We start from the raw sequence: 55,257 nt of genomic DNA, 5'->3' as shown, positions 1-55,257 counted from the left end.
ATCCTCGAGTACCGCGGCGCCACACTGGGCGACCTCTACCGCGCGGCGGCGCTCATCGAGCCGCCCTGCGCCCGCCAGCTCGCCACCAAGCACAGCGCGGCCGACATCACGCGGCTGCGCGAGGCGGTCGCCGCCGAGAAGGCGGCCCTGGAAGACCCCCTCGCCCTGGTCGATGCCCAGGACGCCTTCCACGCGCTACTGGTGGAGCTCACCGGCAACCAGACCCTGATCCTGCTGTGCGGCATGGTGCGCAACATCATCGACCGGGCCAACGCCTCGTACACCGCGGCCGCCACCGACGCCGAGACCCAGAAGGCACAGGCCCTCAAGGGCCACCGGGCGCACGTCCGGCTGATCGGTCTGATCGAGTCCGGCAAGGCGGACGAGGCGGAGAAGCTCTGGCAGCGGCACATCTCCAGCGCCGACGACGTGGTGAACGCGGCCGGACCGAAGACGGTCCTCGAGCTCATCGACTGACCTGCCGGGCCCTGCGCGGCGAGCCCGACCGCGAGAACCCCTTGCCTCGGAGAAACAGTTAGATAATTATAGAAGGAGCACTGAATAGGCTGCATTGAACAGAACCTGGGGTCCGGAGGCGACGGCCATGGCCGAACACCGCAAGCGCATCTTCGACTGCGACCAGCACATGTACGAGGAGCGGGACTCCTTCACCCGCTACCTCCCGAAGGAGTTCCTCGGTGCGGCGGTCGCACCGGTGACGCTGCCGGACGGCCGGGAGGTGATCCTCGCCGGGGACCGGATCGTCGTGTGTCTGGAGCCCGAGTTCGGACAGGTCTACCGTCCCGGCTCGCTGAAGGAGATGCTCAAGGCGATGGCCTCGGGCAATCCGGAGGAGACGTACCAGTTCGAGCCGATGCACGAGTCGTACCAGAACCGCGAGTCACGGCTGCGGGTCATGGACGAGCAGGGCCTGGACCAGACGATCATGTACCCGGGCGGCTGGGCGCTGGTGGCCGAGGAGTACGTCAAGGGCGTCGAGCCGCTCTACGCCAACTACCACTCCTTCAACCGCTACATGAACGAGGTGTGGGGCTTCGACCACCAGGGCCGCATCTACGCCCCGGCCCTGCTCTCCCTGCGCGATCTGCCCAGCGCGGTCAAGGAGCTGGAGTACGTCCTGGAGCAGGGGGCCCGCTTCATCCTGCTGCCCACCGGGCCCGTGTACGGCCGTTCACCGGGCGACCCGTACTTCGACCCGTTCTGGAAGCTGGTCAACGAGGCGAAGGCGAGCGTCTGCTACCACATCAGCGAGTTCTACTACAACTCGCAGGTCGCCCCCTCCTGGGGCTTCGACCCGCACCCGATCCACTTCCGGATGTCGGCCTGGCAGTGGCAGAACACCTACGGCCAGCGCCCCATCGAGGAGACGCTGTCCGCGCTGATCTTCGACAACCTCTTCGGACGCTTCCCCGACATCAACGTCCTGGTGTCCGAGTTCGGCTCCGAGTGGGTGCCGCACTTCGTCCGCCACATGGACAAGAGCCGGGGCATGGGCCGCAACGGCCCCTGGATCGGCGGGCAGTTGGACGAGCGGCCCAGCCAGGTCTTCCGCAAGCACGTCCGGGTGGTGCCCTATCCCGAGGACGACATCGTGGACGTGGTGAAGCGTCTGGGCTACCACGAGTCCATCGTCATGGGCTCCGACTTCCCGCACGCGGAGGGCCTGGCCGCCCCGGGCGACTTCCGTAAGCTGATCGCGGAACTCGACGAGTCCGCGCAGGACGACATCATGTTCAACAACGCCCAGCAGCTGATCACCCGCTGAGCCTCGCAGGCCCCGTTCGCGGCGGAGAACGGGCCCGGAACTCCGTCCGTCACCGCCCTCAGCCTCCGCCCGAACCGGGTGGGCACACCCTGACCAGGGGCGAGCAGGCTCACCTGCCTGTCCGCCACCCGGCACCGGCATCCCCTTCCTCACTGGCGGGCCCGCACCGGCGTCAGCTCGGCTTCAGCACCACCGCCTGGCCCCCGGAGGGGGCCATGGCCACACTGAGCACGGTCGCCGAGGTGAGGGTCCGGCTGCTCACCACGACGGGGGTCTGGTAGGCGGAGGTGCCGGGCGTGCCGTCGGCGTAGACCGTCGCCGTCCAGTTGCCACTGCCGAGGAAGGACAGCGGGAGCGACAGCGTCCGGGCCGACTCGTTGGTCATGGCGCCCAGATACCAGGTGGTGCCCTTGCGGCGGGCGACCGCGACGTACTGGCCGATCGAGCCGGCGAGGGTGCGGCTCTCGTCCCAGGTGGTGGGGATGGCGTCGAACCACGGCAGGCCTGGCCAGTTGGCGGTGTTGGAGTACTTCGACGGTGAGTCGTACCAGTAGAGGAAGTTCAGCGGTTGGTAGAAGACCGCGGCCATCGCCATCTGGTGGGCGTTGGTGGTCTGGTCGCGCGACTGGCCGTAGCAGATGGTGTAGTCCATCGGCCCGCCGACGTTCCGGGCGAACGGCAGGGTGACGTTGTGCGAGGCGGTCGGGAAGTGCTCGTTGCCCCGCACACCCTCCAGGCTGACCCAGTTGGGGTACGTCCGCTCGTAGCCGAACGGACGCACGTCGTCGTGCGTGTCGAGCAGCAGCCTGTACTGCGCCGCCGCCCTGGCCCAGGCGATGATCTGGTTGGTCATGGCCTGGGTGCCGTCGTTGATGAAGCCCAGCTTGACGCCGGCGATGCCCCAGCTGCGGTAAAGAGCGAACAGCGAGTCCGCGTCGGGTATGGCCAGGGGATTGACGTAGAGGATGACGCCGATGCCCTTGCTCGCGGCGTGGGAGATCACCGACGGCAGGTCGATCGCGGCGATGGGCTTGGTGGCGTCGGTCGTCGTGTGCTCCGGCCCGTACCAGCCGGAGTCGTACTCGATGTACTGCAGCCCGCGGGCGGCCGCGAAGTCGACGCCCGCCATGCCGTCGGCGGTGGTCAGCTGGCAGCGGAAGACCTTGCCGGGCCTGATCCACGAGGTGTCGGCCAGCGCGCCGGTGGGGGCCAGGTTGAGCACCAGCTCGGCGTTGTCGACGAGTTCGGCGTGGGTGGAACCGGTCACCACCGCGCGCCAGGGGGTGGCGAACGGGGTGGTCACCGTTGAGGTCGTCTGCACCGGCCCACTCCCCCGGGCGGTGTGCTCCATCAAATAGGTGGCCAGGGTGTTCGGCTGCCCGGACACCGAACTCAGCATCAGCCGTGGGTAGTTGACCCGGGACGACTCGCAGACGCAGGCGATCAGCCCGCCACTCGCATACGTCGCGGTCAGCGGCAGGTCGGTCAGCGGGCCGGTGTCGGTGCCGGAGGTCCCGGTGGACGGGATCGAGCCTGGGGCGACCGGGTTGTACGGGTCCTCGTCCCGGTAGCCGTAGACGAGTGCGCTGTCGGGGAAGACGAACGTCGTCAGCTCGTCGGCGATGGTGGCGGTGCCCTTGTCGAGCAGCGCGTACCGGAAGGCGACACCGCTGGGGTAGGCGCGGAGCTGGACGCTGAAGTTGATCAGGGTGGCGGTGTCCTGGAGGTTCCAGCGCATCTCCTGGTACCAGTCGTGGACGGTCGCGTTGCGGCCGTAGACCGGGGACCAGGTGTTGTCGACAGTCCAGTGCTGGTAGTTGGTGAGGAGCGTGCCGCCGCGGCCGAGCATCGTCCCGTCGCTCAGTTTCAGGCCGAGGGCCGAGGTGTCGACGACGGACACGCCTTTGCGCTTGGCCGACCAGCTCAGGACGCCGCCGGTCAGGGACATCGTGATCGTGGTGCTGCCGTCGGGTGCCGTCGCGGTGACCGAGGTGTCCGCCGCCGCGGCTGTACCCGTCGCACCGAGGCCGGCCGCGGCCGCACCGGCGGCGACCGCCGCGCCCTTGAGCAGTCCTCGGCGGGACACCGAACGTGCTGGTAGCTGCATGGCAGTACACCTCTCCGTGGGGTGACCGGCGTCTGTAGAGCGGGAACCGACTCAACACAACCAAACAGCAACCAACGGTTTCCCACCAACATCGGGCAGTTCTACGGCAGTACTCCGGGTAGGTCAACAGCTCGAGCAACAGCATGAACGGGCGTCAGGTTCCTACCAGACCTGCCCATCTGAGCGCTGATGTGGGCATCGGGGCGGGGTCGGCAGGTCACCACACCCGTCACCCCGGCCGGCCGTCTCCGTCCTAACAAAACAAAATCGATCGCACATCTTGACACCGAACCGAACAGGTAGCTCTCATTTCCCACTGAACGGCCGCTTCCCCACGTCGGCCGCGTTCACCGTTCTCGCGGGCCCCAGCTCTCCCATCCAGCGCGCCGCCAGGCAGCTTCGCCGGGCGGACGACGTCATGCGATTCAGGACATCGAAGGAGATGCAGAGCATGCCGAATCGAGCACTCCACAACAGAGCCCCGCGCAGCCGGTGGCGGGCAGTCGCCGCCGCGTTCCTCACCGTGCTGGGAAGTCTCACGGCACTGTTGCTGCCCGCCGTGCCCGCCAGCGCCGCCTCCGTCACGTTCACTCTGGGCGCCACCAGGACCGACCAGAACGGAAACACGCTCCAGCTGCACGGCCTGGGCATCATCAAGGTCGGCAGCACCTGGTACGGCTTCGGCGAGGACAAGACGGGTGAAACCTCGTCCAACACGTCCTTCCAGGACATCCCCTGCTACGCTTCGACCGACCTCGCCAACTGGACGTACCAGGGCGTGGCCCTGGCCAAGCAGGCCAGCGGCGACCTGGGCCCGAGCCGGGTCGTGGAGCGGCCGAAGGTCATATACAACGCGTCGACCAGCACGTACGTGATGTACATGCACATCGACAGCACCAACTACGGCGACGCGCGGGTCGGCGTGGCCACCAGCAGCACCCCCTGCGGGCCCTACACCTACCGGGGCAGCTTCCGCCCGCTGGGCAACGTGAGCCGGGACATCGGCCTGTTCCAGGACAGCGACGGCACCGGCTACCTGCTGAGCGAGGACCGCAACAACGGCCTGCACATCTACAAGCTCTCCGCCGACTACCTCTCCGTGGACAGCGGCGTGGCCCTGCTGGGCAGCGGCGGATCGGCCAACAGCTACGAGGCGCCCGCCATGGTGAAGATCAACGGCGTCTACTACCTGCTCGCCTCTCACCTGACCGGCTGGGGCGCCAACGACAACGTCTACACCACCGCCACCTCGCTGAGCGGGACCTGGGCGCCGATGCGGAACTTCGCGGCACCGGGCACCCACACGTACAACAGCCAGACGGCCAACATCATCACCGTGCAGGGCAGCGCCGGCACCACCTACATCTACGCCGGCGACCGGTGGAACGCCGGCGACCTCGGCAACTCCCAGCTGATCTGGCTGCCGATGACCATCCGCGGCACGGTGGTCAACGTCGGTCAGTACCCGAGCTGGTCGCTCGACACCGGCGCCGGCACCTGGACGCCCGACTCCGGCGTGCCCACCAACGCGGTGCACACCCTCACCAACGCGGGCAGCTCGATGCTGATGGACGTCGCGAGCGGTTCCACGACCAGCGGCGCCAAGATCATCCAGTGGCAGTCCAACGGTGGCGACAACCAGAAGTGGACGCTGAACCGGGTGGCTGACAACGTCTACACACTCGTCAGCGTCAAGAGCGGCCTGTGCCTGGACGTCCCGAGCAAGTCCGCCGCGGAAAATTTCCAACTGCAGCAGTGGACCTGCAACGGCGGCGCCAACCAGCAGTTCGCCGCCGACCTCGTCGGCAGCCTGACCGGCACCAAGTTCATGCTTGTCAACATGGGCAGCGGACTGCACATCGGTGTGGACTCCTCCTCCACCACCGCGGGTGCCGCCGTCGTCCAGCTGACCGGCACCGGCGCCACCAGCCAACAGTGGACGATGTCCTGACCATCCCGATGCTAGTGCCGCGGCACTAGGAGCCGACCAGGCCCGCCGCCAGGTTCGCGATGTCGGTGATCAGGCGGGTGCCGTGCGGGGAGTGGTCGTAGCCGGCCAGCGGATAGCCGTTGCACAGGCAGGCGAAGGACAGGCCCGACTCCGGTTCCATGAAGCCCAGTTGGTAGGCGGCTCCGGCGCTCCCGAAGAGTGCGGGCGAGCCGGTCGACGGCAGGTTGCTGCCGGCGTCGGGGCCGGCCACGGTCACGAACAGCCCCATGCTCGTACGGGGTCCACCGCCGCCCCCGTAGATCCGCTCCCCGTGCGGGCGGTCGGTGAACCGGATCCGGATGCCCTCCGCCACCGCCTCCGGCTTCCACAGGCCGGAATGGAACAGCGCCTGGAAGTACAGCGCGACATCGGCGGCCGTGGCGACCAGGGCGTGACTGGGCTCGCCGGCCGCCAGCACCTTCGGATCGGACAGGTACCACGGCCCCCACGGGTCGGGTTCCTGCGTGTCGTCCGTGCGGTCGGTGGCGAGCATCGGTGCCACGGAGCCCGGCTGCCGTTCCACGGGCACCCCCAGCTCGATCGACGACAGACCCAGCGGCGCGGTGATGCGTTCGCGCAGGTAGTCGGCGAAGGCCAGCCCCGTACGCCGTTCGGTGATCTCGGCGATCAGCCAGGCCGACGAGGTGAGGTGGAACTGGAAGCGGCTGCCCGGGGGGTAGTCGAGCCGCCAGCGTCCGAAGGCGGCCAGCCGCTGCTCCCGGTCGAGCGCCTTGGAGAGTCCGAGGGGCGCGAAAGGGAAGCCGGCGGTGTGCGTGAGCACCTGCTCGACCGTCACCGCCGCCTTCCCGTTCGGCGCGAACTCCGGGATGATCTCGGCGACCCGTTCACCCACGTCCAGTAGTCCGTCACCGATCAGCTTCCACACCGCGCCGGCGACGATCGACCGTCCCACGGACTGCAGGACGTACCGGGTGTCCGGGCGGGCGTCGCCGTAGGTCTCGCAGGCCACCAGCCGCCCGTCGTGGGCGACGGCGACCTGCGCCGACGGCAGGGGGCCGTGCTCGACCTCCCGCCGGATCAGCTCCAGGAGCGTGCCGAGGCGGGTCGAGTCGACCTGGTCAGACATGGGGTCCTCCTTCGTACGGCTCGCGCAGGGCACGGCGGACGACCTTGCCGTTGGCGTTGCGCGGCAGGTCGGCCACGAACCACCAGCGCACCGGGACCTTGAACCCGGACAGCCGGGCACGGGCATGGCTTCTGAGCGCCGTCGGTTCGGGCGGGGCGCCGGGGTCGGCCGCGACGACGAACGCGACGACCGTCTGCCCGAGCCGTTCGTCTGGTACGCCGGTCACCGCCGCGTCCGCCACGCCCGGATGCGCGGTCAGGACCGTCTCGACCTCCAGCGGATGGACGTTCTCACCGCCGCGGATGATCATGTCGGTGCGGCGGCCGAGAAGGTAGAGGTAGCCGTCGTCCGCGATCCTGCCCAGATCGCCGCTGTGCAGCCAGCCCTCGGCGTCGACGCGGAAGAAATGGCCGGCGCGGGCGTGGATCTCGCCGACGCCGTCCGGTCCGGCGTCGGCGACCCACACCTCGACGCCGGGGGCGGGCCGGCCCACCGAACGCAGCAGCTCGGCGCGTCCCGCCACCGCTTCCCGGTGGTCCTCGGGCGTGAGCACGCTGATCGGCGACCCCTCCGTCTGGCCGAACATGTTGAGCATGCGGACACCGGGCATCGCCTCGTACGTCCGCCGCAACGTGCCCGGACGCACGGGCGCGCCCCCGTACTGGAGGGTCCGCAGGGTCGGGTGCCGTGCCTCGCCTGCGGCCAGCAGGGTCTCCAGCATCGCCGGGACCATGCTGGTGTGTGTGGTGCCGAGGTCCCTCAGCAGGCTCCAGCCCTCGACGCTGAAGCGGGGCAGGCCGGTGATCAGCGCGCCCGCGGCGAGGGCGACGGCGATGTTGCCGAGGCCCGCGATGTGGTGGAAGGGCGCGCTGCCGCCGTAGAAGCTGTCGGGGTCGAGCCCGCACAGCCGCCCGTTGACGCGGGCCCGGGCGGCCAGCCGCCGCTGGCTCATGGGGACGGGTTTGGGCAGGCCGGTCGTGCCGGAGGTGTGCAGGACGGCGGCGAGTTCGTCGGGGAGGGCCGTCAATGCCCTGGCCTTGCTGGGGAGTTCGGGCACCAGGGCGATCCGCCGGCCGCACAGCTCGGCGACCTGTTCGGCGAGGTGGGCGAACTCGGGCTGCGCCAGCAGGATCCGGGCCGGCATCCCCTTGACCACGGCGGCGATCTCGTGCGCGGTCATGCGGACGCCGAGCGGCGCGAGCGGGTGGCCGGAACCGGCGCCGCCGATGACCAGCGCGAGGGCGTCGGCGGAGGTGGCGACCAGGGCCGGGGCGGGGAGGCCGGGCTCCAGGCCGAGCGTGTCCAGCCAGTCGGCGGCGCCGCCCGCCCGGTCGAGGAGTTGGCGTCCGCTCCAGACCAGGTCGCCGAAGCGGACGGCGGGACGGTCGTGGTCGTAGGCGCGGATCACCATGGCCGTCCAGGTGCCGTCGACCGGGTCGAGGGTCCGCGCCAAGCCGACCTCCGGCGCTCCGTCCGGGCGTCGCGACCCGCGCTGGAGGTCCTCCGGCAGGTTCCGCCCGACATCCTGCGCGCCGTCGCGCGTGAGCGGCCCCGCACGCCGGACGACGGGAGCACCCACCCGGGCCAGGTCGGGCAGCGACTTCGCGTCGCCCACCCGCGCCGCTTCGGCCGCCGTCACTGGCCCAACCCCTCGCGCCGGCGCTGCCTCTCGTGCCGGGCCGCCCTCGGCGGGACGCGCGGTGGTCATCGGCTCAGGGCTCCAGGCGGGCCGCCGCTGTGCCGGTGACCACCTCGACGCCGTTCTGGTTGACCGCGCGCAGCGCGAAGTGGGCGACCGGGGCGTCCGGCGTGTCCTCGATCGACTCGACGGTGGCCGTGGCGGTCAGGGTGTCGCCGGGCCAGACCTGTGCCTTGAAGCGCACGCCGTAGCGCAGCAGGGACTCGGGGCCGACCCAGTCGGTCAGGACCCGGCCGGTCATGCCCATGGTGAGCATGCCGTGGGCGAAGACGCCGGGGTAACCGGCGGCCTCGACGGCGAACCGCTCGTCGGTGTGCAGCGGGTTGAAGTCTCCTGAGGCCCCCGCGTACTGCACGATCCGGGTCCGCTTCAGATCCTCGACGAGGACGATCTCGCGCGTCTCGCCGACCTTGATGTCGCTGCTGCTCAGGCTCATCGGGCGTCCTTCGGGGTGGCGGGGCCCTCGGGCACGACGGCCACGGTCACGGCGCTGACGACCGGCCGGCCGTCGGCGTCCCGGTACTCGGTGACGCGCTCGCTGAACAGCAGCCGGCCGGTGCGGCCCTGCTTCTCCCAGCTGCGTCCCGGGACCGTGTGCGCGTACAGCGTCTCGCCGGCGCGCACCGGGCGGTGGTACTCGAAGTGCTGTTCGGCGTGCAGCCCGCCGCCGCCCTCGGCCATCACACCGGGACCCGCGCCCGACCCGAACCACTCCTCGTCCGGCTTGGGCCGCAGGTGGTAGTCGGGGTCGTAGTGCGCGCTCGCCATGGTGAAGGTGGGTGGGGCGAGGGCCGACTCGCCCTGGTACGCGGGGTGTTCGTCGCCGATGGCGCGGGCGAACATCATGATGTGCCCGGCTTCGACGGGAAACGGCTGCCCTGTCATCGTCAGGAACCTCCTCGGTCAGTACGGCAGGAACGCGTCGCGGGTGGCCTCGTCCGGGTCGAAGTCCGGCGGCAGGCCCTCGAACTTCGGCTCCCGTTTCTCCATGAAGCTCGCCACGCCCTCCCGGAAGTCGGGCGAGCCCGCGAAGTACTCCATGGCGGAGTAGGAGCGGGCCAGCGCGTCGGTGAAGGTACGGTCCAGATCGCCGTACACCTGGTGGCGTACGACGGCCATGGCGCGCGGGGAGCAGTTGCGGGCGATGTCCCGGGCGTAGGCGCGGGCGGCGTCCAGCAGGTCCTCGGGTTCGACGACCCGGCTGACGAGGCCGAGGGCCTTGGCCTCGTCGGCGTCGAAGACCCGGCCGGACAGCAGCAGGTCGAGGGCGTTCTCCAGGCCGACCACGCGCGGCAGCACGTACGGCAGGTTGTACTCGCCGGCCAGGCCGCGTCGGGTGAAGGCGGTGGTGAAGCGGGCTCCGCGGGCGGCGAAGCGGACGTCGCAGATCAGTGCCTGCACCAGGCCGATGCCCGCGCAGGCGCCGTTGACGGCGGCGATCATCGGCTTGGGCAGGGTGCGCCTGCTGTACATGGGGACGCGGGCCTGGAGGTTGAGCGACTGGCCGGGCTGGGCGTTCTGTTCCAGGCGTTGTACGTCCATGCCGGGGCAGAAGGCCTTGCCCGCGCCCGTGACGATCACGACCCGGACGGCCGGGTCCTGTGCGGCCTCGTCGAGGAGCGCGAAGAAGCGGCGCTCCATGGGGATGCTCCAGGCGTTCCTGCGCTCGGGCCGGTTGAGGGTGACGGTGGCGACACCGTCCTCGTCGACCTCGTACAGCACCAGGTCGTCCTGGGCGGGCTCGTCGGTCATGGCGCTCACTCCTCGGTCAGGGCGTCGATGGGGTCGATCGGCTCGCCGACGCCGGGCCGCTCCCCGGAGATGGTCACCACCACCTGACCCCGTGCGCACAGGCGTCCGTCGGTCAGCACGTCGACGTCGGCGAAGTGCAGCCTGCGGCCGCGCCGGACGCAGCGCGCGTGGGCGACGGCCTCCCGGCCGCGTGCGGGGGCGAGGTACTGCACGGACAGGGAAACGGTGCTCAGCCGGCTGCCGTGGGTGAAGTCGTGTCCCGCGATCACGGCGCCGGCGCCGGCGGTGTCGATGAGCGCCGAGATGACCCCGCCGTGGAAGACGTCCTCGTGGGCGGAGAGGGACTCGGCGTAGGGCAGCACGATCTCCACGGCGTCCGCGTCCCAGCGGGTCACCCGGATGCGGCAGTGCCGGTTGAAGGCGACCCCGCGCTCCCAGCGGGCCCGGAACCACACCCGGCGTTCGCGCTGTTCCTGTTCGGTGAGGGTCCTCGCCGCGACGGTCATCAGCACGCCCTCCGGTCTCGGCCGACCGGCCGATCCATATAGTTACATGATTTGAATAGTTGAGGCAATCAAGCGGCCATCGTTCCGGGTCGCCAGATGTATTATTTATATAACTGATTTGCAGCCCGTGAACAGAGGGAGACCTCGATGCCGTCGACCGCCCTGGCCGGGATCCGCGTCCTGGACCTGTCCCGCATCCTCGCCGCTCCCCTGGCCACCCAGCTGCTGGCCGACCTGGGCGCCGAGGTCATCAAGGTCGAGCGGCCCGGCACGGGCGACGACTCCCGCAGCTACGGCCCGCCGTTCGCGCCCGGCACGGACACCGCCGCCTTCTACCTCTCCTGCAACCGCAACAAGCGGTCGGTCACCGTCAACCACGCCACCGCCGAGGGCCAGGAGGTGATCCGCGCGCTCGCGGCCCGGTCCGACGTGCTGGTCGAGAACTTCCGCACGGGCACGCTGGCGAAGTACGGCCTGGGCCACGAGAGCCTGCGGGAGCTGAACCCGCGGCTGGTGTACCTCTCGGTCACAGGCTTCGGCCAGACCGGCCCCTACGCCGAACGGCCCGGCTACGACGGCATCTTCCAGGCCATGTCCGGGATGATGAGCGTCTCCGGGCACCCCCAGGAGCCGATGAAGGTCGGCGTCAGCATGGTCGACATCCTCACCGGCCTGTACGCCGCGACGGCCGTGCTGGCGGCTCTGCGCCACCGGGACGCCACCGGCGAGGGCCAGTTCATCGACCTCTCCCTGCTGGACTGCGGCCTGGCCTCGCTGTCGCACTTCGCGATGAACTACCTGGTCTCCGGTGAGGTACCGGCCCGGCGCGGCAACGGCGGATACGGCGGCATCCCCTCCCAGGCGTTCCAGTGCGCCGACAAACCGCTCTTCCTGGTCGCGGGCAACGACAAGCAGTTCGCGGCGTTCTGCGCGGCCGCCGAGCGCACCGACCTCCTCCAGGACCCCCGGTTCGCCACCACCTCCGCGCGCATCACCCACCGGGAGGAGATCCTGCCGGTGCTGGAGGCGGTCATGCGCACCCGGACCCGGGACGAGTGGCTGGCCGTGCTCGACGAGCACGACGTGCCCGCGGGGCCGTTCAACGAGATGCCGGAGGTCTTCGCCGACCCGCAGATACGGCACCGGGGGATGCTGGTCGAGGTCGAGGGCCCGGTGTCGGGGCGGCTGCCGCTGCTCGCCAATCCGATCCGGTTCGGGGCGACGCCGGTCGAGGGGTACACGCCGCCGCCGGCGTTGGGGGAGCACACCGATGAAGTGCTGGCCGAGGTGGCCGGGTTGGCGGAGGACCGGATCCGGGACCTGCGCGGTCGAGGCGTCGTCTGACGCGCGGGCTCCCTACGCGATGAGGGTCCGGCCGCCCTCCAGCATCAGCGTCGCGCCTGTCAGGTAGGCCATGTCGTCGCTGACCAGCGCCGCCACGGCCCGCCCGATGTCCGTCTCCGGGTCGCCCATCCGGCCCAGTGGGATGCCGGCCACCACCTGGTCGGCCTTGTCCGGATGGGCGGCGAAGTACGCCTGGGCCGCCGGACTCAGCGCGGCCGGGCAGACGACGTTCACCCGGATCCCGTACGGGCCCCACTCCCGCGCGGCGACGCGGGTCAGCCCCCGGACGGCCTCCTTGGCCATCGCGTAGGACGCGAACCCCGCCTCGCCCAGCACCGCGGCCGACGAACCGAGGTTCACGACGCTGCCGCGGCTCGCCCTCAGATGCGGCAGGGCCGCCAGCATCGCGTGAAAGGCGGCCAACGGGCCGCTGCGGTAGGCGAGTTCCACATCGTCGTACGACGTCTGCTCCAGGCGGCGCTGTACGGAGCTCTGCGCGTTGTTGACGAGCACGTCCAGGCCGCCGAACTCGCGGACCGTCTCCGCCACCATGCGGTCGATGTCGGCCCGTTCGCCCACGTCCCCGACCACGGTGTGCACCCGCCCGCCGCGCTCGGCGATCATCCGCGCACTCTCCTTGAGTCTTTCCTCGGTGCGGCCCGTGATCACCACGGCCGCTCCCTCGGCGGCCAGCGCGAGCGCGATGCCCCGGCCCACGCCCTGTCCGCCGCCGGTGACCAGGGCCGTCTTCCCCGCCAGCCGCCGCATCAGGTCTCCTTCCAGAAGGGTTTCCAGGAGGGGAAGGCGTCCGGCAGCGCCGGTTCTCCGGCGTTCTGCCAGCCCGCGAATCCCACCTGCTGGGGCCGTTCGGTCACGTCGGCGGCGTACCAGTGCTGCTCTCGGCGCCGGGAGAAGTACCACTCGCCGTCGACGCGCGCGTAGTCGTCGAGGTAGCGGATGGCCATGACGATCCACCGCTCCCCCACCTCGTGCTCGGCGCGGCAGTAGACGGAGCCGGTGGCCGTGTCGCGGCCGGTGAACTCGATCCGGTGGCCGCAGACCTGGTGGACGGACCGGCGAAAGCCCCTGACAAGGGGTTCGATGTAGGCCCGCAGCGCCTCCCGTCCGTGGCCGTGGCGCCCCATGTCCACGTCGGGCCGGAAGCAGCCGGTCCAGGCGTCGAGGTCGCGTGCGTCGACGGCGAGCGCGTACCGCACGGGCAGTTGCTGGATGGCGAGGTGCGACTCGACGCGGTCGAGGCGGTCCTCGAGCGGCGTCACGGCCGGGGCTCCTTCGGCAGGCCCAGGATCTGCTCGCCGATGATGTTGCGCTGGATCTCGCTGGATCCGCCGTAGATCGTCTCCGCCAGGGACAGCAGGAAGGAACGCTGCCGGGTGTCCAGGCCGTAGTCCGCGCCGACGATCTGCCCGGCGGGGCCCGCCAGCTCCTGTGCGAGATGCCCGAGTTGCTGGTGGCGTGTCGAGGCGTACAGCTTGGCCGTGGTGGCCTGGGCGCCGGGGGTGCGGCCCGCGGTGAGTTCGGCGAGGGTGCGCAGGTTGGTGGTGCGCATGACGCGGACGGAGATCCAGGCGTCGACGATCCGGCGGCGCAGCATCGGGTCGTCGAGCGCGCCGCGTTCCCGGGCCAGCTCGATCAGCGACTCGGCCTCCCGCTCGAAGGTGAGCTGCTGGGGCAGGAGCGTGGTGCCGCGCTCGATGCCGAGCGTGGTCATCGCGGTCCGCCAGCCCTGGCCGACCTCGCCGACGACCATGTCCGCGCCGGTGCGGGCGTCGGAGAGGAACACCTCGGCGAACTCGTCCTGGCCGGCGAGGTTGCGGATGGGGCGGATCTCCACGCCCGGCTGGTCCGTGGGCACGAGGAGCATGCTCAGGCCCTTGTGCCGGACGGAGTCCGGGTCGGTGCGGGTGAGGACGTAGAGCCAGTCGGCGTGCATACCGAAGGACGTCCACACCTTCTGGCCGCTGACCACCCATTCGTCGCCGTCGCGGTCGGCGCGGGTGCGCACCGAGGCCAGGTCGGAGCCGGCACCGGGCTCGCTGAAGCCCTGGCCCCACAGTTCCTCAACCGCGAGGATCGGCGGCAGAAACCGCTTCTTCTGCTCTTCGCCGCCCACCTTGAGCAGCATGGGGCCGAGCAGGTCGAGCGCGTTGCCGGTGGCCCGGTAGGGGGCCTCGGCGCGGGCGTACTCGTACTCGAAGACGATCTCCTCGAGGAGCCCGAGCCCCCTGCCGCCGTACTCCTGCGGCCAGCCCACGCCGAGCCAGCGCCCGGCGGACAGCTCGCGGTCCCAGGCCAGGCGGACCTCCCAGGCCGCGCCGTCGGTCGGACCGCCGACTCCCCGGTGCTCGGCGAACTCCCCCACCAGGTGGTCCGCCAGCCAGTCCCGCAGTTCCTCGCGGAACTCGCGCACCGCCGGTCCGAAGTCCAGCTCCATGTCTGCTTCTCCCTGTTCTGCGAGATCTCAGATACCGAGCCGGGCGGTCAGCAGTTCCCGGTGGTACGACGGTGTGCCGAGCAGCACCTCGGAGCTCTTGGCCCGCTTGAAGTACAGGTGCGCCGGGTGCTCCCAGGTGAAGCCGATGCCGCCGTGGACCTGGATGTTGTCGCCCGCCACTTTGGTGAACACCTCCGAGCAGAAGGCCTGCGCCACGGCGGCCGAGACGGCGATCTCCGTGGCGTCCCCGGCGTCCAGCGCCCACAGGCCTGCGTACGCGGCCGAGCGGGCGGACTCGATCTCCACCAGCATGTCGGCGCACTTGTGCTTGATCCCCTGGAAGGAGCCGATGGGCCGGCCGTACTGGACCCGGATGCGCGCATAGTCGACGGCAGCGTCGAGGGCGGCGGCCGCTCCGCCGACCTGTTCGGCGGCGAGCAGGACGGAGGCCGTGGCGAGGGTGCGTTCGAGGACGGGCCAGGCCGTGCCCTCGGTGCCGATCAGACGGGCGGGGGTGCCGGTGAAGTCCAGGCGGGCCTGTTTGCGGGTCTGGTCCAGGGTGGGGAGCGGGGTACGGGTCAGGCCCGCCGCGTCGGCGTCGACCGCGAAGAGGCTGATGCCCGCGGGGGTGCGGGCGGCGACCAGGAGCAGGTCGGCGAGGAGGCCGTCGGTTACGTAGGTCTTGGCGCCGGTCAGCCGCCAGCCGTCGGCGGTGTCGCGGGCGGCGAGGCGGATGCCGGGCTCGTCCCAGCGGCCACCGTCCTCGGTGAGGGCGAGGGTGGCGATCGTGGCGCCGGAGGCGATGCCCGGCAGGAGGTCGGCCCGAGCCTGTTCGTCGGCGCAGCGCAGCAGGGCCTCGGCGGCCAGGGCGACGGTGGCGAAGTACGGCTCGCACAGCAGCGCGCGGCCCGCCTCCTCGAAGACGACGCCGAGTTCGACGTAGCCGAAGCCCGAGCCGCCGTACTCCTCCGGTACGGCGAGGCCCTGCAGGCCCAGTTCACCGGCCATCCGCCGCCAGACGACGACGTCGTGGCCGCTCGGGTCGGCGGCCAGCCGGCGCACGGCCGCCTCGTCGGAGTACTTGGCCAGGAAGGACCGCACGACGGTGCGCAGTTCGTCCTGTTCCTGGCTGAAGGTGAGATCCATGCCGAGCTTCCCGTCCTCGGTGCGACGCGCAACCTGCCGAGCGCTTGCCGCTCTCCGCTCGATACAGTTAGATAATTATAGTATCCGCACTGATTCCGAAAGGAGCGCGACGTGACCGATCCCTATGCGCCGTTCACGAGCCTGACCTTCGAGCGGCCCGCGCCCGGGGTGCTGCGCGTCGTGCTCGACGCCCCGAACCTCAACGCGGTGGACCCGCGGATGCACGGCGAACTGGCCGACATCTGGCCGGTGATCGACCGGGACGAGCGGACCCGGGCGGTGCTGGTCCAGGGGGCGGGCCGGGCGTTCTCGGCGGGCGGGACCTTCGACTCCATCCAGGCCCTCACCGAAGATCACGGGGTGCGGGCCCGGGTGATGCGCGAGGCGCGGGACATGGTGTACGGGGTGCTCAACTGCTCCAAGCCGGTGGTCTCCGCGATCCACGGACCGGCCGTCGGGGCCGGTCTGGTCATCGGCATGCTGGCGGACGTCTCCGTCGCCGCCCGCACGGCGAAGATCGTCGACGGGCACACCCGCCTCGGGGTCGCGGCCGGTGATCACGCGGCCATCTGCTGGCCCCTGCTGTGCGGCATGGCCAAGGCCAAGTACTACCTGCTGACCTGCGAGGCCCTCACGGGCGAGGAGGCCGAACGGATCGGGCTGGTGTCCAAGTGCGTGGCCGACGAGGAGGTGCACGCCGAGGCGCTGCGTGTGGCGAAGGTCCTGGCCGCCGGGCCCGCGAGCGCCATCAGCTGGACCAAGCGGTCCCTCAACCACTGGTACCGCACCGCCCAGCCCATCTTCGAGGCCTCTCTCGGCCTCGAGTTCTTCGGGTTCGCGGGGCACGAGGTCGTCGAGGGCCTCGCCGCGCACCGTGACAAGCGCGCCCCCGACTTCGAGGCCGTGGCGGAAAAACACCCGCTCGACCTGTGACGACGCCACCGAGAGGACGGACACCATGACCGCGCAGGACACGACGACCGAGATCCCGCCCCTGGTACGGGGTCTGACCTACGAGGAGATGCCGGTCGGGCAGGTCTTCCGGACCGCGCGCCGGACCGTCACGGAGACCGACCTGGTCACCTTCGTCACCTGGGGCGGCTTCACCGAGCCGCTGTTCTGGGACGCCACGCACGCGGCGGAGGGCGGTTACACGGGCCGGCTGGTGCCGGGCGGCCTGACGTACTGCCTCGCCGAAGGGCTCGTGCTGCAGACGAACGTGCTGCACGGCACGGGGCTCGCCTTCCTGCACATGGAGCTGACCGTGCACGCGCCCGTGTACGTCGGCGACACGCTGTACGCCGTCGTGGAGACCACCGGCTCTCGCCCCTCCAGCAAGCCCGGCCGGGGCGTGGTGACCAGCCGGATCACCGTGCGCAACCAGCGGGACGAGGACGTGCTGGTCTACTGCCCGGTGCGGCTGATCCGCGGCCGGGACTACGAGGCGCCGGCACCCTGAGGCGGGGAGACGAGGCTCAGGCCGGTGCGCCGGCCGGTGGCGGGCGGGGCGGCGAAGGCTCCCGCGTGCACCCAGTCGGAGGGCATCGCGGGCCGTGGGGCTAGTTCGTGGTCCGGGACGGCCATGGCGTACAGGCGGGTGTAGCGGAACTTGGCCTCCAGGTTGTCCAGGACCGACCAGTACTCGTAGCCGCAGACCTCCACTCCGGCGTCCACCAGCCCCGCAAGCCAGGCGAGCCGGGCGCGCAGCAGGCAGCGGCGCCGGGTGTCGTCGCGGTGTCCGGTGTCGTCGACCAGGTCCAGGTCGCCCATGCCGTTGTCGACCACGGACAGCGGGGGCAGCAGATCGCCGTACAGGTCGCACAGGCCCGCGACGGCGTCGGCGAGCCCCTCGGGGATGATGGGCCAGCCGTAGGCGGTGGTCTCCACGTCGTCGAAGGGGACGATCGCGAAGCCGAGGCCGACGAGCAGCCGGTTGACCTCGTTGAGGGCGCTGCGGCACTTCGTGCTCGGCAGTACCCGGGGCAGGTTCTCGGGCGCCGTGACGCGGAACGGCGTGTGCCAGGACACGGCCAGCAGGTCCTGGGCCGTGGTGATGACGTCCAGGTCGCCGGGGCGTACGCAGCCGGTGGCCGCGACAGGTGCGAGGTCGTCCTCGGTCACCATGTGCTCGCCGAGCAGCAGGGGGTCGAGGAAGATGCGGTTGGTCCAGCTCTCCAGGCGCTCCAGGGCGAGCCGGTCGTAGGGGTCGTCGGTGGCCGGGTAACCGCCCACGAGGGTGACCGTGGTCCCGATCCGGCCGGCCGCACCCGTGGCTCGGAGGGCCTGGGTGGCGAGGCCGTTGGCGAGGAGGATGTGGTGGACCGCCGGGAGTCCGGCGCGGCCGGCGCCACGGCCCGGCGAGTACATGCCGGCCACGTGGTCGGCCAGGGTGGGGCCGGCCAGGTCGGTAGAAGTGATCCAGCGTTCCACCCGGTCGCCGAAGCGTCGGCCCAGCTCGGCGGCGTACGCGGCGAAGTGCTCGGCGGTGTCGCGGGCGAGCCAGCCGCCGGCGTCGTCCAGCCACGGCGGCAGTGTGCGGTCGACGAGGGTGAGAGCGGGCCGCCGCCCCTGTTCGAGCAGGGCGTCGAGCGAGCGCTCGCAGCGGTCCAGTGCCCGCCGGTCCCAGCCGCCGGGGCCGTCGGGCTGGAGCAGCGGCCAGCCGGCGACCATGCGGTGCGTGTCCGCGGTGACGCCGAGCAGCTGCCGGATGTCGTCGGTCCACTGCCCGAAGTGTCCGTCGCGCTCCGGCGGGGGTGGCGGCGGGGCCGCGACGGTTTCCGCGGTGGCGACCCCCCAGTCGACTCCGCGCAGCGATTCATGCAGGAAACCATCGCTCATGGTTACCGTCCAGGCGGTCAATGGTTTAGCGCATTCAACTGAATGTCCGCCGACCGGACGCTAACACTTCACGTACACCACGACAATGTTTCGGCCATATCTCGCCGGTATGTAAAGTCGCGGCCTCCCCCTTACTCGCCGAAGGGCCGGAACTCCTCGTCCCGCCACCAGGGGTACACGGCCGGCATGTCCTTGCTGACCAGGCCGGGGAAGGCGGGCGGCCGCTTGGCGAGGAACGACTCGACACCCTCGACGGGGTCCGGGCCGCCGCCGATCTGGCTCATGATCCGCGAGTCCAGGCGGTGGGCGGTCATGGGGTGGGGTTCGCCGAGCATGCGCCACATCATCTGGCGGGAGAGGGCGACCGAGATCGCCGAGGTGTTCTGGGCGATCTCCCGGGCCAGGGCGTACGCCGCCGGCAGCAGTTCCTCCGGCGCGTGGACGGAGCGGACCAGCCCGGCCGCCAGCGCCTCCTCGGGGCCGAAGACGCGGCCGGTCGCCACCCACTCCATGGCCCGCTGCATGCCGACCGCCCGGGGCAGGAACCAGGACGCGGCGGACTCGGGCACGATGCCGCGGCGGGCGAAGACGAAGCCGAACTTCGCGTTCGTCGACGCGAGACGGATGTCCATGGGCAGGGTCATGCTGGCGCCGACGCCCGCCGCCGGGCCGTTGATCGCCGCGATGACCGGCTTGGTGCTGGAGAAGATCCGCAGCGCGACCCGGCCGCCGGTGTCCCGGTGCCAGGCGCCCGCCCTGCGGTGGTCGAAGGAGGAGCCGCCGGAGCTGACGTCGGCTCCCGCGCAGAAGCCGCGTCCGGCGCCGGTCACCACGATCACCCGTATCCCGTCGTCCGCGTCGGCCGCGTCCAGGACGTCGAGCAGGTCCTGCATCATCCGTGGGTTGAAGGCGTTGAGCTTCTCCGGACGGTCGAGGGTGACCGTGAGGATCCGGTCGGCCACCTCGGTCCGCACGGTCTCGTACTGCTGGGGCATGCGCGTCCTCCGTCACTCCGCGACCCGGTTTCCAGAAAGCTTAATTAGTTATAGCATTCAACTCTAATGACAGGTCCCTGGACGAGGGCGGCGAAGATGACGGATCTGGTGGTGACGGCCGTCGGGGCCATCCGGCTGGTCGAGCTGAACCGGCCGGAGCAGCTGAACGCGATGAGCGACGAGCTGCACACCGGCCTCGCGTCGGTGTGGGACGCGCTCGCGGCCGATCCGGAGGCACGGGTGGTCGTCCTCACCGGGCGCGGCCGGGCCTTCAGCGCCGGCGGCAACCTCGACACGATGACCCGGGTCCAGCGTGACGCCGCTTTCCGGCGGCGCCAGGTCGACGAGGCCCGCGGGATCATCACCGGCCTGGTCCGCTGCCCGCTCCCGGTCGTCGCGGCCGTCAACGGCCCCGCCGTGGGCCTCGGGTGCAGCCTCGCCCTGCTGAGCGACCTCGTGCTGATCGCGGACGACGCCTACGTCGCCGACCCGCACGTCCAGGTCGGACTCGTCGCGGGCGACGGCGGCGCGTACGTGCTGCCGCTGCTGGTGGGCCTGACCCGGGCGAAGGAACTGCTGTTCCTCGGCGACCGGGTGAGCGCCGAGGACGCGGTGCGGCTGGGCATCGCCAACCGAGCCGTGCCGAGGGACAAGCTCATGGACGAGGCCATGGACCTGGCCGGACGGCTTGCGGCTCTGCCCGCGCAGGCGCTGCGCGAGACCAAGCGCGCCGTCAACCGGCATCTGGAGCAGGCCCTGGAGACGGTGATGGAACCGGCCCTGCTCGCCGAGCGGGACACCATGCACGCACCCGACCACATCGCCGCCGTCGAGCGGATCATCGCCGCACGTGGCCGCCGCTGAACCGGAGGAGGAGCACGGGATGGACTTCGCGTTCAGCGAGGAGCAGGAGGAACTCGGGCGCACCGTACGGGCGTTCCTGGCGGACACCTCGCCCGAGACCGAGGTGCGGCGGCTGATGGAGACCCCCGAGGGCTTCGACCGGGCGCTGTGGCGCCGGATGGGCACGGAGCTGGGCCTGCAGGGGCTCGCCGTGCCCGAGGAGTACGGCGGCGCCGGGTGCGGGCCGGTCGAGGTGGGCGTGGTGATGGAGGAGACGGGCCGTGCGCTGCTGTGCGCGCCCTTCCTGTCCTCGGCCGTGCTGGCGACGACCGTGCTGCTGCGCTGCGCCGACGAGGAGGCCCGTAAACGCCTGCTGCCGGGCCTGGCCTCCGGGGAACTCGTCGCGACCCTGGCCCTGACCGAGGATTCGGCGCGCTGGGACGCGGCGGGAGTCGCGCTCACCGCCCGTGAATCCGCCGGGAGTTGGCTGCTGACCGGGCACAAGACGTTCGTGCTCGACGGGGCTGCGGCCGATGTCGTCCTCACCGTGGCGCGCACCGCCGACGGGATCGGCGTCTTCCTGGTGGACGGTGACGCGCCCGGCCTGACGCGGGCGCCGCTGCCCACCATGGACCCGACCCGCCGGCAGGCGCGCCTGGACTACCGCGAGGTACCGGCGACCCGGCTCAGGACGCACGGCGACGGCTGGGACCTGGTCGCCCAGGTCCTCGACCGGGCCGCCGTGGCGCTGGCCGCCGAACAGGTCGGGGTGGCGTCCCGCGCACTCGACATGGCGGTCGAGTACGCCAAGATGCGCCACCAGTTCGGACGCCCCATCGGCTCCTTCCAGGCCGTCAAGCACCTGCTGGCCGACGTCCTGCTGGAGGTCGAGTCGGCGCGGGCCGCCGCGCACTACGCCCTGCTCTCCGCCGAGAACGAGGCCCCGGACCTGCCCGCCGTGGCGAGCCTGGCCAAGGCCTTCTGCTCCGACGCGTGCGTCCGGGCGGCGGCACAGAACATCCAGGTCCACGGCGGTATCGGCTTCACCTGGGAACACCCGGCCCACCTCTATCTGAAGCGGGCCAAGACGTCACAGCTGCTGTTCGGCGACCCCGCGTACCATCGCGAACTGCTCGCACAGCGCATCGGCATGGAAGCGGTCTAAGGAGCGACATGAAGGTCGACGGCAAGCTCAACGTGTGGAGCACGGCAGGGGTCGTGGAGGAGGCCCGCCACCACGAGAAGGCGGGCTACGACGGGCTGTGGGCCTCGGAGTCCAAGCACGACCCGTTCCTGCCCCTGCTGCTGACGGCCGAGCACACCGACCATCTGGAGGTCGGCACCGCGATCGCGGTGGCCTTCGCCCGCTCCCCCATGCAACTGGCGTACACCGCGCACGACCTGCAGACGTATTCGGGCGGACGGTTCTCGCTGGGCCTGGGCAGCCAGATCAAACCGCACATCGAGCGGCGCTTCGCCATGCCGTGGAGCCGGCCCGCCGCCCGCATGCGGGAGTACGTCAGCGCCCTGCGCGCCATCTGGGCCGCCTGGAACGAGGGCGAACGCCTTAACTTCCGCGGCGACTTCTACTCGCACACACTCATGTCCCCGTTCTTCTCGCCGCCGCCCGCCGTCGGCGGCGCGCCCAGGGTTTTCGTCGCCGCCGTCGGGGAGGCGATGACGCGGGTGGCCGGCGAGGTGGCCGACGGGCTGCTCGCGCACGGCTTCACCACCGAGCGGTACCTGCGCGAGGTCACCCTGCCGACCGTCGAGGCCGGCCTCGCGTCGTCGGGCCGCACCCGCGCCGACTTCTCCGTCTCCCATCTGCTGCTCACCGCGACCGGCGGGACGGAGGAGGAGATGGCCCGGGCGATCGACGGCACGCGCGGGCAGATCGCCTTCTACGGCAGCACGCCCGCCTACCGCGGGGTCCTGGAGCTGCACGGCTGGGGTGAACTCGGCGACGAGCTGCACGCGTTGTCTACGTCCCGGCGCGAGGACAAGTGGGAGGCGATGACCGGGCTCGTCGACGACGAGGTCCTCAGCACCTTCGCGGTGGTGGCGGAACCGGAGCGGGTGGCGGGCGAGATCCGGCGTCGCTACGGGGCGCTGGTCGACCGGGTGTCCTTCTACACCGCCTACGAGACCCGCGCCGAGGTGTGGGAGCCGATCGTGGCGGAACTGCGCGAGAGCTGACCGGTTCAGCCGAGCAGGTCCAGCACGGTGGTCATGGACCTGCTCTGCAGCAGGTAGTCCTCCGCCTCCTGGAGGTGGAGGTGCCACAGCTCCTCGGCGGCCTCGGCGCGGCGCGCGGCGACCAGGTCCACCAGCGCACCGTGGGCGCGGAAGCCCCGGCGGTTGGCCCGGATGTTCTCCGGGCTCCCGGCGTCGAGGTCGACGTGGGACCAGTTCGCCTGGTCGATGATGTGGCGGACCATGCCGTTGAGGACGCCGAGCGTCTCGTTGCCCGCCAGTTCGACGACCAGGGCGTGGAACTCCATGTGGGCGCGGATGAAGGCCGACGGGTCGTCCATCAGCCGCTCGGCCTCGGCGACGGCGGCCCGCAGCCTGCTCAGGTCCTCCTCGGTGCGCCGCTCGGCCAGCAGACCGGCGCACGGCGCCTCGATCACCGTACGGGCGTCGTAGACGTCCTTGAGGGTCGTCCCCCGGTACTCCAGCACCAGACCGGCGTAGCGGGCGGCGACGGTGCCCTCGGGGACCTGGACCCGGGCCCCGCCCCGGGCGCCCCGGCGCACGTCGATCAGCGACTCCGACTCCAGCACCCGGAACGCCTCGCGCAGGGTGGGCCGGGAGACGGCGAACTCCTCCATCAGGGCCGTCTCGGACGGCAGCGCGTCCCCCTCGGCGAGCTCGCCGCGCACGATCATCCGCCGCAGCCGTGCCGCGACCAGTTCGGCCATCTTCGGAACCCGAACCTGGACGCCGTTGAGCCCGCCGCCCCGTTTCCCGGTCTCACTCATCGCGGGGACCACCTCCGTCCGGCCGGCGGGCGCGCGACGCGACCCACCCGTGATCCCACTCTACAAGTAGATAACTCTTTAAACTAGGTGATCGAGTTTGTTCGGATGAGATGGTCGGCCAGCGACAGCAGCAACTCGCGGCCGACCGACCTCTCCCGCATGTCCCCCATCATCAGCGGGACCTCGGGGTCGAGATCGAGGGCCTCGCGGACCTCCCGCACGCTGCGTTCCTGGCGGCCGTGGAAGCAGTTGACGCCGACCACGAAGGGGATGCGGCGGCTCTCGAAGAAGTCGATGGAGGCGAAACTGGCCTCCAGTCTGCGGGTGTCGGCGAGGACCACCGCGCCGAGGGCGCCGTGCACGAGGTCGTTCCACATGAACCAGAAACGTTCCTGGCCCGGTGTGCCGAAGAGGTACACCACCAGACGGGGGCTGACCATGATGCGGCCGAAGTCCATGGCGACGGTGGTGGTGGTCTTGCCCTCGACGCCCTGGACGTCGTCGACGCCGACACTGGCGACGGTGAGGTACTCCTCGGTGCGCAGCGGCGCCACCTCGCTGACCGCGCCGACGAGGGTCGTCTTGCCGACGCCGAAGCCGCCGGCCACGAGGATCTTCACGGCCGCGGGGGCCGCGCCGAGGGTGCGTGGGGCGAGGTCAAAGTCTGCGGAGGCCATCCCTCACCGCCCGAAGTAGGTTCATGTCCACGGTGCTTCCTGCCGCGACTGCGAGCGGCGGACGGGTGGTCACCCTGCCGAGGGCGACCAGGTCGTCGATCAGTATCTTCGTCACCGAGATCGGCAGGTCCAGTGCGGCGGCGACCTCGGCCACCGCCGCCGGTGTGCGGCACTGCCGCAGGATGGCGCGGTGCTCGGGTTGCAGACCGCGCGAGGAACGGCCGGGAATCTCCGGCTCGACGGTCGTGACCAGCGTGATCAGGGTGAGGTCGTCACGGGCCGGGGCGGTGCGGCCCTGGGTGATGGTGTACGGCCGCACCGACGGGGTGTCGGCCTCGTCCGGCTCCCAGTCGTCCGTCCAGTGGCTCACTCACGTCCACCGCCCTCGAAGCCGGGGTGGACGACGCGTGCCTCCGCGCCGAGGCGCTGACCCACCTGCTGCATGAGGGTGTGCATGGCCACGGCCATCAGTTCCGCGTCCACCTCCTGGGAGGCCACGACGGCCAGGTGTGTGCCCCGGCCCGCGGCGGAGACGAACAACCACAGGTCGGCCAGCTCGACGATGACCTGGTGCACCGGTCCGCCGTCGAAGAGCGTCCCCACTCCGCGGGCCAGGCTCTGCTGGCCGGTGGCCACGGCGGCGAGGCGTTCGGCGTCACCGCGGGCGATGGTGCTGGACTGGCTCACCACCAGACCGTCGTCGGACAGCACGATGGCGTGCCGGGTGCCCGGGACCTGTTCGACCAGGCCGTCCAGCAGCCAGTCGAGGTCCTGATGAGTGGCGGTCGTTCGCAGTGTCATGGTCAGTCTTCCGTCGGGGAGCTTCTGCGGGTCGGCAGGGCGTCGGAGGGGCCGCGGTCCGCCGTGGGGCTGGTGCGTCGGGACATCCGGGACTGGCGCTGGAAGGCGCCGACGGTGGCGCCGGAACGGGCCGGCGTGGGCCGCGGACCGGACTCCCGCTCGTCGGGACGCGCCCGCGTGGCCACACCCGGATCGCGCAGTTCGTCGACAAGGCTGGCCTGGCGCACCCGTTTGGGCAGCGGTTGCACCGTCCCGGGGGCGGCGGTCGGTGGCTGCGCGCCGACCGCGTGCGGAGCCGGGTGGGCCGGAGGCGGGCCGAAGGGCTGGGACGGCAGACGCCGGCGCGGCGGGCGGACGACCTCCCGTCCCTCACCCGTTCCCGGTGCGCCGGATGGCGGCGGGCCGGTCCGCGGTCCGTCCCACGGGACGGCCTGGCCGGTCGGTACGTCGTCCAGGACCGGTCGGTGCGTGTCCGGGTCCGGATCGTGTGCCGTCCCCGGCCCCGCCTGCGCGGCCGGCGCGTCCGGATCGGAGCCCGGCGACCAGGAGGCGACGACCTCCTCCGCGGGCCCGGAGGCGTCGACGACGACCAGGTCGTCGGGGATGAGGACGACCACCCGGGTCCCGCCGAACGCCGAGGGCCGCAGCTCCACGTGGATGCCCAGACCCTGCGCCAGCCGGGCGACGACGTACAGTCCGAGCCTGACGTCGTCCGCCCGCGACATGACGTCCATGCGGGGAGGGTCGGCCATCAGCCGGTTGACGGCCTCGTACTGCTCGGCGGCCATGCCCACTCCCCGGTCCTCGATCTCCACCGCGAGACCGCGCCCCACCCGGGCGGCGTACACCTCCACGGGAGTGGGCGGCCGGGAGAAGCCCACCGCGTTCTCCATCAGCTCCGCCAGGACGTGGATGACGAGGCCGACGGCACGCTCGGACAGCCAGACCCGGCCCTGCACCTCGATCTGGATCCGCCGGTAGTCCTGCACCTCGCTCTGGGCGGAGCGCAGCACGTCCAGCAGCAACACCGGCTTGCGCCAGCGTCGTTGCGGCTGGCCGCCACCGAGGATGACCAGGTTCTCCTCGTAGCGGCGCAACCTGGCGGTGAGGTGGTCGAGGTCGAACAGGTCCTCGAGGACCTCGGGGTCCTCGTGCTTGCGCTCCAGTTCGCTGAGCTTCTTCATCTGCAGGCCGATGAGCAGTTGGGTGCGGCGGGCGATGCGCTGCAGGAGCTTCTCGAAGCCGTGGAGCTGGCCCACCTGTTCCACGGTGGTGTCGAGGGCGGTGTGCCGGGCGAGGTTGAGGGCCTCGCCCAACTGGCCGAGTTCGTCACCGCTGTGCTGGATCGCGGGGAGTTCGGCGTCGTGGTCGACGGCCTCGCCCCGGCGCATGCGGGCCACCACGTCCGGAAGCCGCGTCTGCAGGTCCAGGGCGGCGGTGCGCAGGGCCGAGATCCGGCGGCGCAGCACGCGGGTGAACAGGACGGTGATCAGGGCGACCACGAGGACGGCGACGGCGTTGCCGACGCTGGTGGCGATCAGCCGGGTGCGCATCGCCCGCAACTGCTGGTCCGTGGCGAGCGTCAGGGTCTTCGCGTAGGCGGCGTTGCGCTGCTGGAGTCCGGCGGTCACCTGCTGGACGCTGTCGCGCCACTCGCGCCCGAGGCGCTGGGAGAACCGGTCCGCGGCGCCGCCGGTGGCGGCATCCGCCAGCACGGCCTGGTCGACGGCCGTCTTCTCCTTCCACGCAGCGCCGGCCATGAGCGTGCGGAACTGCCGCGCCTCGTCGTCCGACAGCAGGGGGACGACCTTGTCGTCGTAGATGAAGCGCTGGGCGCCGATCCAGGCGGCGAGCTGTCCGCGGTCTGCGCCGGAGAGTTTGCCGGTGACCGATGCCCGGGTGAGCAGCGCGTCCTGACGCGAGATCATCTCCAGGCCCCAGTCCTCGTCGATGACCGGGCGGACGAGGTGGTCGATGCCGGGCAGGCCGACGGTGCTGAGGGTGTTGAACACCTTCAGGTGCCGGGAGACCAGGGCGGTGTAGCGGTCGAACGTCTGCTGCGGCGAGGCGGTCCGCTCGTCCACCGCCGCACGGTAGTCGGCCAGGTCCCGCAGGGCCCGGCCGAGGTCGACGATGTCGCCGCGGATGTCGGCCGGCGCGCTCCACCCGCTGTCGGGCAACGCCTCGACGGCCCTCACGGTGGCGTCGGTGCGGGCCCGCTGTGCGCGCAGTTGGCTCTGGTACCCGGCGGGGTCCGCCAACGCCGCTTCGCTGAGCCGGCGTTCCTCCTGCAGTGCGAAGAAGGCGCCCAGGACGGGCCGGGCGGCGCGCGTGGACACGTCGTTGCGGTCCTGCTGGCGCCGCCAGTCCGTGTAGAGCTGCGCGGAGGAGACCGCCCACAGCGCCACCAGGGTCACGATGGGCACCAGGGCCAGGACGAGCAGGACCGTCCGCAGCGACGGTTGCCGTCGTCCGGCCCGGGGTTCCCGCGGGCCCTGTCTCTTCGACGCTCTCGCATGCACGGCCACTTCAGGTCCTCAGCGATGTTCACCAGGGCGGGCCGCCCGTGTGTGGCCCGCGCGCTGCGGGAGATGCTATCGCCGGAAACCGCTAGCTGAATGCTCTGAATGTAATCAGTGTTCAAATTGTGAGGAGGTGGCGGGACTTGTGCGCCCCGCTCAGTCCTCCGGTACGAAGTACGGCAACGTGATCTCGTCGGTGAGGGTGCGGAAGTCCACGCGGACGCGCTGCCCGATGACGACGTTCCCCGGGTCGCCCGCGTCCACGTGCGTCAGCAGGGTGGCCCCGTCGTCGAGGTCGACCACGGTCAGCGCGAAGGGGGTGTCGAAGCCGGGGCCGGGCGCCCGGTGCACGACGGTCACCGAGTAGACGGTTCCCCGGCCAGCGCTGGGCGCGTACCGCCAGTCCCGTGCCATGCAGCCGGGGCAGGCGGGTTCGGGGACGAAGAAGCGCAGGTCGCAGGCCGGGCAGTGCGGGACGACCAGTTCGCCGCGCCGGGCGGCCTCCCAGAACGGCCGGGACAGCTCGCTCGGCACGGGGACGGGCCGGCTCATCGCATCCTCCCCAGCACGCTCGTCTCGTAGTGCTGCGCCCCCGAACCGGCGTTGCCGACGAGAGCCAGTTCCGCGCCCTCGACCTGGTGCACGGCCGTGCCGCGCAACTGCCGTACGCCTTCGACGACTTTCAAGGTCATCTGCTGGGTGCCGTTCCAGGCGTACGCCAGACACCCGCCGTCCGGGTTGACCGGATGCTTGCCGCCGACGGCGATGGCGCCGCTCGCCGCGAGCGGGCCGCCCTCGCCCTCGCCGCACAGCCCGAGGACCTCCAACTGGCGGATGACCTCGAAGGAGTTGGGGTCGTATAGGGAGAACACGTCCACGTCCTGCGGGCCGATGCCGGCCATCGCGTAGGCGCGTTCGGCGGCCTCCCTTCCGAGCGCGCCGACCTCCCGGTGCAGCGCCGGGTTGGCGTACGCGGCCTGGTGGTACTGCATACCGCCACCGAGGACGGCGACGGGCGGCTGCGGCAGGTCCCTGGCCCGCTCGGCGGTGGTGACGACGAGCGCCGCGCCGCCCTCCCCGACGATGCAGCAGTCCAGCAGGTGGAAGGGCGTGGCCACCATGCGGGAGGCGAGCACGTCGTCGGCGGTGTACGGGCCCCGCCCGTACATCATCGCCTCCGGGTTGGTGGTGCCGTTGTTGCGGATGGTGGCGGCGACCTCCGCGAGCTGGCGGGAGGTCGTGCCGTACTCGTGCATGTGCCGTGCGGCCACCAGGGCGAACTGGGCGACGACATAGCTTCCCCACACGTCGGCGAACTCCAGCGCCACCCCGGCTCCGACGGGACCCGTCCCGCGTGAGACCAGCTTGCAGCCGCCGACCACGACGGTCTCGGCGAACCCCGCCCGCACGGCCGCCGCAGCCTTCAACAGGCCGCGCGAGCCGGCGTTGTCCAGCATGGAGTCGCTGGTCCAGCGCAGGTCACGGCCGAGCATGCGCGCCCAGGAGCTGCCCTCGCCGGGCACCCCGCCGGGGCCGGGCCAGTCGACCTGGGCGCCGTCGATGTCCGCGGGCGTCAGCCCGGCGTCCGCGACGGCGCCACTCACCGCTTCGAGCGCGAGGTCCATGGCGTCCCGGTGCGGGAGGGACAGCGCCTGTTCGGTGGCGTACACGCCGACGACGACCGGCAGGCGGCGGTCCGCCGTGTTCATCGTCCCGCGCCGAGCGTGTCGCCGCCGGGGTAACCGCCGCCGCCGAAGCGCTCGTCGAGTGCCTGGTAGTCCTTCGCGAAGTCCTTCGTGCGGGGCAGCGCGTCGACGAACTCCACCGTCTTGGGCTTCTTGTACGAGGCGATACGTGCCCGGCAATGCTCGACGACGTCCTCGGCGGTGACCGGCCCGGCGTCCGGGTGCAGCACGACGACGGCCTTGACGTCCTGCGCCCAGCGCTCGTTGGGCACGCCGATCACGGCGGCCTCCTTCACCGCCGGATGGGACTCGATGCAGTTCTCCACCTCGGCGGGGAAGATGTTCTCGGCGGCTGACTTGAGCATGCGGGTCGTCGTGCCGAGGAAGCTGATCGTGCCGTCGGCCTCGCGGCGGCCGAGGTCGGTGGTGTGCCACCAGCCGAAGCGGAAGCGCTCCTCGTTGATCTCGGGCCGGTTCCAGTAGCCGAGGTGCACGAGTTCTCCGCGGACGCAGATCTCCCCGGCCACCCCGATCGCGCACTCCGCGCCGGCGCTGTCGAGGACGCGGACGGCGGTGAAGGGGCCGGGGCGCCCCGCGTTGCCGGCGCCGATGCCGCCGTAGGCGCCGGTGACGGCGAAGCCGGTCACCTCGGTCTGTCCGTAACCGCGGCCCTCACCTCCGCCGTTACGGGTGAAGCGGCTGGTGTCGGTCGGTACGGTGCCCTGCCACAGGGGTGCGGCGACGCTCGCCCGCAGGTGGGAGAGGTCGTGGCCGGCCTCGCGGTTGAGCGCGACGAGCTGGGCGATGGTCGGCGGCATCAGATAGGCGTGGGTGCACTTCTCGGCGGCCAGCAGCGGCAGCAGTTCCTCCGCGACGACCCGGCGCACGATGACGTTCTTGCCGCCGTGGACGAAGGCCGGGACGCCCCAGAACTGGTAGTTGCCGATGTGGAACATGGGCCCCGCGCCGAGGAAGGCGGCCTCCGTGCCGATGTCCCCCATCCAGGCGGCGCTCGCGCCCATGGCGAGGAGGTTGCGGTGCGAGAGCATCGAGCCGGACTGACGGCCGGAGATCGCCGCGGTGTAGATCACGAGCAGGGCCGCGTCGGGGTCGACCTCGACGGCCGGGTCCTCGGGCGATCCGGCGGCCAGGAAGGACTCGTAGGAGTCGGGGCCCTCGGTGTCGTGCCGCAGCCACACCGCCCGGTGGTCACTGCCGAGTTCGGCGCGTGCCTTGCTGACGGTGTCGCCGATCTCCTCGTCCTGCCAGACCACCACCCGGGGGTCGAAGTCCTCGACGGCGAAGGCCATTTCGGGGGCCGCCCAGCGCCAGTAGCCGGGGCAGACCATGGCACCGGTCTTCGCCGCGGCGCCGAGGAGCTCCCAGATCCGGAAGGAGTTCTGGCCCAGCCACAGGATGCGGTCGCCCGGCCCGACGCCCGCCTCCGTGAGAGCGTTGGCCAGGCGGTTGGTGCGCTCGTCGAGCTGCGGCCAGGTCAGCCGGACGTCGCCGTCGACGAGGGCGACGCCGTCGGGGTAGGACCTGCGGTGCTCGCGGATGAGGTCGCCGAAGGTCAGGCGGCGGGCGGGATTCACGGTGGTTCGCTCCTGAGGGATGTCAGACGCGGCCGACGCCGACGCCCTTGACGTGGATGAACTCCTCCAGCCCGGCCCTGCCGCCCTCCCGCCCGAACCCGCTGAGGCCGACGCCTCCGAAGGGCGTGGCCGGTGAGGTGATCGGGTTCGGGCCGGGGTTGACGTAGACCGTGCCGGCCTTCAGGCGCGGCACCAGGCGGTTGACGCGGGCGATGTCGCGGGACTGGACGTAGGCGGACAGGCCGTACGCGGTGTCGTTGGCGAGGGCGACGGCCTCGTCCTCGGTGTCGAAGGGAGTGAGGGCGAGGACCGGGCCGAAGATCTCCCGCTGGGCCAGGTCACTGCGGTTGTCGACGTCGGCGAAGACGGTGGGGGCCACGAAGTAGCCGTCGGCGTCGATGCGTTCACCGCCGAACACGAGCCGTCCCGCGCCGTCCTCGACCGCCTTGTCGATCACGCCCTGCACGCGGTCGCGGGCGGCTGCGCTGATGAGGGGGCCGATGTAGGTCGTCGGGTCGAGCGGGTCGCCGACGGGGAGGTGGGCGACGACGCCGGTCACCCGGGCGACCACCTCGTCGTAGATGCGGCGCTCGACCAGCAGGCGGGTGGGCAGGGCGCAGCCCTGGCCGGTGTTGCTCATCGCGAAGGCCGCGCAGTACGGCACGACGGTGTCAAGGTCGGTGTCGGCGAAGAGCAGGTTGGCGGACTTGCCGCCCAGTTCGAACACGACCGGCTTGAGGCTCAGCGCCGCGTCGGCCATGATGCGGCGCGCGGTGGCGGGGCCGCCGGTGAAGGAGATCTTGTCCACGCCGGGGTGGGTCACCAGGGCCGATCCGGCGTCGCCGAGGCCGGTGACGACGTTGATCACGCCGTCTGGGATGCCCGCCTCGCGGGCCAGGTCGGCGAAGAGCAGCGCGGAGAACGGGGTCGACTCGGCCGGTTTGATCACCACGGTGTTGCCGGCGGCGAGCGAGGGCGGGATCTTCATCGCCAGGGAGAGGGCCGGGGAGTTCCAGGTGATGATGTGGCCGATCACGCCGTACGGCTCGGCCAGGGTGTACTCGACGTTCTCGTGCGGGCTGTAGGCCGCGCCGACCATGCCCTCGATCTTGTCGGCCCAGCCGGCGTAGTACTCGGTCCACTCGGCGACGTGCGTTCCGACGTTCTCGGCCCAGCCGCCGACGCACACGCCGTTCTCCAGTGGGCAGATCGCCGCGAAGTCGGGGATGTGGTCGCGGATCAACCGGGCGAACCGGTTGAGCAGTCTGCCGCGCTCGGCCGGGCGCATGGCGCCCCACACCTCGAAGGCGCCCCGGGCCGCTGCGACGGCCTGGTCCACCTCGCCGGGGCCGGCGAGCGGGATCTCGGCCTGGACGAGGCCGGTCGCCGGGTCGATGTGCTCGTAGCGGCCGCCGCTCGTGTCGGACAGCTCTTTGCCGCCGACGACCAGGCGGGGACGCGGGAGAACCTGCTCGGCCCGCTGTCGGTGCAGTGCGACGTCGACGGTGACCACGATTGCCTCCTGTCCGTACACTTCGATTAAATAGCTAACCTATTTATCGGTAGCCGTCAATGTCGCGGTCGAAGTCACAGCCCCAGCGAGCGGCCGACGATCTCCTGCATGATCTCCGAGGTGCCGCCGAACACCCGTTGCACCCGGCTGTCCCGCCAGATGCGGGCGATCTCGTACTCGTTGACGTAGCCGTAGCCGCCGAAGAGCTGCATGCAGCGGTCGATGACCGCCCAGCCGGTCTCCGTGGTCCAGTACTTGGCCGCGGCGGCCTCCTCCGGCGTCAACTCGCCCTCGACGAGGGCCATGATGCAGCCGTCCACATAGACCCGGGCGGCGGCGAGCTTCGCCTTGAGGTCCGCGAGGGCGAACCGGTTGGCCTGGAACTCGCCGATCGGGCGGCCGAAGGCGGTGCGGTCCTTGGCGTACTCCAGGGTCACCTCGAAGGCCCGCTGCGCGGAGGCGAGGGCCGCGACCGCGATGGCGAGCCGCTCGGTGGGGAGGTTGCCCATCATGTGGTAGAAGCCGCGCCCCTCCTGCCCGATCAGGTTCTCGGCGGGCACGCGCACCTCACGGAAGAAGAGTTCCGCCGTATCCTGGGCCTTCATCCCGACCTTGTCGAGTTTGCGGCCGCGTTCGAAGCCCTCCGCGCCCCGCTCCACGACGATCAGGCTGATGCCCTTGTGCCCGGCCGCCGGGTCGGTCTTGCAGGCGACGATGACGAGGTCGGCCAGGATGCCGTTGGTGATGAACGTCTTGGAGCCGTCGATCACCCACTCCTCACCGTCCCGACGGGCGGTGGTGCGGATGCCCTTGAGGTCGGATCCGGCGGCCGGCTCGGACAGCGCGAGCGCGCAGATGGTCTCGCCGGCGATCACTCCGGGCAGCCAGCGGGCCTTCTGCTCCGGGGTGGTGAGGTTCATGAGGTAGGGCGGGATCACGTCGTTCTGCAGGCCGAGCCCGATGCCGACGGCGCCGCTGGCGGCCATCTCCTCCGCCATGACGGCGTTGTAGCGGAAGTCCCGCAGGCCCTGCCCGCCGTACTCCTCCGGGAACTCCCAGCCGATCAGTCCCGCTTTCCCCGCCGCCGCCCAGGCGGCACGGCCGACCTGCCCCTCGCGCTCCCACTCCGCGCTGTACGGGACACATTCCCGCAGGTAGTAGGAGCGGGCGGTCTCCCGGAACAGGTCGTGCTCCTCGGCGAAGATCGTACGGCGCATCTCGACTCCACTCCCGCGTCTCACATACTCTACATCTCGCTTATTTAGCTGAAGTAGTTATACGATAGCGCTGTTTTTGGTTCCGGGACAGGGAGGGCGCGTGAGCGTACGGGACAAGGTGGCGCTCGTCACCGGAGCGGGGCGCGGCATCGGCGAGTCGATCGCCGACCGGCTCGCCGACCAGGGTGCCGCGGTCGCCGTCTGCGACCTGGACCCCGAGGCCGCGGGCAAGGTGGCGGCACGGCTCACGGAGCGGTACGGGGTGCGCGCGACCGGTGTCGGCGCGGACATCTCCGACAGCGCGGCCGTGCATGCGGCCGTGGCGCGGGTGACGGCCGAACTCGGCCCGGTGCACGTGCTGGTGAACAACGCGGCCGTGGACGTCATCGGCCGGTTCGTCGACAGCGACGAGGAGACCTGGGACCGGATCATCGCGGTCAACCTGCGCGGGACGATCACCATGACCCGAGCCGTGCTCGATGCGATGATCGAGCGCGGCGGCGGCCGGATCGTGCACATCGCCTCGGACGCCGGCCGGGTCGGCTCCTCCGGCGAGGTCGTGTACTCCGCGACGAAGGGCGGCGTCATCGCCTTCGGCAAGGCCCTGGCCCGCGAGGTCGCCCGGCACGGCATCACCGTCAACAGCGTCTGCCCCGGCCCGACCGACACCGCGCTGCTCGGACAGGTCGCCGAGTACAGCCAGAAGATGTACGACGCGACCGTGCGGGCCATCCCGCTGCGCCGCGTCGCCCAGCCCACCGAGATCGCCGGTGTGGTGGCCTTCCTCGCGTCCGACGACGCCGCCTACATGACCGGGCAGACGCTCTCGGTCAGCGGCGGCCTGACGATGGTCTGAGGTGGGCACCGTGCTGCGTGTAGAACTCCGGGACAGAATCGCCGTCCTGACCCTCGACCGGCCGGAACGGCTCAACGCCGTCGGCTCAAAGACCGTGGACCGCCTCACCCGCGCGCTCGGCGAGATACGCGTCAACGACGACGTACGCGCCCTGATCGTGACCGGAGCGGGACGCGCCTTCTCGGCCGGTGCCGATCTCGGCGAGATCGAGTCGTTCACCTCCCCCGGGCAGTTCCGGGCCTTCGTGGGGCGGCTGACCGAGGCGTTCGCGCTCCTGGAGGACTTCCCCAAGCCGTCGATCGCCGCCGTCCACGGCTTCGCCTTCGGCGGCGGCCTCGAGCTGGCACTCGCCTGCGACCTCCGGGTCGCGGAGCGCGGCACGCGGCTGGGCCTGCCCGAGATGAAGCTGGGCGTCCTGCCGGGCGCGGGCGGCACGCAGCGGCTCCCTCGTCTGCTGCCACCGGCGATCGCCAAGCAGATGATCCTCACCGGGGAGCCGATCGACGCGGAGCGCGCCTGGCAGCTCGGGCTGGTCAACGAGCTGGCCGAACCCGGCGGAGCGCTCGCCGCCGCCGAGAGACTGGCCGCCGGCCTGACGGCCGGGGCACCGCTCGCGCTCGCCGCGGGCAAGCGGCTCATCGACCACGGGCGCGCCATGAGCCTCGAGACGGCGATCGCCTACGAGAGGGAGACCGTCTCGGTGCTGTTCTGCACCGAGGACCGCACCGAAGGGCTCAAGGCCTTCCGGGAGCGCCGCCCGGGCGAGTTCCGCGGCAGGTAGCGAACCGTCCCCGACACATCTGGAGGTGGGCCGTGCGGCCACTGGAAGGCTTTTCCGTCGTCGAGCTGGGCATGTGGGTGGCCGCCCCGGCCGCCGCCACCATGCTGGCCGACTGGGGCGCCGACGTGATCAAGGTGGAGGCACCCACCGGCGACCCCAACCGGTACACGCTCAGGCACGTCGGCCAGGACATCGACAGCGCGCCCCCGTTCGAGACCGACAACCGCGGCAAGCGCGGCATCGTCCTCGACCTGCGCTCCGAGGACGGCAAGCAGATCCTGGAGCGACTGCTGGAGCGAGCCGACGTCTTCGTCACCAACCTCCGGCCCGGCGCCCTGGAGCGGCTGGGGCTGGACCCGGAGGAGTTGCGGGAACGCCATCCCCGGCTGGTCGTCGGCACCCTGACGGGCTACGGCTGGGCGGGCGCCGAACGCGACCGGGCCGGTTACGACGTCTCCGCCTTCTGGGCCCGGCCCGGCATCGCCGCCATGCTCAACCCGGCCGGCGAGCCGCCGCCCGGCATCCGCCCCGGCCTCGGCGACCGTACGGCCGCCGCCAACCTGGTCGCGGGTGTGCTGGCCGCGCTGCTGCGCCGCGAACGCACCGGCGAGGGCGGCGTGGTGGACGTGTCGCTGCTCCGCTCCGGCACCTACGCCAACGGCAACGACCTCGCCCTGCAGAACTTCTTCGGCAGACGCGGCCGTACCCGCCCCCGCACCGAGCACGAGTCGCCGCTCTACAACTGCTACCGGGCCGCCGACGACCGCTGGTTCTGGCTGGTCGGCCTGGAGGGCGGCCGGCACTGGCCCGGCGTGGTCAAGGCGCTCGGCCGCGAGGACCTGTCGGACGACGAACGGTTCGCGACCGGCAAGGCCCGCCGGGGCCATGTGCGGGAGCTGATCGCCGTGTTCGACGAGGAGTTCGCCAAACGGCCGCTGGAGGAGTGGGCGGCGCGCTTCGACGCCGAGGGCGTGTGGTGGGCGCCCGTGCAGACCCTGGCGGAGGTGTCCGCCGATCCGCAGGCGGAGGCCGTGGGGGCGTTCGTCGAGCAGCCCGGCATGGGCGACGCGCCCCCGCTGCGGACCGTGGCGACCCCGGTGAGCTTCTGGGGTGTGGACGACAAGCCGCGCGCCGGCGCGCCGATGCTCGGCGAGCACACCGACGACGTACTGCGTGAACTCGACTGACCTGGGACATCTGCCATTTTCTTGGAGGTACGGCGTGGGCATCCTCGACGACAAGGTCGCCATCGTGACCGGCGGTGGCCGGGGGCTGGGCCGGGCGCACTGCCTGGCGCTCGCCGAGGCCGGGGCGACCGTGGTGGTCAACGACCTCGGCTCGGGCGTGCACGGCGAGCGGACCGGGGACTCCCCCGCCGACGACGTGGTCGCGGAGATCACCAAGCTCGGCGGCCGGGCGGTCGCCAACCACGCCTCGGTCACCGACTGGGCGGCCACCGAGGCGATGGTGGCGGACACGGTCGCGGAGTTCGGCCGGCTGGACGTCGTCGTCAACAACGCGGGCATCGTGCGCGACCGGATGCTGTTCTCGATGACCGAGGCCGAGTTCGACTCCGTGATCGCGGTGCATCTGAAGGGCAGCTTCGCGCTCACCCGGCACGCCTGCGCATACTGGCGCGAGGCGTCGAAACGCGGTGAGCGAGTCACCGGCCGGGTCATCAACACGACGTCCGGGACGGGCCTGTTCGGCAACCAGGGCCAGTCCAACTACGGCGCGGCCAAGGCCGGGATCGCCGGGCTCACCGTCCTCACGGCCCTGGAGATGCGCAAGTACGGCGTCACCGCGAACGCCATCTCCCCCATCGCGGCCACCCGCATGACGGACGGACTCGACGTCGGTGAATCCCTCAGGGCCACGGACGACTTCGACCCGCGCGACCCCGCCAACGCCTCCGGAGTCGTCGTCTACCTCGCCTCCGACAGCGCGGCCTGGCTGACCGGCCAGGTCCTGCGCATCGAGGGCGACCGGCTGAACCGGCTCCAGGGCTGGACCGTCGCCGCGGTCCACCCCAGCCGCTCGGGGAAGGCCCTCACCTACGACGAACTCGTGGAAGCGGTACCCCAGTTGTACGGTGTCGCGCCCCTGGGGCGGGCGACCGGAGCGGGCCAGTGACCGGGCACGACGCCGCCGCGCTCGTCCTGCGGGCGACCCTCGGCCCGATGCTCTTCACCCATGGCTGGAACAAGGTCGCGGGGCCGGGCGGTCTGAAGGGCACGACGGGCTGGTTCGAGGCGCTCGGCCTCCGGCCGGCCGCCGTGCACGCCCGGACGGCGGCCGGGGCCGAGATGGCGGCGGGCGCCGGCATCGCCCTCGGCGTGGCAGGCCCCCTGCCCGCGGCCGCGGCGGTCGGGCTGATGACCGTGGCGGCCCGGACCGACCACCGGGGCAAGGGCTTCTTCGTCTTCAAGGGCGGCTGGGAGTACGCCGGTGTGGTGGGTGGCGCGGCCGTCGCCCTGGCGGCACTGGGCCACGGCCGGTACTCGCTCGACGGGCTGATCGGCCGCCGACGCGCAGGCGTGGGAGCGGCGTTGCTCGCGGCGGGCCTCGGCACGGCGAGTGCGGCGGCCCTGCTGGCCGCCTGCTACCGGCCCGAGCGCAAGCCGGACGAGACACCAACGGATCACTAGGTAAGGGAGTCGACATGGACGCGGCTGACTTCAGCGCGGTGCTGTCCGAGGTCCGGCGTTTCGTCCGGGAACGCGTCGTGCCGCTCGAGGCGGAGATCGACGAGAAGGACGAGATGCCCGCGGACATCCGCGAGGCGGCGAAGAAGATGGGACTGTTCGGCTTCGCGCTGCCCGAGGAGTACGGCGGGCTGGGCCTGTCGATGCACGAAGAGGCCCGTCTGATGTTCGAACTGGGCTACACCACACCGTCGTTGCGCTCCATGTTCGGCACGAACAACGGCATCGCCGGGCACGTCCTGATGGTCGGCGGCACCGAGGAGCAGAAGGCCGAGTGGCTGCCGCGGATCGCCTCCGGTGACGTCCTCGCGTCGTTCGCGCTCACCGAACCCGAGGCCGGGTCCGACCCGTCGACGCTCACCACACGCGCCCACCTCGACGGCGACACCTGGGTGATCAACGGCGCCAAGCGGTACATCACCAACGCCCCGCTCGCCGACGTCTTCATGGTCTTCGCCCGCACCGACCCGGATGCCCCGCGCACCCGGGGCATCTCCACCTTCCTGGTCCCCGCCGGCACCCCCGGTCTGACGGTGGCGCCCCGGGACCACAAGATGGGCCAGTTCGGGGCCTGGACCGCGGACGTGTACTTCGACGACGTACGCGTCCCCGCCTCCGCGCTGGTCGGCGGCGAGGCCGGGCTCAACCGGGGGTTCTCCACGGCCATGGGCTGCATCGCGCACGGACGTGTGCACATCTCGGCGCTGATGGTCGGCATGGCCGAGCGGCTGGTGGACGAGTCGGTCGCCTACGCGAGCACCCGCAGGCAGTCCGGAAAGCTCATCGGCTCCTTCCAGCTCGTCCAGGGCCTCATCGCGGACTCGCAGACCGACTACTACGCGGGCCGGGCCACGGTCCTGGAGGCGGCACTGGCCTTCGACGCCGGAACCGACACCAAGATCGGCCCGTCCTGTGCGAAGTACTTCGCCAGCGAGATGGTCTGGCGGGTCGCCGACCGGGCCGTGCAGGTCCACGGCGGCGCGGGCTACATGCGGGGCGTCGCCGTCGAGCGCTTCTACCGCGACGCGCGTCTGTTCCGCATCTACGAGGGCACCAGCCAGATCCAGCAGGTCATCATCGCGAAGGCACTGCTCGGCGAGGCGGCACGCGGCTGAACCCGCCCTCGTGGCCCTGCGCTCACGCGGAACGGGAGAGCTGCTCGCGCACCCACGCGGGATCGGGGTTGACGTAGGACCGGCCGGCCACGACGACGGTCGGCACGGTCTCGTCACCGTCGTTGACCGCCCGCACCGCCGCCGCTCCCTCCGGGTCGCGCCAGATGTCGACCCAGTGCGCCCGGCGGGCCCTGCGGCCCAGCCGCATGCGCAGCCGGAGGCAGTACGCACAGCCCGGCCGCCAGTAGACGACCGGCCGGCCGTCGACCGCGCTGCGACGTCGTGCCTCCCCGGCGTCGATCGAACGGGGGAAGACGAGGGGCGAGTTCACCCCTGCGAGCAGCACGAACGCCAGCAGGATGACCACGGCCGTGCCGGGGCTCGCGTCCAGGAACTGCACGACCGCGAGCCCCGTGCCACAGAGCAGGAACAGGACCGGCGGGATCCAGGCGCGCGTCATGAGCACGAAGGGTATGCGACGCGCCGGACCACGCAACGGGGCGGGTCGCCGAAAGGGCCCCGGGGACGTCCGAAGCCCCGGGGCCCTCTCCACGGCCCGGCCGTCAGATGCCGAGCCGGTCCAGGAGGCGTTCGTGGTGGATCGCCGGGCCGCCGAAGAGCAGCTGGGAGGACTTGGCCCGCCGGAAGTACAGGTGCGCCGGGTGTTCCCAGGTGAAGCCGATGCCGCCGTGGATCTGGATGTTCTCCATTGCGGTGAACATGTACGCCTTCGAGCAGCTCGCGTGGGCGACCGCCGAGGCGACCGGGAAGTCCGCGGAGCCCTCGGCGGCCAGCAGCGCGGCCTCCCGTGACGCGGCCTCGGCGAGTTCGACCTGGACCAGCATGTCCGCGCACTTGTGCTTGACGGCCTGGAAGGAGCCGATCGGCCGGCCGAACTGGTGCCGGGTACGGGCGTACTCGGCGCTCATCTCCAGGCACCGCCGCGCTCCGCCCGCCTGCTCGGCGGCCAGCCCCACCGACGCCACGTCCAGGACGCGGGCCATGACGCGTCCGCCCGCGCCGTCCGTGCCGACGAGGACCGCGGGCACGGCGTCGAACGTCAGCCGGGCCATGGCCCTGGTGGCGTCCAGGGTGGTGAGCGGCTCCGCGGACAGGCCCGGCGCCGACCGGTCGACCGCGAACAGCGACGGACCGGCGACCGTGCGGGCGACGACCAGGACCAGGTCCGCCGTCGTCCCGTCGATCACGAAGCACTTGCGTCCGGTCAGCCGCCATTCGCCGTCCCCGTCAGGCCGGGCACGCGCGGTGATCAGGGCCGGGTCCCAGGAGCCGTCGTCCTCGGCGACGGCGAGGGTGGCCGTGGTGCGGCCGGCGGCGACGCCCGGCAGGTGGCGCGCGCAGGCGTCCTTGTCGCCGGAGGCCAGCAGCGCCTGGGCGGCCAGCAGGACGGTGGAGAAGAAGGGGGCGCAGAACAGGGCGCGGCCCATCTCCTCCAGCACCACGCCGAGTTCGACGAGGCCGAAGCCGTCCCCGCCGTACTCCTCGGGAACGGCCAGTCCCGCGAGCCGCAGTTGGTCGGAGGCCTGCGCCCACACCTCGGAGTCGAAGCGCGGCTCGCTGTCCATGAGCTTGCGCACGGCTTCTTCGGGTGATTTGGCGTCCATGAACTCCCGCACGGACGCTCGGAGTTCCTTCAGCTCGTTCTCGTCGGCGTTCATGGGCGTGCCTCCTTCGGCAGGCCGAGGACACGTTCCGCGAGGATGTTCTTCATGATCTCCTCGGTGCCGCCGAGGATGCGCAGCGCCGGGGTGGCCAGCAGGAGTTCGGCCCAGGAGTACGTCCCCCAGCGGCCGGTGTCGGCGATGATGCGCGGGCCGAGGCACTCCGAGACGAAGTGGGCGGCGCGGGTGAGGTTCTGACCGTACATCAGCTTGGCGACCGACCTCTCGGGGCCGGGGGCGGTGCCCGCCCGCAGGGTGCGCTGCGCGCGGGCGTTGAGGTAGCCGGTGGCCATCGCGTCGACGAGGAGTTCGGCGAGCCGTGCGCGCAGGGCGCGGTCGTCCCAGGTCCAGGTGGCGCGCATGAGTGCCGAGAGGTGGTCCGGGGACAGGGCGGCGGCCACCGGGCCCGCGCCCTCGCTGCCGACCGTGTCGCGCTCGTTCATCAGCGTGGTCAGGGCGACCGTCCAGCCGCCGTCGACCTCGCCGAGGCGGTGGTCGTCGGGGACACGGACGTCGGTGAGGAAGACCTCGTTGAAGTCGGCGCCGCCGGTCATCTGCCGCAGCGGCCGCACCTCGACGCCCGGCGCGTCCATGGGGACGAGGAAGGCCGTGATGCCACGGTGCTTGGGAGCGTCGGGGTTCGTCCGGGTCAGCGCGAGGCCGATCTGGCTGTGGTGGGCGACGGAGGTCCACACCTTCTGCCCGTTGAGCACCCACTGGTCGCCCTCGCGGACGGCCCGGGTCGCCACGCTCGCCAGGTCGGACCCGGCGCCGGGCTCGCTGAACAGCTGGCAGGCGATGGCGTCCCCGCGGTACATCGCGGGCAGCCAGCGTTCCTTGATGTGGGGTCGGGCGTGGGCGAGGATCGTCGGTCCGATCATGCCGAGTCCGACCACGCTCAGCACGCCGGTGTCCGGGACGTCGTACTCGGACTCGACGGCGGCGTAGGCCAGTTCATGGACGGGGGTCAGGCCCCGGCCGCCGTACTCGGGCGGGCCGGTGATCCAGCCGAAGCCGTTCTCGTGGCGGGTGCGCTGCCAGGCACGGGCCCGCCGCACCTGCTCCGCCTCCTGGTCGGGCGGGAGGCTGCTGAAGTAGGCCATCGAGTCGTCGCCCTCGCCCCAGGTGACGGTGGCCCGGTCGGGGGCCTTCGCCGCGTGGGAGTCCAGGAAGCGGCGCGCCTCGGCGGCGAAGTCCTGCGGGTCGTCGGATGTCATCGCTTTCGCTCCGCTGTCAGGTCGACAGGATGGTCACCGCCGACGCGCCGGGCGCGCCGTACAGGTGGGTGTAGCCGACGCGAGGGGTGCCGGGGATCTGCCGGAGCCCGGCGGCGCCACGCAGCTGGAGGACGATCTCGTGGATCTGGCGCAGTCCGGACGCGCCGATCGGTTCCCCGTTGCCGAGCAGGCCGCCGTCGGTGTTGACCGGCAGCCGGCCGCCGATCTCGGTCGCGCCCTCGGCGACGAGACGTTCCTGTTCGCCGTCCTTGCACAGGCCGTTCTCGGCCATGTGGATGATCTCCGACCCGGCGTCGGTGTCCTGGAGCTGGGCGACGTCGACGTCCTCCGGGCCGATGCCCGCCAGCTCGTAGGCCGCCCGGGAGGCGTCCACGGTCGGACTGTCGACCGGCTCACCTACCGGGAACGACGGGCTCTGCACCTCGAAGGCACCCAGCCGGCGGCTGCGCAGGGCGGTAGAACGGACCCGAACCGGCTTCCCGGTGTACTTGTGGGCCTGGTCGGCGCGGCACAGCACGAGTGCCGCCGCGCCCTCGTTCGGGCCGCAGTACATGAACTGGCGGAGCGGGTAGTTGAGGACCGGCGAGGCGAGCACCTCCTCCGGGGTGAGGGGAGTCCGACGCCAGGCCTTCTCGTTGCCGGCCGCGTTGCGGAAGTTCTTCGAGGCGACGCGGGCGAGTGTCTCGTGGGAGATGCCGTGCTCGTGCATATAGCGGTTGATCTTCATGCCGAAGAAGTGCGTGGTGAGGAAGAGCCCGGTCTGCCCGTACCAGGAGGGGATGCCGGCCACGGACGGATCGGCCGCGAAGGCGCCGCGCGGATGCTTGTCCAGGCCGATCGCGACGGTCAGGTCGTGTTCGCCGGTCTCGATGGCGCGGGCGGCCAGCGCGAGGGCCGTACCGGCGGTGGCGCACCCGTTGAACACGCCGCGCAGCGGGATGCCGGTCAGGCCGAGGCGTCCGACGATGGCGTCCGGGTTGGCGACCTCGTAGCTGCCGATGTAACCGCCCTGGATCTGCGGCCAGTCGACGCCCGCGTCAGCGAGGGCGAGTCGTACCGCGTCCGCGCCCATGTCGAGTGCCGGCTTGCCGGGGAAGCGGCCGAAGGGGTGGAGCCCGACTCCGATGATGACTGCCTCGGTCATGGTGTCTCCTCCTCGGCTGTGCCCTCCTGCGCAGGGGCGAACGCGAACGTGACGACCTCGGTGCCGTCGTCCTGCACGGTGTAGGGCACGAGCGTGAGCCGCATGGGCTGTCCGATGCGCAGCTTGCCGGGATCGGGTTCGGTCAGCCGGGCCTCGACCAGCAGTTCGCCGGGGAGTTCGACGTAACCGACCGTGTAGGGCTCGAAGGACTCGGGGCCGTCGTACGGCGGGGACGGCGGGCGGAAGTTCTGGGTGGTGTACGTCCACAGGGTGCCGCGGTCGGCGAGCAGGCGTCGCTTCGAGTCCGTGCTCGCGCACCGCACGCAGTCCGGGGCGGCCGGGAAGCTCACCAGGCCGCAGTCCGCGCACTCGGAGCCGATGAGCCGGAGCGGGTCGTCGGGGCCGGCCGGCCAGGTGAACAGGTCCTCGGCGACCGGGCATCGCGTCGTCGTCATCTCACGCCCCGTTCCGGTTGCCGAGCGCGTCGGCGTTGGGTGCGGCCTTGGCCACCAGGTTCGGCACGACGGAGGACAGCTCCTGCGGTGTCCAGCGGGTCTCGGCGCTCGCGCCGGGTCCGCCCACCCAGCCCTCGAGCACGGTGATGCGGTTGCCGACGACGCCGAAGACCCGGCCGGTGACCTCGCGCGAGGCCGCCGAGCCCAGCCACACCACGAGCGGCGAGATGGCCTCCGGGGTGAGGTCCTGGTTCCGGGCGGCCTGCCGCATCGTCTCGATGTCCTCGGTCAGCCGGGTCAGCGCGGTCGGCGCGATGGCGTTCACCGTCACGCCGTAGCGGGCGAGTTCGGCGGCGGCGATGATGGTGAGGCTCGCGATGCCCGCCTTGGCGGAGCCGTAGTTGGACTGGCCCGGGTTGCCGAAGACGCCGGACGGGGAGGTCGTGTTGATCACCCGGGCGTCGTTGGCGTGACCGGCCTTGGCACGCTCGCGCCAGTACGCGGCCGCGTGGTGCAGGGTGGCGAAGCTGCCCTTGAGGTGGACGGCGAGCACGCTGTCCCAGTCCTGCTCGGTCATCGACACGATCATCCGGTCGCGCAGGATGCCGGCGTTGTTGACCAGCACGTCCAGGCCGCCGTAGGTGTCCACGGCCTGCCGGACGAGCCTGCCGGCGCCGTCCCAGGCGGAGATGTCGTCCGTGTTGGCGACGGCCTCGCCGCCGGCCGCGACGATCTCGTCCACCACGGCCTGCGCGGGTCCGGACGAGGCGCCCCCGCCGTCGCGTCCGCCGCCCAGGTCGTTGACCACGACCTTGGCCCCGTGCGCGGCGAACGCCAGGGCGTGGGCCCGGCCGATGCCGTTGCCGGCTCCGGTGACGACCACGACACGGCCGTCGACCACTTCTTCGGACATCATCAACTCCTCGATCAGGAAGGCCGGTCGGCCTCGGCCAGCAGCACGCGCGGGTCCTCGCTGCCGCACGGGCACCGGCCGGTGAGGACGCGGCCCGCGATGCCGAGGGGGGTCTCGGGCAGGGGTGAGGTGCGCTGATCGCCGGCCGCCAGGAACAGCTCCCCGCCGCGGTCGCCGATCCGCCATTCGGCGCCGTTGACGTGGGCGCCGCCGCGCTCGGGGCACTCCAGGGCGAGGGCCGGGCCGACGGGCGAGAACACGCAGGCGGACACGCCCACCGCACGCAGCATCGGTACGGCTGCGGGCCGGGCGAGCACGACCTCGGTCGGCCGGAACATCTCGCCGATGTCGGCGCCACCGGCAAGGCCCTCCAGCGTCTGTGCGGAGAGGCCGATCACCGCGTGCGGACGCAGTTCGCGGTGGAAGACCGAGGTGCGGCGGTGGTCCCAGCCCATCGCCTCGGCGATGCCGTAGGTCACCTTCAGCGCCCGCAGTGCGCCGATCACCGCATGGCCCCAGAAACCCTCGAAGCCGGACGCGGTCAGCAGGGCCCGCTGTCCGGGCGCGAGGCCGTGCTCACGCAGGCGGGCGGTGGCCCAGTCGGTGTCCCGGGCGAGTTCGGCCCAGGTCAGCCCCGTCTCCCGGGTGCCGCCGACGGCCGGGAAGCGCACGAGGTAGGCGAGTTCGGGGCGGTCGAGTCGCCTGGCGCGGGCGAGGGTGTCGGCGCGGGCCATCAGCTCTTCACCACCCGGGGGAACTTGGCGACGCTGGTCATGGTCTTCAACAGGTCCTCCTCGGGGCGCAGGTCGAGCACCGGTTTGACTCCGGTGCGTTCGCGCACGGCCTCGCCCAGCCGGCCGGCCAGGGCCTCGACGTCGCCGGTGAGTTCGGGGTCGTAGCCGACGCGCAGCCGCAGTTCGTCGACCTCACGGCGGTCGCGGACGATCTGGAACACTCCGGCGACCGTCTCCGGCTGGTCCTCCACCACCTGCCAGATGTCCCGCAGCACCACGGATCGCCCCTGGACCAGCGTCTCGTCGCCGCGCCGGCCGGCCACCCACATGCGGGCGTGGGTGCGGCCGCAGCCGCAGGTGCCGCCGGAGAGCCGGACCAGGTCCTCGCTGCGGTAGCGGATCAGCGGTGCGGCCCGGTTGTCCAGATCGGTGGCGACCAGTTCGCCGAGGTCGCCGTCGGGGACGTCCCGCCAGCCGTCCTCCGTCACCTCGACGCACTCCGCGAAGACGGTGTCCTCCCAGAGGTGGAAGCCGTCGTGCTCACGGCACTCCCAGGCGGTGCCGGTGTCGGCGGCGCTGGTGTACTCGTAGACGTCGATGCCCCAGTCCTCACGGATGCGCTGGCGCATCTTCCGGCTCAGCGGCTGGCCGGCGCAGGAGGCGCCCTTGAGGGAGGAGAAGGCCTCCTTCAGGTCGGTCTTCTCGGCCAGGTGCTCCAGCTCCACCATCTGCGGGTACATCATCTGCAGATAGGCCGGCCGGTAGGTGCGCAGGGCCTCGACGACCTCGTGCATCTTCCCCATCCAGGTGTCCACCTCGATCACCACGGCACCGAGGGCCTGGTAGCCGGGGTCCATGAGGTTGCGGAAGGTGCCGGGCGGGCTCAGCACCCGGTCGCCGGGCCGGAGGCCGAGTTCCCACAGGTCGCGCACCTGGGCGGTGACCAGGGGCGGGGCGTCCTGCCAGATCTCGGCGAAGAACTCCGGATCGCCGGTGGTGCCCGAGCTGGAGGACACGGAGGTCAGTTCCTCGGTCGGCACGCAGAGCAGGCCGCCGAAGGGGTCGCCGGTTCGGGCCCGGTAGGCGCGCACCATGTCCTTGGTGATGAACGGGACGCGTGCCCGGAAGTCCTCCAGGGACCGGACGTCCCGCGGGCGGACCCCGTGTGCGTCCCACAGCTCGCGGTAGAAGGCGGAGTTGGCGTAGGCGTACTCGACGAGCTCGAGGACCCGTTCCTCCTGCCGCGCGCGCAGCTCCTCGCGGGGCATGGTCTCCACCTCGGGTTCGAAGTACCTGTCAGCGGTGTCCCTGTCACCCACCATGGCGCCTCCTCGCGGCTCGGTGCCCAGATCTTCCAGCCATCAGCGCAATCAGTCAACCAATTCTACGGATTCAAGACGAAGGCGGGCCCACCTTCCCTTCGGTCGACCATGGAACTAAAATCGCTAACTGATTACATCCATTGACCCGAAGGAGCGTCATGTCGAAGATCTGGGTCAACTCGGGGGACTCCCATGTGATGGAACCCGCCGACGTGTGGACCGAGCGACTGCCCGCGCGGCTCGGCGCCCGGGCTCCGCGCAGCGAGCGCGGGGAGAAGTACGAGATGCTCTACATCGACGGCGAGCGTATCGACCGCCAGCTCGGCGACTTCATGGACGCCATGCGCCCGCCGGGCGCCTGGGACCTGAAGGTCCGGCTCAAGGACCTCGACCAGGAAGGCGTGTGGTCCCAACTGGCCTTCCCCTCCATGGGGTTCTGGCTCGTGTCGATCACCGACCGGGAGCTGGCCCGGGAGACCGTGCGGGCCTGGAACGACTGGGCGTACGACGAGATCCTCAGCAAGAACAAGCGCGTGATCACCACGGCCTGCGTCTCCACGGCCGACATCGGCGACGCGGTCGCCGAACTCGAGCGCGCGGCCGAGCTCGGCTTCAAGGCGGTCTTCCTGCCGTGCTCGACCCGGGAGGGCGAGGAGTACGCCCTGGACCGCTGGGAACCGCTGTGGACCGCGGCCGAGCGGGCGGGCATGGTGCTCGGCTTCCACATCGGCACGGGCGGCCAGAACGTCGTCTTCCGCGGACCCGGCGGCGCGGTCGTCAACTACATGGAGACGACGTATCCGGGCATGCGGGTGGTGTCCCACATGGTCGCGGGCGGCGCTCTCGACCGTCACCCGGACCTGCGGATCCTCATCGCCGAGGGCGGCGCGGGCTGGGTACCGGCCATCGGCGACCGCATGGACGAGGCCTACCGTCAGCACGGCATGTTCGTCCGGCCGAAGCTGAGCCGACTGCCGAGCGAGATCATCCGCCAGCAGGTGTACGCGTCCTTCCAGCACGACAAGAGCTCGGTGGAGATCGTCGAGTCCACCGGCTACCGCAACGTGATGTGGGGCGACGACTACCCCCACCTGGAGGGCACCTACGGCCACACCCAGGCCACGCTGCACGACCTGTTCGACGGCGTGCCGGCCGACATCCGCGAACGCGTCACACGCGGCACCTTCAACGAGCTGTTCGACCTGCCGGACCAGACACCCCAGGAGGCGGCCGTCTGAGCGGCGTCGGCGACGGAACACCGGTGACCACTCCCCCCGACGCCACGTATCCGGACGACCTGGAGCGGCCAGGGCTGGTCAGGACCGGGCGGTCGACCTTCGTCCGGCCCATCCGGCCCGAGGACGCCGACCGCCTGGTCGCCTTCGTGGGCAGCCTGTCCCGGGCCACCCTGGCCTACCGCTCCCTCGGCCCGGTGGTCCGCGCCCGCGACGACGTGATCCGCCGCGGCGCCCACGTGGACTACCTCGACGAACTGGCCCTCGTCGCCCTGGCCGGCGACGAGATCGCCGGCCTGGTCCGCTACGTCCGCGACCCCGACGAACCGGAGCACGCCGAGGTCACGTTCACCATCCGCGACGACCACCAGAGCGAGGGATTCGGCCGACTGCTCCTGGAGCACATCGCGGCCGCCGCCCGCGCCCGGGGCATCCGCGTGCTGGAGGCCGACGTCCTCGCCGACAACGCCCGGATGATCAACGTCTTCCTCGGCTCCGGCTACCGGGTGGAGGCCGGGCCGCCCGGCCAGATCATCCACTTCGAGATCGCCGTCGACCCCCAGGCCCAGGCCGTCGCCCGCGCCGAGCATCGCGAGCACACCGCCGTACGCCGCTCCCTGCGGCCCCTGCTCGAACCGCGCTCGGTCGCCGTGATCGGCGCGAACCGCAGCCCCCTGACGATCGGCCACGAGATCGTGGCCAACCTGCTGCGGGGCGGCTTCGGCGGGAACGTCTTCCCGGTCAACCCGCAGGCCGAGGAGATCGCCGGGATACCCGCGTACGCCGGCGTCCGGGACCTTCCCGAGCCGCCGGACCTCGCGCTCGTGGCCGTACGCGCCGAGGCCGTGCCCGCGGTCGTACGCGAGTGTGCCGCGGCCGGTGTCAGAGCGGTGGTCGTCGTCTCGACGGGGTTCGGCGAGGCCGGCCCCGAAGGGCGGTCGGCCGAGCTGGAGCTGGCCCGCTTCGCCCGCGCGTCCGGGATGCGGCTGGTCGGCCCGAACTGCATGGGCGTGCTCAACACGACCCCCGCGGCGCGGCTGGCCGCGACGTTCTCCCCGGCCCTCCCGACGCCCGGCCGGGTGGCGATGTCCAGCCAGTCCGGGCCGCTTGGGCTCGCGGTCCTCGACTTCGCCAAGCGGCTGCGGCTCGGCTTCTCCGGCTTTGTGTCGGTGGGCCACGCCGTGGACGTCTCCACCGACGAACTGCTCCAGTGGTGGGAGGAGGATCTGGCGACCTCGGTGATCCTGCTGCACGTCGAGACGTTCGGCGACCCGCGCCGGTTCGCCCGCGTCGCCCGCCGCATCGCGCCGCGCAAGCCGATCGTCGCCGTCCACCCGGGCCCCGCGGACTCGGCGGTGAGTTCGCTGTTCGCCCAGTCCGGGGTCATCCGCACCAGCAGTCTCCAGGAACTGTTCGACGTCGCCCTGCTGCTCGCCCACCAGCCGCCCCCACCCGGAAACCGGGTCGCCGTGATCACCAACGCGGGCGGTCCGGCGGCGCTGACGGTCGGGGCGTGCGCGGCGAGCGGTCTGAGCGTGCCCGCGCTGGGCGAGCGCACCCGCCGGACGCTCCGTGCGGCCCTCGCGCCCCAGGCGGACACGGCCAACCCGATCGACCTGACCCCGATGGCCACCGCCGCGCACTACCGGCACGCTCTGGAGGCGGTTCTGGCCGACGACGGCATCGACGCGGCCGTCGTTCTGTTCATGCCACCGCTGGCGGACAAGCCCGACGAGGTGGCCGCCGCGATCCTCGACGCGGCCGCGACCGCACCGGACAAACCGGTGGTGACCAGTTTCCTGGGCGGTGCGGGCGTCGCGGACCTCCTCCACCGCGACGACCTGGTCGTGCCCACCTACACGTTCCCCGAGGCGGCGGCGACGTCACTCGGGCACGCGGCGGCCTACCAGGCCTGGCGCAGCACCCCCGCGGGCGTCGTACCGGATCTTCCGGGAGTCGACGTCGAGCGCGCCCGATCGCTGGTCGCCGGCCGCGCGCCCGGTCCGGTTCCCACGGCGGTCGTCACCGCGTTGCTGGACGCGTACGGAATCGCCGTCCGGGACACCGAACCGGGCCCGGGCCCGGACGCGTTCCTCTCCGTGGGCGCGGACCCGGTCTTCGGGCCGGTGGTCTCCTTCGGTCTCACCGGTGACTACGCCGACCTCATGGCGGACGTCGCGCACCGCGTCACCCCGCTCAGCGACCGCGACGCCCGCGAGATGGTCCGCTCGCTGCGGGCGGCTCCGCTGCTCGACGGCCGGACGGGCGGCCCCGGAGTGGATCTGGGGGCGCTGGAGGAGACCGTCCTGCGGATCGCGGCGATGCTCGACGACCTTCCCCGGATCGAGGCTCTGGAACTGCGCCCGGTGCGATTGCTGCCGCCGGGAGAAGGAGTCGCCGTCGCCCACGCGACGATGCGACTGGCGGACGACACCGCGGGAGGCGGTTGGACGTGAAGGTGGGCATCTACTTCGACCTGCGCAACCCGCCGCCGTGGCGGCAGAGTTGGTCCCGGGTCTACGGGTTCGCGCTGGAGATGTGCGAAGAGGCCGACCGGCTCGGCCTCGACTCCGTCTGGTTCTCCGAGCACCACGGCTTCGAGGACGGGTATCTTCCCCAGCCGCTGACCATGGCGGCGGCGGCCGCGGCCCGCACCCGCCGAGTCCGCCTGGGCACCGCGGTCATCCCCGCGCCCCTGCACGCGGCCGCCGACCTCGCCGAACAGGCCGCGATCGTGGACATCATCAGCGACGGCCGGCTGGACCTCGGCCTGGGCACCGGCTACCGGGTGCCCGAGTACCGCCTGTTCGGCGCCGACCTCGCCAAGCGGTACACCACGACCGACCAACGGGTGCGGGAGATCCGCGGCCTGTGGGCCGAGTCCCTGGTCACTCCCGGCCCCGTTCAGGACCCCCTGCCGATCTGGCTGGGCTATCAGGGCCCGCAGGGCGCCCGGCGGGCCGGCCGGCTCGGCACGGGACTGCTGTCCCTGAACCCCGACCTGCTGGCGCCGTACCGGGAGGGCCTCGCCGAGAGCGGGTACGACGTGGCGACGGCCCGGATGCAGGGCTCCTTCACCACCTTCGTCACCGAGGACCCCGACGGGGACTGGCCGGTGGTGCGCAAGCACCTGGCGTACCAGTGGGACAGCTACCGCCGGTACATGGTGGAGGGGACGGACCAGCCGGTCCCTCGCCCCATCGACCCCGAGAAATGGCGGGAGACGGGGCTGCAGGCGAGGGGCGTCGGACAGTTCCTCTACGGCACACCGCAGGACACGGCCGAGGCCGTCAAGGCGTACGTGGCAGGGTTGCCGGTGGAAGGGGTGTTCCTGTGGGCTTCACTGGCCGGGATGCCCGAGGAGATGGTGGCCCGACAGGTCCAGCTCATCGCCGGGAAGCTGCGCCCGCTGCTGGCCGGGTGCTGACAGGAGGAGCGCATGCGGAACACGACGGCGAACTGGGCGGGCGCGGACTTCCAGGAGCCGCCCCGCAGCCGTGGCGGGGTGGCGCTGTGCGGTGCGTGCCGGGGGTCCGGTTCCTGCCGGCTGGGCGTGCGCCACGAACGTCTCGACGACGACGGTGTGGCGTGGTTCGAACTCGCCTGCCCACGTGATCAGGAGGGCGGCCCCGACGTCGCGCACGGCGGCTGGACGGCGGCCGTGCTGGACGACTGCCTCGGTCATCTCCCGCTGCTGCACCGGGTGTTGAGCGTGACGGCGGAACTGACCGTGAGCTTCGTCAAGCCGGTGCCGGTGGAGCGTCCGCTGGAGGTACGTGCGTGGGTCGAGCGGCGGGAGGGCTCGCGGTGGTACATCCAGGGCGAGATGGTCCTGCTGCCGACCCGGGCGGTGCTGGCCCGGGCCTCGGGGATCTGGGTGACCCGGGACCGGGGCCACTTCGCACGGCACGAGGAGTGGCTGGCCGGTCAGATCGACGCCGCGGAGGGTCAGTAGGACCGCAGTCCCATGCTGCGGGCGATCCCGTTGCGCTGGATCTGGCTGGTGCCGCCGGAGATCGTGGCGACGATCGACTCCCGGTAGCGGAAGCTCATCACACTCTCCGTCGAGAAGCCGTGCCCCGCGCAGACCTGCATCCCGAGCCGGGCGGCGGCCACATAGGTCTCCGAGCCCTTCAGCTTCGCCATCGAGCCCTCGCGGGTGCACGGCTTGCCCTGGGCGAGCAGCCAGGCGGCACGGTACGCGAGGAGCCGGGCGGAGTCGATCTCGGTCTGCAGGTCGGCCATGGCGTGGGCGAGCGACTGGAAGTTGCCGATCGGCCGGCCGAAGGCCTGCCGGGTGCGCGCGTACTCCAGCATCTCGTCCAGGGTGGACTGGGCCGCCCCCAGGTATCCGCCGCTGATGATCACCTTCTCCAGCTCGATGTTGGAGAGCATGACCTTCCAGCCCTCGTCACGCGGTCCCACGAGGTTCTCCCTGGGGACCAGTACGTCGTTGAAGAAGACCTCGTTGGTGCCCAGGATGTGCCGGGCCAGCGTCGGCGTCCGGCGCACCTGCACACCGTCCGTCGCCGGGTCGACGAGCAGCAGACTGATGCCCCCGTGCTTCGGCTCGCGGGGCCCCGTGCGCACATAGGTCGCGATGGTCGTGCCCGGCAGTCCGGCGCCCGTGCACCACGCCTTCTGACCCCGGACGAGGAAATGCTCCCCATGGTCCTCGGCGGTGGTGCGCAGCGCCGCCGCGTCGGATCCGCTGTCCGGCTCGCTGAGGCCGACGGCCAGCCGGTGGCGCCCCGTCATCACCTGCTCGCGGATGAAGTCGCGCTGCGCCTCGCTGCCCCACCGGAACACGGTGATCCCGGGGATGAGCACGCCGATGTAGCACATGGCGACGTCGAAACTGGCCCGCCCCAGCTCCTCGGCGATCAGGATGAGTTCGAGCGGCCCGCCGCCGTCGCCGCCCTCCTCCTCACTGAACGGGAGAGAGAACCACCCCAGGTCGGCCATACCGCGGAACAACTCGGACGGTACGACACCCTCCTCGTCCCACTGCTTGGCCCTCTGGGCCGGACACACATCGGCGACGAACTGCCGTGCCGTCGCGCGCAACAGGTCCTGCTCGTCGGTCAGCCCGAAGTCCACGGCCACTCCTCGCCACCAGTCGCCTATTCATCTATCTAATTATTCTATGTTAGCGGATAAAGGCCGGGTCGGTCAGTACGGCCTTTCCACGGACGGCCCGCGGGACGGCGCAGCACCCAGCCGCTCCTATTGATCCGATGTATCTCCGCCACGGCCATTGACCTCTCCACCCCTCACCCCTACTTTTCCTGCATGTTATCGACGAGAAATCCGGCGCAGGCCGCGAGAGCCGGCAGGCCACTTCCCCTATTCATCGGGTCTTATCGACTCCTCGCAGCCTTGTGCTGCGCACTCCTGTCCTTCGCGGTGCTCACCTCACCCGCCCACGCCGCGGCCGCGGTCACCTACTTCGTCTCCCCCGGCGGCAGTGACAGCAACTCAGGGACCAGCGCCGACGCCCCCTTCCGTACGCTCACCAAGGCGCAGGACGCGGTCCGGTCCATCGACAGGTCGACGTCCGGTCCGGTCACGGTGACCCTGGCCGGAGGCGTCTACCGGCTGGACAAGACCCTCACCTTCACCGCCGCGGACTCCGGCGGCGGTACGGCCGGTACGGTCTGGTGGAAGGCGGCAGCCGGGCAGAACCCGGTCATCAGCGGCGGTGTCCAGGTCACCGGCTGGACCCGGACCAGCACGGACTCCGCCATCTGGTCCGCCCCGGCGCCCGGCGGCCTGGACACCCGGCAGCTCTACGTGAACGGCGTGCGCGCCCAGCGCGCCACGGGCTCCCTGCCGGTGTCGGTGAGGCAGACCGCGACCGGATACTCCACGGCGTCCGGTGATCCCATGGCAGGCTGGCGCAATCCGTCGGCGATCGAGTTCGTCTACCGGGGCGGGCTCGGACTGTGGACCGAGCCGCGCTGCCCGGTCGCCTCCGTCACCAGTACCGCCATCACCATGGCCCAGCCCTGCTGGAACAACTCGACCCAGCGCGTGATGCGCACCGACGGGTCGGGCCGCACGTACAACCTGGTCGGCCGCAAGTCGATCACCGAGGCACCGACGGCGGTGGAGAACGCCTACGAACTCCTCGACAAACCCGGCGAGTTCTACCTGGACAAGACCGAGCACCGGTTCTACTACATCCCGCGTTCCGGGGAGGACCTGACCACGGCGGACGTCGAAGCGCCCTCGCTGGACACACTGGTGGCGACCTCCGCCAACGCCTCGGACGAGCCCAGTCACATCGGCTTCCAGGGCATCCAGTTCAGCTACGCGAACTACACGACATCCAACACCGGCACCGGCTTCTCGGAGATCCAGGCGACGTACCAGGTCACCGGCGCCACGGGCTATGCCACCCAGGGACTGTGCACGTTCGTGTCGGGCGGCACCTGCCCCTACGGCAACTGGACGAAGATGCCCGGCGCGGTCCGGTTCACCTACGACAGCGGCATCCACTTCGACCACGACTACTTCGTCCACCTCGGCGCCGCCGGCCTCGACCTCGGCAACGGCTCACAGAACGACACCGTCACCGCCTGCGTGTTCACCGACATCTCCGGCAACGGACTCGACCTGGGCGGCGTGGACATCCCCCAGCCCACCAGCTCGGCCCAGCACACCAGCGGGATCACCGTCAAGGACAGCCACTTCTACGACATCGCCACCGAATACCACGGCGGGGTCGCCGTCGACGCCGGATACATCGAGACCTCGACCGTCACCCACAACCAGATCGACCACGTGCCGTACACGGCGGTCTCCATCGGCTGGGGCGGCTGGCCCGACAAGGTGAGCCTGCCCGCACAGCCGAACTACTCGAACAACAACACGATCTCCAACAACTTGATCTACGACCACATGTCGGTCCTCGGTGACGGTGGTGCCGTCTACACGAACGGCATCACCGGCACCTCGCTGGCCAACGGCGAGAAGGTCAGCGGCAACGTCGTCCACGACCAGCTCAACACCTCCGGCGGCCATGTCCTGTACACCGACAACGGCGCCACCTATGTCTCGGTCCTCGGCAACGCGGTCTGGAACATCAACGTCTCACCGTGGGGCAGCAAGCACGTGAACTACACGGCCGGCGACGGGACGTACGACCCCACGGACATCGAGGGCAACTACTGGCCGAACGGTCCGTCCGACTACGACAACAAGCAGGTGCTGATCAAGGGCAATCACGCCATCACCGGGGCGGCCCAGGTCCCGTCGAGCATCATCGCGGCCGGCGGCATCGAGTCGCCGTACCAGTCGATCCTCTCCTGGCAGCCGGCCTGACAACACCCTGATGCCTGCGGAGGGCGCGGGCCGTGGGCCCTCATCAACCCGCGCCCTCCATCGAGACAGGGCCGCGTTGCGGCCGGCGGGCCGTCAGAAGTCGTACGGCTTCTTGGCGCTCCAGTTCAGCACGTCGGCCTCGTTCCAGCTGAACTGGGGCTTCCGGTCCTTCATGACGACGGAGTAGAAGGGGCCGACGTGACCGTCCGCGC

The 55,257-nt window shown here is 71.3% G+C and carries 52 protein-coding genes (1 of these 52 only partly in view); 20 read left to right on the top strand and 32 right to left on the bottom strand.

What is annotated here, in order from left to right; translation table 11 throughout:
* Both ACIRVK_RS34880 and ACIRVK_RS34875 read left to right on the top strand, forming a co-directional pair.
* Positions 1-477 carry the 3' portion of a FadR/GntR family transcriptional regulator gene (locus tag ACIRVK_RS34880; protein WP_404254304.1) on the top strand. 327 nt of this gene lie to the left of the window's left edge, so only the last 477 of its 804 coding nucleotides appear in the window; its start codon lies off the left edge, out of view; the stop codon is at positions 475-477.
* Between the two features lie 127 nt (positions 478-604).
* Positions 605-1,786 carry an amidohydrolase family protein gene (locus tag ACIRVK_RS34875; protein ID WP_404254302.1) on the top strand — a complete coding sequence of 394 codons (1,182 nt, stop codon included), beginning with the start codon at positions 605-607 and terminating at the stop codon, positions 1,784-1,786.
* A 172-nt stretch (positions 1,787-1,958) separates the two neighbouring features.
* On the opposite strand, the gene ACIRVK_RS34870 is transcribed toward ACIRVK_RS34875, so the two are convergent.
* The gene (locus ACIRVK_RS34870) at positions 1,959-3,893 is read right to left on the bottom strand and encodes a glycoside hydrolase family 97 catalytic domain-containing protein (RefSeq protein ID WP_404254300.1); all 1,935 of its coding nucleotides are present in this window, start codon (positions 3,891-3,893) and stop codon (positions 1,959-1,961) included.
* A 451-nt stretch (positions 3,894-4,344) separates the two neighbouring features.
* Between ACIRVK_RS34870 and ACIRVK_RS34865 the strand changes: the two genes are divergently transcribed.
* On the top strand, positions 4,345-5,844 hold the full coding sequence (locus ACIRVK_RS34865) for an RICIN domain-containing protein (protein ID WP_404254298.1): 1,500 nt from the start codon (positions 4,345-4,347) through the stop codon (positions 5,842-5,844).
* Between the two features lie 25 nt (positions 5,845-5,869).
* Here the strand turns inward: ACIRVK_RS34865 and ACIRVK_RS34860 are convergent, their stop codons facing one another.
* The 6 genes from ACIRVK_RS34860 to ACIRVK_RS34835 all read right to left on the bottom strand — a co-directional run bounded on the left by ACIRVK_RS34860 (position 5,870) and on the right by ACIRVK_RS34835 (position 10,927).
* Positions 5,870-6,970 carry a serine hydrolase domain-containing protein gene (locus ACIRVK_RS34860; RefSeq protein WP_404254296.1) on the bottom strand — a complete coding sequence of 367 codons (1,101 nt, stop codon included), beginning with the start codon at positions 6,968-6,970 and terminating at the stop codon, positions 5,870-5,872.
* Positions 6,963-8,609: a class I adenylate-forming enzyme family protein gene (locus ACIRVK_RS34855; RefSeq protein WP_404254294.1), complete on the bottom strand. Its 1,647-nt coding sequence runs from the start codon at positions 8,607-8,609 to the stop codon at positions 6,963-6,965. The genes ACIRVK_RS34860 and ACIRVK_RS34855 overlap by 8 nt, the downstream gene beginning before the upstream one ends.
* Positions 8,610-8,682: 73 nt before the next feature.
* Positions 8,683-9,105 (bottom strand): MaoC/PaaZ C-terminal domain-containing protein, encoded by a 423-nt coding sequence (locus tag ACIRVK_RS34850; protein ID WP_404254292.1) that lies wholly within the window; start codon positions 9,103-9,105, stop codon positions 8,683-8,685.
* Entirely contained in the window at positions 9,102-9,554 is a 453-nt protein-coding gene (locus ACIRVK_RS34845; RefSeq protein WP_404254291.1) for a MaoC family dehydratase N-terminal domain-containing protein, read from the bottom strand. The genes ACIRVK_RS34850 and ACIRVK_RS34845 overlap by 4 nt, the downstream gene beginning before the upstream one ends.
* A gap of 18 nt (positions 9,555-9,572) precedes the next feature.
* A complete protein-coding gene (locus ACIRVK_RS34840) occupies positions 9,573-10,421 on the bottom strand; it encodes an enoyl-CoA hydratase-related protein (protein ID WP_404254289.1) in 849 nt (282 codons plus the stop codon).
* A 5-nt stretch (positions 10,422-10,426) separates the two neighbouring features.
* Positions 10,427-10,927: a PaaI family thioesterase gene (locus tag ACIRVK_RS34835; RefSeq protein WP_404254287.1), complete on the bottom strand. Its 501-nt coding sequence runs from the start codon at positions 10,925-10,927 to the stop codon at positions 10,427-10,429.
* A gap of 147 nt (positions 10,928-11,074) precedes the next feature.
* Here ACIRVK_RS34835 and ACIRVK_RS34830 point away from each other — a divergent pair, with 147 nt between their 5' ends.
* The gene (locus tag ACIRVK_RS34830) at positions 11,075-12,271 is read left to right on the top strand and encodes a CaiB/BaiF CoA transferase family protein (RefSeq protein WP_404254285.1); all 1,197 of its coding nucleotides are present in this window, start codon (positions 11,075-11,077) and stop codon (positions 12,269-12,271) included.
* Between the two features lie 12 nt (positions 12,272-12,283).
* Here ACIRVK_RS34830 and ACIRVK_RS34825 read toward each other — a convergent pair whose 3' ends face one another.
* From ACIRVK_RS34825 to ACIRVK_RS34810, 4 genes are read right to left on the bottom strand one after another with little or no spacing between them, the layout of a single operon-like run.
* Positions 12,284-13,039 carry an SDR family NAD(P)-dependent oxidoreductase gene (locus tag ACIRVK_RS34825; protein WP_404254283.1) on the bottom strand — a complete coding sequence of 252 codons (756 nt, stop codon included), beginning with the start codon at positions 13,037-13,039 and terminating at the stop codon, positions 12,284-12,286.
* A complete protein-coding gene (locus ACIRVK_RS34820; protein WP_404254281.1) occupies positions 13,039-13,551 on the bottom strand; it encodes a nuclear transport factor 2 family protein in 513 nt (170 codons plus the stop codon). Before ACIRVK_RS34820 ends, ACIRVK_RS34825 begins: the two co-directional genes overlap by 1 nt.
* The gene (locus ACIRVK_RS34815) at positions 13,548-14,726 is read right to left on the bottom strand and encodes an acyl-CoA dehydrogenase family protein (protein WP_404254279.1); all 1,179 of its coding nucleotides are present in this window, start codon (positions 14,724-14,726) and stop codon (positions 13,548-13,550) included. Before ACIRVK_RS34815 ends, ACIRVK_RS34820 begins: the two co-directional genes overlap by 4 nt.
* Positions 14,727-14,753: 27 nt before the next feature.
* On the bottom strand, positions 14,754-15,872 hold the full coding sequence (locus tag ACIRVK_RS34810; RefSeq protein WP_404254277.1) for an acyl-CoA dehydrogenase family protein: 1,119 nt from the start codon (positions 15,870-15,872) through the stop codon (positions 14,754-14,756).
* A 111-nt stretch (positions 15,873-15,983) separates the two neighbouring features.
* Here ACIRVK_RS34810 and ACIRVK_RS34805 point away from each other — a divergent pair, with 111 nt between their 5' ends.
* Positions 15,984-16,805, top strand: coding sequence for an enoyl-CoA hydratase/isomerase family protein (locus ACIRVK_RS34805; protein WP_404254275.1), 822 nt, complete (start codon positions 15,984-15,986; stop codon positions 16,803-16,805).
* A 25-nt stretch (positions 16,806-16,830) separates the two neighbouring features.
* Positions 16,831-17,331 carry a MaoC family dehydratase gene (locus ACIRVK_RS34800; protein ID WP_404254273.1) on the top strand — a complete coding sequence of 167 codons (501 nt, stop codon included), beginning with the start codon at positions 16,831-16,833 and terminating at the stop codon, positions 17,329-17,331.
* Here ACIRVK_RS34800 and ACIRVK_RS34795 read toward each other — a convergent pair.
* The gene (locus ACIRVK_RS34795) at positions 17,310-18,710 is read right to left on the bottom strand and encodes a family 1 glycosylhydrolase (protein WP_404254271.1); all 1,401 of its coding nucleotides are present in this window, start codon (positions 18,708-18,710) and stop codon (positions 17,310-17,312) included. The two genes, ACIRVK_RS34800 and ACIRVK_RS34795, sit on opposite strands and share 22 nt — an antisense overlap.
* A 131-nt stretch (positions 18,711-18,841) precedes the next feature.
* Complete coding sequence (locus ACIRVK_RS34790) at positions 18,842-19,705, bottom strand: crotonase/enoyl-CoA hydratase family protein (RefSeq protein WP_404254269.1); 864 nt, start codon at positions 19,703-19,705, stop codon at positions 18,842-18,844.
* A gap of 96 nt (positions 19,706-19,801) precedes the next feature.
* Between ACIRVK_RS34790 and ACIRVK_RS34785 the strand changes: the two genes are divergently transcribed.
* The 3 genes from ACIRVK_RS34785 to ACIRVK_RS34775 are packed head-to-tail and all read left to right on the top strand — an operon-like array spanning position 19,802 to position 22,744.
* A complete protein-coding gene (locus ACIRVK_RS34785) occupies positions 19,802-20,569 on the top strand; it encodes an enoyl-CoA hydratase/isomerase family protein (RefSeq protein ID WP_404254267.1) in 768 nt (255 codons plus the stop codon).
* A gap of 19 nt (positions 20,570-20,588) precedes the next feature.
* Complete coding sequence (locus tag ACIRVK_RS34780; RefSeq protein ID WP_404254340.1) at positions 20,589-21,713, top strand: acyl-CoA dehydrogenase family protein; 1,125 nt, start codon at positions 20,589-20,591, stop codon at positions 21,711-21,713.
* Between the two features lie 8 nt (positions 21,714-21,721).
* The gene (locus ACIRVK_RS34775; protein WP_404254265.1) at positions 21,722-22,744 is read left to right on the top strand and encodes an LLM class F420-dependent oxidoreductase; all 1,023 of its coding nucleotides are present in this window, start codon (positions 21,722-21,724) and stop codon (positions 22,742-22,744) included.
* Positions 22,745-22,749: 5 nt separating this feature from the next.
* On the opposite strand, the gene ACIRVK_RS34770 is transcribed toward ACIRVK_RS34775, so the two are convergent.
* The 10 genes from ACIRVK_RS34770 to ACIRVK_RS34725 form a co-directional block, all read right to left on the bottom strand.
* Complete coding sequence (locus ACIRVK_RS34770) at positions 22,750-23,529, bottom strand: FadR/GntR family transcriptional regulator (RefSeq protein WP_404254263.1); 780 nt, start codon at positions 23,527-23,529, stop codon at positions 22,750-22,752.
* Positions 23,530-23,612: 83 nt separating this feature from the next.
* On the bottom strand, positions 23,613-24,206 hold the full coding sequence (locus ACIRVK_RS34765) for a GTP-binding protein (RefSeq protein ID WP_404254261.1): 594 nt from the start codon (positions 24,204-24,206) through the stop codon (positions 23,613-23,615).
* On the bottom strand, positions 24,187-24,576 hold the full coding sequence (locus ACIRVK_RS34760; protein WP_404254259.1) for a DUF742 domain-containing protein: 390 nt from the start codon (positions 24,574-24,576) through the stop codon (positions 24,187-24,189). The genes ACIRVK_RS34765 and ACIRVK_RS34760 overlap by 20 nt, the downstream gene beginning before the upstream one ends.
* Positions 24,573-25,007 (bottom strand): roadblock/LC7 domain-containing protein, encoded by a 435-nt coding sequence (locus ACIRVK_RS34755; RefSeq protein ID WP_404254257.1) that lies wholly within the window; start codon positions 25,005-25,007, stop codon positions 24,573-24,575. The genes ACIRVK_RS34760 and ACIRVK_RS34755 overlap by 4 nt, the downstream gene beginning before the upstream one ends.
* A 2-nt stretch (positions 25,008-25,009) precedes the next feature.
* Positions 25,010-27,433 carry a nitrate- and nitrite sensing domain-containing protein gene (locus ACIRVK_RS34750; RefSeq protein WP_404254255.1) on the bottom strand — a complete coding sequence of 808 codons (2,424 nt, stop codon included), beginning with the start codon at positions 27,431-27,433 and terminating at the stop codon, positions 25,010-25,012.
* 252 nt (positions 27,434-27,685) lie between these two features.
* Positions 27,686-28,081 carry a Zn-ribbon domain-containing OB-fold protein gene (locus tag ACIRVK_RS34745; RefSeq protein WP_404254253.1) on the bottom strand — a complete coding sequence of 132 codons (396 nt, stop codon included), beginning with the start codon at positions 28,079-28,081 and terminating at the stop codon, positions 27,686-27,688.
* Positions 28,078-29,238, bottom strand: coding sequence for a thiolase family protein (locus ACIRVK_RS34740; RefSeq protein ID WP_404254252.1), 1,161 nt, complete (start codon positions 29,236-29,238; stop codon positions 28,078-28,080). Before ACIRVK_RS34740 ends, ACIRVK_RS34745 begins: the two co-directional genes overlap by 4 nt.
* Positions 29,235-30,809 carry an AMP-binding protein gene (locus tag ACIRVK_RS34735; protein WP_404254250.1) on the bottom strand — a complete coding sequence of 525 codons (1,575 nt, stop codon included), beginning with the start codon at positions 30,807-30,809 and terminating at the stop codon, positions 29,235-29,237. The genes ACIRVK_RS34740 and ACIRVK_RS34735 overlap by 4 nt, the downstream gene beginning before the upstream one ends.
* Positions 30,810-30,831: 22 nt before the next feature.
* Positions 30,832-32,322: an aldehyde dehydrogenase family protein gene (locus ACIRVK_RS34730; RefSeq protein ID WP_404254248.1), complete on the bottom strand. Its 1,491-nt coding sequence runs from the start codon at positions 32,320-32,322 to the stop codon at positions 30,832-30,834.
* Between the two features lie 74 nt (positions 32,323-32,396).
* The gene (locus ACIRVK_RS34725; protein ID WP_404254246.1) at positions 32,397-33,539 is read right to left on the bottom strand and encodes an acyl-CoA dehydrogenase family protein; all 1,143 of its coding nucleotides are present in this window, start codon (positions 33,537-33,539) and stop codon (positions 32,397-32,399) included.
* 100 nt (positions 33,540-33,639) lie between these two features.
* Here ACIRVK_RS34725 and ACIRVK_RS34720 point away from each other — a divergent pair, with 100 nt between their 5' ends.
* Genes ACIRVK_RS34720 through ACIRVK_RS34695 form a run of 6 tightly spaced genes read left to right on the top strand, consistent with a single transcriptional unit; the run spans position 33,640 to position 38,996 of the window.
* Complete coding sequence (locus ACIRVK_RS34720; RefSeq protein ID WP_404254244.1) at positions 33,640-34,395, top strand: SDR family NAD(P)-dependent oxidoreductase; 756 nt, start codon at positions 33,640-33,642, stop codon at positions 34,393-34,395.
* Between the two features lie 10 nt (positions 34,396-34,405).
* The gene (locus tag ACIRVK_RS34715) at positions 34,406-35,176 is read left to right on the top strand and encodes an enoyl-CoA hydratase/isomerase family protein (protein WP_404254242.1); all 771 of its coding nucleotides are present in this window, start codon (positions 34,406-34,408) and stop codon (positions 35,174-35,176) included.
* Between the two features lie 32 nt (positions 35,177-35,208).
* Positions 35,209-36,363 (top strand): CaiB/BaiF CoA transferase family protein, encoded by a 1,155-nt coding sequence (locus ACIRVK_RS34710; protein WP_404254240.1) that lies wholly within the window; start codon positions 35,209-35,211, stop codon positions 36,361-36,363.
* A gap of 34 nt (positions 36,364-36,397) precedes the next feature.
* Positions 36,398-37,309, top strand: coding sequence for an SDR family NAD(P)-dependent oxidoreductase (locus tag ACIRVK_RS34705; protein WP_404254238.1), 912 nt, complete (start codon positions 36,398-36,400; stop codon positions 37,307-37,309).
* Positions 37,306-37,824 (top strand): DoxX family protein, encoded by a 519-nt coding sequence (locus ACIRVK_RS34700; RefSeq protein WP_404254236.1) that lies wholly within the window; start codon positions 37,306-37,308, stop codon positions 37,822-37,824. The genes ACIRVK_RS34705 and ACIRVK_RS34700 overlap by 4 nt, the downstream gene beginning before the upstream one ends.
* Positions 37,825-37,838: 14 nt before the next feature.
* Positions 37,839-38,996 carry an acyl-CoA dehydrogenase family protein gene (locus tag ACIRVK_RS34695; protein ID WP_404254234.1) on the top strand — a complete coding sequence of 386 codons (1,158 nt, stop codon included), beginning with the start codon at positions 37,839-37,841 and terminating at the stop codon, positions 38,994-38,996.
* A gap of 22 nt (positions 38,997-39,018) precedes the next feature.
* Here the strand turns inward: ACIRVK_RS34695 and ACIRVK_RS34690 are convergent, their stop codons facing one another.
* From ACIRVK_RS34690 to ACIRVK_RS34655, 8 genes are all read right to left on the bottom strand, one after another.
* Positions 39,019-39,456 (bottom strand): glutaredoxin domain-containing protein, encoded by a 438-nt coding sequence (locus ACIRVK_RS34690; RefSeq protein WP_404254232.1) that lies wholly within the window; start codon positions 39,454-39,456, stop codon positions 39,019-39,021.
* Positions 39,457-39,559: 103 nt separating this feature from the next.
* Entirely contained in the window at positions 39,560-40,675 is a 1,116-nt protein-coding gene (locus ACIRVK_RS34685) for an acyl-CoA dehydrogenase family protein (RefSeq protein WP_404254230.1), read from the bottom strand.
* A complete protein-coding gene (locus ACIRVK_RS34680; protein ID WP_404254228.1) occupies positions 40,672-41,895 on the bottom strand; it encodes an acyl-CoA dehydrogenase family protein in 1,224 nt (407 codons plus the stop codon). The genes ACIRVK_RS34685 and ACIRVK_RS34680 overlap by 4 nt, the downstream gene beginning before the upstream one ends.
* Positions 41,896-41,911: 16 nt before the next feature.
* Positions 41,912-43,060, bottom strand: a complete 1,149-nt coding sequence (locus ACIRVK_RS34675) for a thiolase family protein (protein WP_404254226.1) — start codon at positions 43,058-43,060, stop codon at positions 41,912-41,914.
* Positions 43,057-43,515, bottom strand: a complete 459-nt coding sequence (locus ACIRVK_RS34670; RefSeq protein WP_404254224.1) for a Zn-ribbon domain-containing OB-fold protein — start codon at positions 43,513-43,515, stop codon at positions 43,057-43,059. Before ACIRVK_RS34670 ends, ACIRVK_RS34675 begins: the two co-directional genes overlap by 4 nt.
* A 1-nt stretch (position 43,516) precedes the next feature.
* Positions 43,517-44,428 carry an SDR family oxidoreductase gene (locus ACIRVK_RS34665; protein ID WP_404254338.1) on the bottom strand — a complete coding sequence of 304 codons (912 nt, stop codon included), beginning with the start codon at positions 44,426-44,428 and terminating at the stop codon, positions 43,517-43,519.
* Positions 44,429-44,442: 14 nt separating this feature from the next.
* The gene (locus tag ACIRVK_RS34660) at positions 44,443-45,162 is read right to left on the bottom strand and encodes a hypothetical protein (RefSeq protein ID WP_404254222.1); all 720 of its coding nucleotides are present in this window, start codon (positions 45,160-45,162) and stop codon (positions 44,443-44,445) included.
* Positions 45,162-46,484 carry a phenylacetate--CoA ligase family protein gene (locus ACIRVK_RS34655; RefSeq protein ID WP_404254220.1) on the bottom strand — a complete coding sequence of 441 codons (1,323 nt, stop codon included), beginning with the start codon at positions 46,482-46,484 and terminating at the stop codon, positions 45,162-45,164. The genes ACIRVK_RS34660 and ACIRVK_RS34655 overlap by 1 nt, the downstream gene beginning before the upstream one ends.
* Before the next feature lie 158 nt (positions 46,485-46,642).
* Here ACIRVK_RS34655 and ACIRVK_RS34650 point away from each other — a divergent pair, with 158 nt between their 5' ends.
* The 4 genes from ACIRVK_RS34650 to ACIRVK_RS34635 are packed head-to-tail and all read left to right on the top strand — an operon-like array spanning position 46,643 to position 51,674.
* Positions 46,643-47,722, top strand: coding sequence for an amidohydrolase family protein (locus tag ACIRVK_RS34650; RefSeq protein ID WP_404254218.1), 1,080 nt, complete (start codon positions 46,643-46,645; stop codon positions 47,720-47,722).
* 23 nt (positions 47,723-47,745) lie between these two features.
* Positions 47,746-50,175, top strand: a complete 2,430-nt coding sequence (locus ACIRVK_RS34645) for a GNAT family N-acetyltransferase (protein WP_404254216.1) — start codon at positions 47,746-47,748, stop codon at positions 50,173-50,175.
* Positions 50,172-51,146 carry an LLM class flavin-dependent oxidoreductase gene (locus ACIRVK_RS34640; RefSeq protein ID WP_404254214.1) on the top strand — a complete coding sequence of 325 codons (975 nt, stop codon included), beginning with the start codon at positions 50,172-50,174 and terminating at the stop codon, positions 51,144-51,146. The genes ACIRVK_RS34645 and ACIRVK_RS34640 overlap by 4 nt, the downstream gene beginning before the upstream one ends.
* A 12-nt stretch (positions 51,147-51,158) precedes the next feature.
* A complete protein-coding gene (locus ACIRVK_RS34635; RefSeq protein ID WP_404254212.1) occupies positions 51,159-51,674 on the top strand; it encodes a PaaI family thioesterase in 516 nt (171 codons plus the stop codon).
* Here ACIRVK_RS34635 and ACIRVK_RS34630 read toward each other — a convergent pair.
* On the bottom strand, positions 51,668-52,819 hold the full coding sequence (locus ACIRVK_RS34630) for an acyl-CoA dehydrogenase family protein (protein WP_404254210.1): 1,152 nt from the start codon (positions 52,817-52,819) through the stop codon (positions 51,668-51,670). The two genes, ACIRVK_RS34635 and ACIRVK_RS34630, sit on opposite strands and share 7 nt — an antisense overlap.
* A gap of 279 nt (positions 52,820-53,098) precedes the next feature.
* Here ACIRVK_RS34630 and ACIRVK_RS34625 point away from each other — a divergent pair, with 279 nt between their 5' ends.
* On the top strand, positions 53,099-55,045 hold the full coding sequence (locus ACIRVK_RS34625) for a right-handed parallel beta-helix repeat-containing protein (protein WP_404254208.1): 1,947 nt from the start codon (positions 53,099-53,101) through the stop codon (positions 55,043-55,045).
* Positions 55,046-55,257 lie beyond the last annotated feature (212 nt).

Origin of the sequence: Streptomyces sp. NPDC101152 (assembly GCF_044768275.1) — a bacterium.
Classification (GTDB): Bacteria; Actinomycetota; Actinomycetes; order Streptomycetales; family Streptomycetaceae; genus Streptomyces.
Note: the sequence above shows the minus strand (reverse complement) of the source record. Positions and strands in the feature narration are given on the sequence as shown.

What these genes read in the sequence shown, in the direction of transcription:
- ACIRVK_RS34875 (WP_404254302.1), top strand. Translation starts at nt 605, where the DNA reads ATGGCCGAACACCGCAAGCGCATCTTCGACTGCGACCAGCACATGTAC.
- ACIRVK_RS34870 (WP_404254300.1), bottom strand. Translation starts at nt 3,893, where the DNA reads ATGCAGCTACCAGCACGTTCGGTGTCCCGCCGAGGACTGCTCAAGGGC.
- ACIRVK_RS34865 (WP_404254298.1), top strand. Translation starts at nt 4,345, where the DNA reads ATGCCGAATCGAGCACTCCACAACAGAGCCCCGCGCAGCCGGTGGCGG.
- ACIRVK_RS34860 (WP_404254296.1), bottom strand. Translation starts at nt 6,970, where the DNA reads ATGTCTGACCAGGTCGACTCGACCCGCCTCGGCACGCTCCTGGAGCTG.
- ACIRVK_RS34850 (WP_404254292.1), bottom strand. Translation starts at nt 9,105, where the DNA reads ATGAGCCTGAGCAGCAGCGACATCAAGGTCGGCGAGACGCGCGAGATC.
- ACIRVK_RS34845 (WP_404254291.1), bottom strand. Translation starts at nt 9,554, where the DNA reads ATGACAGGGCAGCCGTTTCCCGTCGAAGCCGGGCACATCATGATGTTC.
- ACIRVK_RS34840 (WP_404254289.1), bottom strand. Translation starts at nt 10,421, where the DNA reads ATGACCGACGAGCCCGCCCAGGACGACCTGGTGCTGTACGAGGTCGAC.
- ACIRVK_RS34835 (WP_404254287.1), bottom strand. Translation starts at nt 10,927, where the DNA reads ATGACCGTCGCGGCGAGGACCCTCACCGAACAGGAACAGCGCGAACGC.
- ACIRVK_RS34830 (WP_404254285.1), top strand. Translation starts at nt 11,075, where the DNA reads ATGCCGTCGACCGCCCTGGCCGGGATCCGCGTCCTGGACCTGTCCCGC.
- ACIRVK_RS34825 (WP_404254283.1), bottom strand. Translation starts at nt 13,039, where the DNA reads ATGCGGCGGCTGGCGGGGAAGACGGCCCTGGTCACCGGCGGCGGACAG.
- ACIRVK_RS34815 (WP_404254279.1), bottom strand. Translation starts at nt 14,726, where the DNA reads ATGGAGCTGGACTTCGGACCGGCGGTGCGCGAGTTCCGCGAGGAACTG.
- ACIRVK_RS34810 (WP_404254277.1), bottom strand. Translation starts at nt 15,872, where the DNA reads ATGGATCTCACCTTCAGCCAGGAACAGGACGAACTGCGCACCGTCGTG.
- ACIRVK_RS34800 (WP_404254273.1), top strand. Translation starts at nt 16,831, where the DNA reads ATGACCGCGCAGGACACGACGACCGAGATCCCGCCCCTGGTACGGGGT.
- ACIRVK_RS34795 (WP_404254271.1), bottom strand. Translation starts at nt 18,710, where the DNA reads ATGAGCGATGGTTTCCTGCATGAATCGCTGCGCGGAGTCGACTGGGGG.
- ACIRVK_RS34790 (WP_404254269.1), bottom strand. Translation starts at nt 19,705, where the DNA reads ATGCCCCAGCAGTACGAGACCGTGCGGACCGAGGTGGCCGACCGGATC.
- ACIRVK_RS34785 (WP_404254267.1), top strand. Translation starts at nt 19,802, where the DNA reads ATGACGGATCTGGTGGTGACGGCCGTCGGGGCCATCCGGCTGGTCGAG.
- ACIRVK_RS34780 (WP_404254340.1), top strand. Translation starts at nt 20,589, where the DNA reads ATGGACTTCGCGTTCAGCGAGGAGCAGGAGGAACTCGGGCGCACCGTA.
- ACIRVK_RS34775 (WP_404254265.1), top strand. Translation starts at nt 21,722, where the DNA reads ATGAAGGTCGACGGCAAGCTCAACGTGTGGAGCACGGCAGGGGTCGTG.
- ACIRVK_RS34770 (WP_404254263.1), bottom strand. Translation starts at nt 23,529, where the DNA reads ATGAGTGAGACCGGGAAACGGGGCGGCGGGCTCAACGGCGTCCAGGTT.
- ACIRVK_RS34765 (WP_404254261.1), bottom strand. Translation starts at nt 24,206, where the DNA reads ATGGCCTCCGCAGACTTTGACCTCGCCCCACGCACCCTCGGCGCGGCC.
- ACIRVK_RS34755 (WP_404254257.1), bottom strand. Translation starts at nt 25,007, where the DNA reads ATGACACTGCGAACGACCGCCACTCATCAGGACCTCGACTGGCTGCTG.
- ACIRVK_RS34745 (WP_404254253.1), bottom strand. Translation starts at nt 28,081, where the DNA reads ATGAGCCGGCCCGTCCCCGTGCCGAGCGAGCTGTCCCGGCCGTTCTGG.
- ACIRVK_RS34740 (WP_404254252.1), bottom strand. Translation starts at nt 29,238, where the DNA reads ATGAACACGGCGGACCGCCGCCTGCCGGTCGTCGTCGGCGTGTACGCC.
- ACIRVK_RS34725 (WP_404254246.1), bottom strand. Translation starts at nt 33,539, where the DNA reads ATGCGCCGTACGATCTTCGCCGAGGAGCACGACCTGTTCCGGGAGACC.
- ACIRVK_RS34695 (WP_404254234.1), top strand. Translation starts at nt 37,839, where the DNA reads ATGGACGCGGCTGACTTCAGCGCGGTGCTGTCCGAGGTCCGGCGTTTC.
- ACIRVK_RS34690 (WP_404254232.1), bottom strand. Translation starts at nt 39,456, where the DNA reads ATGACGCGCGCCTGGATCCCGCCGGTCCTGTTCCTGCTCTGTGGCACG.
- ACIRVK_RS34685 (WP_404254230.1), bottom strand. Translation starts at nt 40,675, where the DNA reads ATGAACGCCGACGAGAACGAGCTGAAGGAACTCCGAGCGTCCGTGCGG.
- ACIRVK_RS34680 (WP_404254228.1), bottom strand. Translation starts at nt 41,895, where the DNA reads ATGACATCCGACGACCCGCAGGACTTCGCCGCCGAGGCGCGCCGCTTC.
- ACIRVK_RS34675 (WP_404254226.1), bottom strand. Translation starts at nt 43,060, where the DNA reads ATGACCGAGGCAGTCATCATCGGAGTCGGGCTCCACCCCTTCGGCCGC.
- ACIRVK_RS34670 (WP_404254224.1), bottom strand. Translation starts at nt 43,515, where the DNA reads ATGACGACGACGCGATGCCCGGTCGCCGAGGACCTGTTCACCTGGCCG.
- ACIRVK_RS34665 (WP_404254338.1), bottom strand. Translation starts at nt 44,428, where the DNA reads ATGTCCGAAGAAGTGGTCGACGGCCGTGTCGTGGTCGTCACCGGAGCC.
- ACIRVK_RS34660 (WP_404254222.1), bottom strand. Translation starts at nt 45,162, where the DNA reads ATGGCCCGCGCCGACACCCTCGCCCGCGCCAGGCGACTCGACCGCCCC.
- ACIRVK_RS34655 (WP_404254220.1), bottom strand. Translation starts at nt 46,484, where the DNA reads ATGGTGGGTGACAGGGACACCGCTGACAGGTACTTCGAACCCGAGGTG.
- ACIRVK_RS34650 (WP_404254218.1), top strand. Translation starts at nt 46,643, where the DNA reads ATGTCGAAGATCTGGGTCAACTCGGGGGACTCCCATGTGATGGAACCC.
- ACIRVK_RS34635 (WP_404254212.1), top strand. Translation starts at nt 51,159, where the DNA reads ATGCGGAACACGACGGCGAACTGGGCGGGCGCGGACTTCCAGGAGCCG.